We start from the raw sequence: 56,619 nt of genomic DNA on the forward strand, positions 1-56,619 counted from the left end.
CGTGCAACCAGTGGGTGCGGGTGGTGGATGGGGCGGTCGGCGGCGAGCAGGTGCTGCTGCATGTCGAGGCGGCGTCGAATCCGCTCATCCCGTTCTCCGGGCCGACCATGCTGGGGGACAAGCTCACCGCCGGTGACGAGCCGCAATATCGGCTGGGGCGAATGGATCTCGCGATATTCGACGACGAGGTGTGGCACCTGGTCCAGGATCTCGAGGTGCTCGGTGAGCTGATGCACGAGCTGCCGCAGGATTCCGCGCGCCGCTACGACATCGTGCGGGCGCTCGAGCGCGCACTGGACGCGATCGATCTGCAAGATGTGAATTCCACCGCCTCTGCGGCCCGGGAGTTGCTGGTGGATGTGCTCGCTGCCCCGGCTGTCGCGTCCGCGCATACGATCTACGCGACCGGGCACGCGCATATCGACTCGGCATGGCTGTGGCCGCTGCGCGAGACGGTACGCAAGGTCGCGCGCACCACCGCGAACATGACCGCGCTGCTGGCCGCCGAACCGGAATTCGTCTACACGATGTCCCAAGCGGCGCAATACGATTTCATCAAGCGGCACCGGCCCGAGGTCTACGAGAAGGTGAAGAAGGCGGTCTCGGAGGGGCGGTTCGTGCCGGCCGGGGGCATGTGGGTGGAGTCGGACACGAATATGCCGGGCTCCGAGGCGATGGCACGGCAGTTCGTGCACGGCAAGCGCTTCTTCCTGGAGGAGTTCGGCGTCGAGAACCAGGAGGTGTGGCTGCCGGACACCTTCGGCTTCGCCGCCGGGCTGCCGCAGATCATCCGGGCCGCCGGATCACGATGGCTGCTGACGCAGAAGATCTCGTGGAGCCAGACCAACTCGTTCCCGCACCACACCTTCCTGTGGGAGGGTGTGGACGGTACCCGGATCTTCACCCATTTCCCGCCGATCGACACCTACAACTGTTCGATGCAGGGTAGCGAGATCGCCCATGCCGCAAGGAACTTCAAGGACAAGGGCCGGGCGTCGGTCTCGCTGGCCCCGACCGGTTACGGCGACGGCGGTGGGGGGACCACCCGGGAGATGATCGCCAAGGCGGCCCGGATGCGGGACCTCGAGGGTTCGCCGAAGGTGGTGTGGGACAACCCCACCGGGTTCTTCTCCCGAGCCGAGGCCGACTACGAGAACCCGCCGGTATGGGTGGGCGAGCTGTATCTCGAACTGCATCGTGCGACGCTGACCAGCCAGGCGAAGACCAAACAGGGCAATCGGCGCAGTGAGAATCTGCTGCGTGAGGCCGAGCTGTGGGCCGCGACGGCTGCGGTGCGGGTGAAGGCCGACTACCCCTTCGAAGCGCTGGATCGGATCTGGAAAACCGTGCTGTTGCACCAGTTCCACGACATCCTGCCCGGCTCATCGATCGCTTGGGTGCACCGTGAGGCGGAACAGACGTACGCCGAGGTGGCCCTGGAGCTGGCGGAGATCATTGACACCGCTCAGTGGGCACTGGGTGGCAAACGGGTAGGCCCCAATGTCTTCAATGCGACCCCGCACGCCTGGTACTCGATTCCAGCCGGCGCTGCGGGGCCGAAATCGGCCGGTGCTCCCTGCTCGGTAGCCGAACGTGCCGACGGCGGATACGTTCTGGACAACGGCCTGCTGCGGGCGGTGGTGGACGCGCGCGGCCTGGTCGTATCGGTGTATGACCATGATCACGAGCGGGAAACGCTGCCGCCCGGAGCGGTCGCGAATCTGCCACAGCTACACCAGGATTACCCGAACGCCTGGGACGCCTGGGATGTCGATTCGTTCTACCGGAATCGAGTCGTCGACCTAACCGACACGGATTTCCTCGAGGGGGAGGTGGATTCGGACGGTTCGGGCGTCGTCCGGGTGGGCCGTGAGTTCGGGTCCTCCAAGCTCGAGCAGACCCTGACCCTCCGCGCCGACGCGCGGACCCTGGACATCGATACCGCCGTCGACTGGTACGAGACCGAGAAATTCCTGAAACTCGCCTTCCCCCTGGATATCCACGCCGACCGCTACGCCTCGGAGACCCAGTTCGGTCACCTGTTCCGCCCCACCCACGCCAACACCAGCTGGGAGTACGCGAAGTTCGAGGCGTGCAATCACCGCTTCGTCCACTTCGCCGAGCCGGACTGGGGTGTGGCCCTGACCACCGCCTCCACCTACGGCCACGATGTCACCCGCACGGTCCGCCCCGACGGCGGAACCACGACCACCCTGCGCTTTTCGCTGGTGCGCGCCCCCCGCTTCCCCGATCCGCAGACCGATCAGGGCGCACACCGCTTCCACCACACCCTGATTCCCGGAGCCTCGATCGGTGACGCCGTGCGCGAGGGATACCGTGCCAACCTCCCGCTGTCTGCTCGCGGTGTCGCCGAACCCGTGGCGCCGCTGTTCACCGTCGACGACGACGCCGTGGTGACCAGCGCCGTCAAACTGGCCGACGACGGCAGCGGCGATGTCGTCCTGCGGGTGTACGAAGCCCGGGGCGGGCGCGCCTCCGCCTTGGTGACCCCGGGCTTCGGCGTCGCCGGATTCCAGACCTGCGATCTGCTGGAACGGCCTGTGTCGGAAGGGACCACCGCGACCCGGGAGGGAATGGGAGTACGCCTGCGGCTGCGCCCGTTCCAACTCGTCACGCTGCGGTTCGAACGGTCCCCGGAAACTGCTGCCGAGTAGCCGCCGGCATGACGATTCGATAGGCTCACCGGACTGTGTGCTCAGGCCGGGCGGCCGCGGCGCGACTGTGCGAGACCGATCATGATATCGATGGCCAGGAAGCACACTAGAGTGACTCCGAGAAGCGGTGCGAACCAGCCGATCAGAGCGGCGGCGGCGATCGACGGGACCAGCACCACCGGCGGCAGTCGGCGCAGCATGCCTCGGAGTGGGGGAGTGCCGAACGCGAATCGGCTCGCACGGACAGGTCCGCGTTTCCACCACATCAGATAGCCGCGCACGATCACGGTGATCAACGCGATCATCGTTACCAGCAGCAGCAACTGGTTGGGCAGGCCGAACAGCATGCCCATATGCAGGGCAATACCCCAGTTGGCAAGCTTGGCCATGAACGGCCACGAGGAGTAGCGCAGCACATCGGTGACATTGCCGGTGCGGCCATCGATCGCGATCGAGTCCTGGGTGGGCGACCCCGGAATTCGTCGTTCCTTGACCACGAACGCGGTGTCATCGGTCGCGGGGACGGTGATCTCGACAGGGCCGTCGACTCCGTGGCCGCGTGCGGCGGCGAAGACCTTGTCCACCTGCGTCACTCGGTCGGCGGGCATCCGATACTGCCGCATGCTGTCCGATCCCGGCATCGGCATGTCCATACCCGGCATCATCTGTGAGTCGCCGTGGGGCGCACGGGATCCGGGGAGGGTTGTGCCGACCGCCGGTGCCTGCCAGTCGAGCTGCCGGCGCAGCGTGTCCACATGTGCGCCCGCATAGGTCGACCAGGTCATGCCCGTCGCGGACAGGAACAGCAGCGGAAGCAGAATCCACATGCCAACGGCCGCATGCCAGCTCAGCGTTCGGCCACGTCCGGTGCGCGAACGGTCGGGCCACAGCAGTCGTCGCGTCGCGACGCCGTCGCGGCGGTCGAGCACCCGCTTACCCCACACCGCGACCCCGGCCAGAGCGATGAGCCACAGCCAGGACGCGGCCAGTTCGCTGTACAGTCGCCCGGTCTGCCCCAGATGCAGATCCCGGTGCAGCTGATCGAGCCAGCTACGCAACGGCAGCGAATTGGTGCTGCCATAGACCACGCTTGCGCCGACCGGCCGCGCGGTCACCGGATTCACGAATACCGCGCGGTGCTCGGACTCTCCCAGGGACGAGTCCGCGAACAACACCTCGGTGGTATCGCCCGGCTTCGGTGCCGGATCGACCGCCGCCAGAACCAGATTCGGCTCGATTGCCGTCGCCGCCGCGACCTGGTCCGACAGCGGTCGCGCCGGTCCGGTCGAATCCACATGCAGCAGATTGCGATCCACGATCGACTCGACCGTCGGCGCGATGGAGTACAACGCGCCGGTGATCGCCGCGATCAGGATGAAGGGCGCGACGAACACACCCGCGTAGAAGTGCAGGCGCATCGCCAGGGCATAGAGCGTGCCGCGCGTTGGCGGCCGGGCAGGCGGTGGCGTGGAAGAGGATACGGGTAGTTCGGTGATGCTCATTGCGGTTCGACTCCTGTCGGGGCAGGCGCATGCTTCGGCCGCCCGGGTGAATCCCCGCCAGATGAACACGTCCGCCCCTCATTGCGGACGCCTTCGGTGCTGTCGCAGACGGCGATGTGCCGCATCCTGTCGTGCGCTGTTCCGGTGAGCTGCCCGTCATCCGGTGTGCGTGAGGCCGGGATCGGGCTGCACACCAGTGGGTTCCCGCCAGGAGTACACCGTGACAGCGGCCGGCTCCTGGATGCACGGTCGGTGACACAGCCGATCCTCGGCGGCTCAGTGGATTCCGGTGCGGGCGTCGACAGAATGTAAGGATTCACCCGGTGGCAGAGCGACCCGCCGATCGATGGCGACGGTCGCGCATACGCTCTTCACGCGCGAAAGATCCGCGCGCGCGGGGTGTACGAATGAATATCCGGCGCTCAGGCCGGAGTCAGGAGAGGCGGCCCGCGGGTTCGCAGCGAGTCCGTCGCGAGAATCCGCTGAACAATGTTGTCGCGGTGGGTAATCCGCAGTGATGATGCACTCTGAATCGCCGGGGGCCGCACCAGAATCGGCAGCATCCGCGACAGCACGGAACACAGTTCCCGGTACGCGGCCTCGGCGCCCTGGATGACGACCGCCGCGACGAGCGCCGCCGCGATATGCGCGCCCAGCATCTCGGAACTCCACATCGACCGCTCGTGCATCATCCCGACCATGTCGATCGCGAGTGCGCAGTGGCCGAGCACCTGGCCGCCGACCAGCGCAACGGCCAGCCCGAGCCGGGTGGTACGCAACGGCCGCAGACCCGTGACGAGCGCACCCACCACGGCGCAGACCCCCACCAGCAGGATCAGGGTGCTCGATCGCACCGGCATCCCCTGGGCGGTCCAGCCGTGCGCGGCGATCGCCAGCGCCCCGGAGACCGCACCGGCCGACCCGCCACGCACCCGCGCGGCGGCGTGACGTCGCCGCGCCGACACGAGGGCCGGGGTGCGGCCGGGGACGAGGATCACCGACTGATGATAACCGAGAGGTGGCGGCCGGATATCCGGCCACCTTCGGAATCAGCCGGCGTTCTCGGTGTTCACCAACTGCTTGCGAAGCAGCTTCCCGGTCGCGTTGCGTGGCAGCTCATCCAGGAAGATCACCTCGCGCGGCACCTTGTACCGGGCCAGGTTGGCCTTGACGAAGTCCTTGATCTCCTGCTCGTCGCGTGACGCGTCCGGCCCCGGAACGACGAAGGCGCGCAGGCGTTTTCCGAACTCTCGATCATCCACGCCGACGACGGCGGCCTCCAGCACGTCGGGGCGCCCGGCGAGCAGGTGCTCGACCTCCTGCGGGAAAACGTTCTCGCCGCCGGAGACGATCATGTCGTCGTCACGTCCGTCGATGAACAGCAGACCGTGCTCGTCGAAGTGACCGACATCGCCGCTGGACATCATTCCGTCGACGGTTTCCTTGGTGCGCCCGTCGGTGTACGCGGTGAACGAATGCGAGTTCTCGATGAAGATCGTGCCCGTCACGTGCGGGCGGGTGATGCGTGCGCGGTTCTCGTCGTACAGCGCCAGGCGGATGCCGACGGGCGGGCGGCCCGCGGTATCCGGGGCGATGCGCAGATCCTCCGGCGTGGCCACGGTGATCAGCGCGCATTCGGTGGAGCCGTACACGTTGTAGAGCGCGTCGCCGAAGTAGTCGAGGCTGCGGGTGACCACGTCCGGCGGGATTGCCGACCCGGCGGCGAAAATCATTCGCAGCGAGGACATGTCGTACTTGCGCAGGGTCTGTTCGGGCAGATCGAGTATGCGCTGCAACATCGTCGGCACCACGACCAGGGACTGCGCCCGGTACCGGGTGATATTGGCCAGCGTGCGCTCCGGATCGAAGCGACGCTGCTGGAAGATCATCCGATTGCCCAGCGCCAGACCGAGGGTGAACTGGGACAGGCCCGTGGCATGGAAGATGGGTGCGGCGATCACCATGGAACCGTTGCGCGGCAACGGAATACGATCCAGGAATTGCGCGGAGATGAAGGGGCTCACCTTTTCTCGTGGCGCGCCCTTGGGTGTCCCGGTGGTGCCACTGGTGAGAATGACCGTGCCGCCCGGCTTTTCGGGCGCCGGCACGGCATCGGTGGGGTGTCCCTGGATCAGCGAATCCAGCGTCGGGATCGAGGGGTCGACGCCGTCCTTCTCGTCCACCCAGGTCAGGATGCGGGGGATGTCGGCCGGGATCGCGCTCATCAGCTCGACGAATTCACTGTCGTGCAGTACGGCCTTCACGCCCTCGCGCGCGGCCACATCGGCCAGCTGCGGTTTGGCGAATCCGGTGTTCATCAGCACCGCCCGCACGCCCAGCTTGCCGGTGGCGGCCAGGCTCAGCACCATGCCACGATGGTCGCGCGCCAGCACCGCGATCACATCGCCCTGCCGCAGGCCCTGTTCGGCCAGGCCGCGGGCCAGCTGGTTGGCCTGGGCGTCGACCTCGCCGAAGGTCAGCTCGCCGCGCTCGTCCAAGAGGGCCGGGGAGTCGGTGTTGGTCTTGGCCGCGTGCATGATGACCCCGGCGAACGGCCCGTATCTGCCCACGTTCAGCGCCGAACTCACGGCCTGGTCCAGGCGCAGCGGATTGAACAGCCCGCGCTTGACCATGGCGTTGACGCTCAGCGCGAAATTCTGCGCCTTGCGGACCGCGGTGCTCGCCGACGGAGCGGACATGGTTCACCCTTCCGCGATTCGCCGGATCACGCCGGACGGACCGCAACATCGAGATCCAGTGCGAGTGCTAACTCTAGCAAGCGCGCCAGCTAGCAGCGTGCGCTTCTGTGTTACTGACAGTACCCTTAACGATCTCCGGGTAGCTACTCGTCGGTAGTTTTCATGTCGACCTCACAATATCCCTGCTCCGGGACCATGCTGAGGTCTACTCGATCCGGTATTCCACCAGCTCACGGCGCAGCAGTTTGCCGGTGGCGTTGCGGGGCAGTTCCTCGAGGAAGATCACCTCGCGTGGCACTTTGTACCGGGCCAGATTGGCTTTCACGTACGCCTTGATCTCCTCGGCGTCCCGCGCCGCGCCGGGTTCGGGCACGACGAAGGCGCGCAGCCGCTTGCCGAACTCCACATCGTCCACCCCGACCACCGCGGCATCGAAGACGTCCGGCCGCTCGAGCAGGAGATTTTCCACCTCCAGCGGGAAGACGTTCTCGCCGCCGGACACGATCATGTCGTCGTCGCGGCCGTCCACGAACAGCAGCCCGTGCTCGTCGAAATGCCCGACGTCGCCCGAGGACATATAGCCGTCGATGAACTGCTTGTTGCGCCCGTCGGTGTAGCCGTCGAAGGGCAATCCGTTGCGGACGAAGATGCGGCCGGTGACATGCCGCTCGCGGATGCGACGGCCCTGATCGTCGAACAGGACGACCTCGCAGGTGACCGGCGCGCGCCCCGCGGTGCCGGGCGCGAGCGCCAGATCCTGCGGCGTCGCGACGGTCGCGACGGCGCATTCGGTCGACCCGTAGAGGTTGTGCAGGACCGGGCCGAAGGCCTGGGCGGCGCGCACGGCCAGCTCGGGCGACAGCGCGGAACCCGCCACCAGGATCGTCCGCAGCGAGCTCAGGTCGTACCGTTGGCGGATCGCCGGATCCAGCTCCACCATGCGGTGCAGCATCGTCGGCACCGCCACCAGCATCTGCACCCCGTGCTCGGCGATCTTGCGCAGCGTGTCCTCGGCGTCGAACCGGCGCGTGGTGACGACCGTATTCCCCCCGCCGGCGCCGACCAGCCACATCGCCTGGCCGGTGCTGTGGAAGATCGGCGAGGTGATCATCATCGTGCCCTGCCGGGGGAACGGAATCCGGTCCACCACCTGCACCGTCGCCAGCGGAGATGTCTTGCCGCGCGCCGCACCCTTCGGCAGCCCGGTGGTGCCGCTGGTGAGGATGACCATGCCACCCGCGCTGTCCGGCAGCGGCAGTTCGGTGCTCGAATTCGCGGCGATCAGCTGCTCGATGGTGGTCGCGCCGGGCGGGAGTTCGGCGCCCTCGTCCACCCAGGTGAGCACCCGCGGCAGGTCAGGGGGCAGCGCGTCGAGCAGGCCGAGGAATTCGCTGTCGTGCAGCACCGCCTTGACGTTCTCCCGCTCGCAGACCTGTGCGAACTGGGGTTTCGCGAAACCGGTGTTCATCAGTGCGAGCCGGGCTCCGGCCTTGCCCGCCGCGGCCATGGCCAGCAGCAGTCCGTGGTGGTCGCGGGCCAGGATGGCGATCACCGTGCCCGGTGCGATACCCATACCCTTCAGGCCGCGGGCCAGCGCGGTGGACTGCTGGTCCAGCTCGCGATACGTCATCGAGCCGCGCTCGTCGATCACCGCGGGGCGATCCGGCCACATCCGCGTCGCGTGCCGCACCGCCATGGCCTGTGAGCCCAGCGCCGCGCCCTCCTTGGCGCTGCGCAGCAGCTCCTGGAGATTGCGCGGATCGATGAACCCACGCTCCCGCAGGACGTTGAGGCCCCGAATCGTCTCGACTGCCTGAATTGCGGTGCGTTGCACCTGTTCCAGCACCGACGCCATTTACGACCACCTTTGCGCCCAACCCGACCGGTGTTTGGACCGTAGCAGGGGAAACGGAGGCGGGATATGGAAATTCGGCCACATCGGGCGCGATGGTTCGTGCTAGGTGTCGCTGTGCGCGGCGGACACGTCGTCCCGCGGGTGCTGATGCTTGTGCCGGGATTTGGCGGCGACGGCGTGTGGGATCGTGCCGAGGCCCGCACCGAGCAGTGCGCAGGAGATGATTCCGACACAGAAGATGAGCACACCCGTGGACATGGCCGCGTGCGTGGTGAAACCCATGCCGAACGCGAAGATCAGCACGGCTGACGCCGCGATCGCCAGCGCTATGAGTCTTTTCCGCATACGCATCCCCCTGTAGGAACACAGTGGTCGGCACGACCCGATGGTGGCCCGAGTGAGCGCCTCCCCCGAGTGGAGACCGTCGCGCAAGATCATGGTGACGGTAGGGGGAACGTGCCGCCAGTGGCCAGTGTCAGATTACGTCGGATAGGGGACCAAAGTCCCTAATTCGATGGACCGATATCCCGTCGATGTATGACAGCTGGAAATTGTGACGTTCCGACATACCGACCTGTCGGCACGCTATTCGCGACCATTGCCGATCCCGGCGAACGCGACACTCGCCCCGGTGTCCGGTGCGAAAGTTGCGGGATGTGGTGGATTGCCGGGGCGTTCGCGGTGGTGTTGGGAGCGTCGGCGGATCGGTACGGATATCACCGGGACGAGATGTATTTCCTGGCGGCCGGACGGCATCCGAGCTGGGGGTATCCGGATCAGCCGCCGCTGACGCCGATGCTGGCGCGGGGGATGGCGGCGATCGACCCGCATTCTCTTGTGCTGCTGCGGGTTCCGGCGATCGTCGCGGCGACGGTGGTGGTCGTGTGCGCGGGGCTGATGGTGCGGGAGATGGGCGGCGGGCGCGGGGCTCGGGCACTGGCGTCGGGAGCGGTGGGTTCGGCCGCGCTGTTGATGGGGGCCGGGCATACGCTCAACACGGAGGTGTTCGATCTCGCGTGCTGGTCGCTCGTCACGCTCGTGATGCTGCGAATCGTGCGGGAGACGGCCGACTTACGGTGGTGGCTCGTGGTCGGGGTGCTGGTGGGCATCGGGCTGCAGAACAAGGCGCTGCTGATCTTTCCGGTGCTCACGCTGGTCGTGGGGCTGCTGTTGGCCGGGCCGCGAAAAGTGTTTGCCACCTGGTATTTTGCCGCGGCGATCGGGATAGCCGTGGTGATCTGGTTGCCGAATCTGTGGTGGCAGGCGCAGAACGGATGGCCGCAGGTGCAGATGGGGCGGGCCATCGCGGGCGGCTCCTCGGGCACCTCGAACACCACTCCACAGTTCATCGTGTTGCAGCTGGGGCTGATGGGACCGTTGTCGGCGCCGCTGTGGGGGTTCGGGGTGTGGCGGCTGTGGCGCGAACCTCGCTACCGCGGGTTCGCGGTGAGCTATGTCCTGTTGTTCGTGGTGTATCTGGTGACCGTCGCGAAGGCGTATTACCTCGGTAGCATGTATCCGATCCTGGTGGCCGCCGGTGCGATTCCGGTCGCCCGCTGGCTGAGCGAGCATCGGCGCTGGTGGGCGGCGGTGGGCTCGGCGCTGGTGGTGAACGCCGTCATCTCGGCGCTGTTGTTCCTGCCCGTTCTGCCTGTCGCCGCGCAGCGAGGCAGGGTCCTGCGGGCGATCAATCCCGACGCGGTCGAGACCATCGCCTGGCCCACCTATATTCGTCAAATAGCCGACGCCCGTGCGCGATTCGCGCCGCGGGCCCAGCTGTTCACCGACAACTACGGCGAGGCCGCCGCCATCGAACGCTTCGGCGGCCCCTACCGCCTGCCTACCCCGTACAGCGGCCACAATTCGTATTGGTGGTGGGGGCAGCCCCCGGGCTCCGTGCCGGTGCTCACCGTGGGGGTCCAAACCTCGCAACTGCGCAGGATGTGCACCACCGTCACACCGGCGGGACGGCTGGACAACGGCTCGGGCCTGCGCAACGGTGAACAACACGCGCCCTTGTTCGTCTGCGTGCCGCGCTACTCGTGGTCGACCCTGTGGCCGCACCTCGAACATCTGGCGTAACAGCGGTCCGGATGCGGTGGCGGCTGCGAATCACAGGTGTGCGCGCCCCGACGCAGATCACAGTCTTGCACCTGCGGTCGACGCAGTTCTTACTCCGAAGTAAGATAGGCTTACTCGAAAGTAAGAAAGCTGGGGACGACCCGATCGCCCACACCCACCGAAAAGACTGGTGATTATGAGCACTCGAGACACCGCAACGACGCGACGTCCGGATTCCGCCGTCGGCCTGAACCCGGTCAAGCGCGACTGGATGGGCGCGGCCATGCGGGTCATGTCGACCATCACCGGCTCGGAACTGGCCGAGAAGTATAATCTGCGCAAGCCCATCGATCGCATCACGTACGAGGGCACCAAGACCGGTTTCCGCACCCTGGGCGCCGCGACTCGCGCGTTCGCCAAGGTGTCCGGCGGTGGCAAGCCCAAGCGGCTGCCCGCCAACGAGTCACGCACCAAGGATTACTTCGATCTGACGCCGTCGGACGAGCAGCGGATGATCGTGGAGACCGTGCGCGATTTCGCCGCGGAGATCCTGCGTCCGGCCGCGTACGAGGCCGACAGCGCCGCGAAGGCGCCGCGCGATCTGCTCGAGCGGGCCGCCGAGCTGGGCATCACCCTGATCAATGTGCCCGAGGAGCTCGAGGGCGCGGCCACCGAGCGCGGCGCGGTCACCAACTCCCTCGTCGCCGAGGCGCTCGCGCACGGTGATATGGGGCTGGCGCTGCCGATCCTGGCGCCCTCGGGTGTGGCGGTCGCGCTGTCGCAGTGGGGTACCGACGCGCAGCAGAAGACCTATCTGGGCGCGTTCACCGGCGAGAACGTACCGCAGGCCTCGGTGGTCATCAGCGAGCCGCGCGCCCTGTTCGACCCGTTCGCGTTGCGGACCAAGGCGACTCGCTCGCCCAGCGGCTACCGCCTCGACGGCGTCAAGAGCCTCGTCCCGGCCGCCGGTGACGCCGAGCTGTTCGTGGTCGGCGCCGAACTCGACGGCCGCCCGGCGCTTTTCATCGTCGAATCCGATACTCCCGGTCTGGCGGTCGAGGCGGATCCGAGCATGGGCCTGCGCGCCGCGGGCCTGGGCAGGCTGATTCTGGACAACGTCGCGGTGACAACCGAGGCCCTTCTGGGAGAGGGTGATTCGGCGCAGCACGCGCAGGACTACGCCGACGCGGTGCGCCTGGCCCGCCTGGGCTGGGCCTCGCTCGCGGTCGGCACCGGGCAGGCCGTGCTGGACTACGTGATCCCGTACGTGAACGAGCGTGAGGCATTCGGTGAGCCGATCTCGCATCGTCAGGCGGTCGCGTTCATGGTCGCCAATATCGCGATCGAGCTGGACGGCATGCGCCTGGTGACGCTGCGCGGCGCCGCCCGCGCCGAGCAGGGCCTGTCGTTCGCCCGGGAGGCGGCGCTGGCCAGGAAGCTGGCCACCGACAAGGGCATGCAGATCGGCCTGGACGGGGTGCAGCTGCTGGGCGGGCACGGATTCACCAAGGAACACCCGGTCGAGCGCTGGTACCGCGACCTGCGGGCCATCGGAATCGCCGAGGGCGTGGTGCTGGTGTAGGGCGCTCGCCCACTCCGGAACCCAACGCCCCCAAGACCTTCGACGGAGCCAATCCCATGATCAATCTCGAACTCCCCAAGAAGCTGCGGTTCAGCGCCAATCAGGCCCATCAGGTCGCCGCGCAGATCTTCCGCCCGATCTCCCGTAAATACGATCTGGCCGAACACGATTACCCGGTCGAGCTGGACACCATGTCCGCCATGGTGGAGGGCCTGGCCGATTCGGGCACCCAGGACATCTCCGGCGCCACGGGCGGGCGCAAGGCCGAGGGCGAGGGTGACGCGGATCCCCACGCCACCGAACTGCTCGGAAACTCCAACGGCGGCAATATGTCCGCGTTGCTCAACGCCCTCGAGACCTCCTGGGGCGATGTCGGCCTGATGCTCTCGATCCCCTACCAGGGCTTGGGCAACGCCGCCATCGCCGCGGTGGCCACCGACGAGCAGCTCGACCGGTTCGGCAAGGTGTGGGCCGCGATGGCCATCACCGAACCCTCCTTCGGCTCCGATTCCGCGGCGGTCAGCACCACCGCGGTGCTCGACGGCGACGAGTGGGTGCTCAACGGCACCAAGATCTTCGTCACCGCGGGCTCTCGCGCCACCCATATCGTGGTGTGGGCCTCGGTCGACCGATCCAAGGGCCGCGCCGCCATCAAGTCGTTCGTGGTGCCGCGAGATGCCAAGGGTCTCAGCGTCGCCCGGCTCGAGCACAAGCTCGGCATCAAGGCCTCCGATACCGCCGAGCTGCGGCTCGAGGACTGCCGGATTCCGAAGGACAACATCCTGGGCAGCCCGGAAGTCAACGTGGAGAAGGGTTTCGCGGGGGTCATGCAGACCTTCGACAACACCCGTCCGCTGGTAGCCGCGATGGCCATCGGCGTCGGCCGCGCCGCGCTCGAGGAACTGCGGGCCGTACTCACCGACGCCGGCGTGGAGATCTCCTACGACATCCCCGCGATGAACCAGCCCGCCGCGGCCGCGGAATTCCTTCGGATGGAGGCGGATTGGGAGGCCGCCTACCTGCTCGCGCTGCGGGCCGGATGGATGGCCGACAACAAGAAGCCGAACAGCCTCGAAGCGTCCATGTCCAAGGCCAAGGCGGGCCGCATGGGTACCGACGTCACCCTCAAGGCTGTCGAATTGGCCGGGGCCCTGGGCTATTCGCAGCGCACCCTGCTGGAGAAGTGGGGCCGCGACAGCAAGATCCTGGACATCTTCGAAGGCACCCAGCAGATCCAGCAGCTCATCGTCGCACGCCGGGTGCTGAACCTGACCAGCGACAAGTTGAAATAGGAAGGGGGAGACCGGTGCGAGTCGCGCGCCGGTCTCCTCGTTCCGGGGGCGCGGCTAAGGCCGGTGCTCCGATGATGCGCTCATTGGCACACCGCCTCGATCTCCACCAGCTGCTCCGCGCGGCATACGCCGACATTGAAGTAGGCGATCTCGGAATAGGCCGGGAGTATCCGCGAGCAGATGTCGCGGACGACGGGCACGTTCTCGCGGTCGCGCACATAGACCTTGACCTGGTCGAGATTCCGTACGACGAACCCGTCGCAGCCCAGCCCGTACCGGCTCAGGTTGTAGCCTCCGATGAGCGCGGCGATATTGTCCAGGGCCTCGACGGTCTGCCGTTCGACGTCGTCCAGGTCCGGAGTGTCACCGCCCAGGGAGCTCGCCGCCCCCGAAATGAACAGACTTCCGGTCCCGTGCTGCTTGAGATATGTCGCCCGGGTGCAGCTCGGGGGCGGCCCGTATCCGGCCCGGCCCTCGCACCCCGGGATCTGCGGTGGATTCTCCAGATGGACGGTCCGGCCCGGTTTCGTGGCGATGAAACAGAGGTCGACGCCGGGGCTGAGCGTGCCGATCACGGTCGCGGCCGGCATCGGCTGGAACTGCTGCTCCCAGGCCGCGAACGCATCGGCCCGACCGGCGCGGAAGTCCCGGTAGGTCTGCGCCCGCTTGGCGTCGTGGACGGTGGTGCCGCCGATGAGGTTCCACATCCGGACCAGATCGGTATATCCGTGTACCCAGGCGAATCGCATGGCGGTCTCGTACAGCTCGCGCACCCCCTCCCGGGACACGCTTCGCGGCCGGAGGCGCACGGCGTAGAACAGATACTCGCCGTCCTCGGCGAAGACGGCGTCCCCGGCCATCCCGCTGCGCACCGGCAGGGTGGTCCGCCAAATCTCTTCGGCGACAAGGTCTATCCCGCTCGCCATATGGGTGGTCAGATGCGGCGCGCCGTCGACGAGATCGGGCGGCGCCGGTGCGATGGCAAAGCTGATGCGCCCCAGGATATTCCCGTGCGCCCCACTGGCCGACTCCGAATGTACGACGCCAGGAACCAATTCGGACCACAGGCCTCGTACGCAGCCCCCGAGCTGCTGGTTGTTCATGACTTCCTGTCCCGGATAGCTCCTCGGGAATATGACGCCGGGAAGCGTAACATGACGCCATTTGGTGTGACGTTAATCCAGTGTTAATTACCCCGGGGTAACAATTTATGGCCGCAGGTGTGACAGGACCGGCTCATGCAGCAGGGCGTTGGTTGCCACGGCGCTGCCGGAATGGGGGCCGGGGGCGCCGTCCAGGGCGGTGAAGGCGCCGCCTGCCTCGCGGACCAGGATGTCCAGGGGGGCGAGATCCCAGAGGGAGACCTCGGGTTCGGTGGCGATGTCGACCGCGCCCTCGGCGACGAGGCAGTAACTGTAGAAGTCGCCGTAACCCCTGGTGCGCCAGACGGTGTCGGTGAGGGCGACGAGTTGGTCGCGCAGGCCGCGGTCGCGCCAGCCGGACAGGCTGGAGATGGACAGGCTGGCGGAGTCCAGTTCGGAGACCGCGGATACCGAGATCTGCTGGGGTTCAGCGTATTCCGCGCGCATCCAGGCGCCCGAGCCGGACGCGGCCCACCAGCGGCGGGACAGCGCGGGTGCGCTGACCACGCCGACCACCGGCACGCCGTCCTCGAGCAGGGCGATCAGCGTCGCCCAGATCGGCACGCCGCGCACGAAGTTCTTGGTGCCGTCGATCGGGTCGATCACCCACTGGCGGCCGGTGAGTTCGACGCTCCCGCCGAACTCCTCACCCAGCACCGCATCCGACGGATGATGGCGCCCGAGCGTTGCCCGGAGCGCCTTCTCCACCGCCAGATCGGCATCGGACACCGGCGTCAGATCGGGCTTGCTGTCCACCCTGAGATCCAGCGCGCCGAACCGGGCGCGGGTGATGCCGTCGGCCTCGTCGGCCAGGCGCAGAGCGAGATCCAGATCGGCGGTGTAGTCGGTCACTGGTCCGAGAATACCGTCGGCGGCCACGGCCCGGATTCGCAGCCGGGTGCGGTTGCGTGATATTCGCCGTGGTAGGCGGTCAGCTCTGCGGGAAGCTCCAGACCGCGGGCCAGTCCTTCCCACGGAAGGCCGCATCGATGCCGCCGTCGCAGAAGATCACCGAACCGACGAAGAACGACGCGGACTCCGACAGCAGGAACGACACCAACTCGGCGATCTCCTCCGGCCGGCCGGGACGGCCGATCGGGGTCGCGGCGAGAAATCCCTTCATTCCCTCGCCGGTCAGCGCGTCCGTGGTGCCCGCCTGTGTCATCGGGGTGTCGATGAGTCCGGGTGCGATGGCGTTGAGACGCACTCCCTCGGCGATGAACTCCGCGGATTTGGTCCGTGCGTACCAGGCCAGTGCGGCCTTGGTGGCCGGGTACGCCTGGATCGCGCCCCACTCGGCGAAGGAGTCGGCGATCTCGCGGGCGCGCGACTCCTCGCCGGCCAGGCATGCCTCGGCCAGCTCGACCGGCCAATTCGGTTGCGTCGTCGTGGAATTGGAGGACACCAGGACGACCGAGGCGGATGCGGAATTGCGCAGCAGCGGCCGCACGCCCTCCAGGACGGTGATGGCGCCGAAGTAGTTGACCGACACCAGCAGCGCACCGGGCCGTCCGGCGGCCGCCGCCAACCCGGCGAAGGGCAGGAATCCATCGAGCGTGCCCTCGCACAGGCGGCCGATCTCGTCGATCGCGTGGGTACGTCCCTCGGCGGTGCTCAGATCGGCGGTGACCTCGGCCCCGCGCAGATCCACGCCGATCACCGTGTGCCCGGCCTTGCGCAGCTGTTCGGTCACGGCCGCGCCGATCCCCGACGCGCTCCCGGTCACTGCGATGGTTCCCATACATGCCTCCTCGTTGACGACAAACCCTCCCTACCACCCAACCGAGCCCGGGAGCCCCGATTGCCGCACAGTCCCACTGACTGAAACCACACCTCGACGCGGAACCGGGCGCCCGCCGCGATTCGTTCCCGCCCCGGTCGAGGGTCTTCGGTTCGGGCTACGGGCCTGGTGTTTCATGGCGCAGCTCCGGCCCGGTAGATTGGGACATCGTGCATCCTGACGTCACCGCCGACCTCGCCGAACTCGACACGACCCTGAAGACCGTCGAGTCGGTGCTGGACATAGAGGAGTTGCGCCGCCGTATCGATGAGCTGGAGCACCAGGCGGCCGATCCGGACCTGTGGAACGACCAGGAGCATGCGCAGCAGGTCACCAGCGAGCTTTCGCACGCTCAGGGTGAGTTGCGCCGCGTCAGCGACCTGCGTCAGCGCCTGGACGATCTACCGGTGCTGTACGAGCTGGCCGAGGGCGAGGAGGGCGAGGCCGCCAAGTCCGCCTTGGCCGACGCCGACTCCGAGCGCGCCGCCCTGCACGCCGACGTCGAGGCGATGGAGGTGCGCACGCTGCTGTCGGGTGAGTACGACAAGCGCGAGGCGCTGGTCAACATCCGTTCCGGCGCAGGCGGTGTGGACGCGGCGGACTGGGCGCAGATGCTCATGCGCATGTATGTGCGCTGGGCCGAGCGGCACAAGTACCCGGTGGAGATCTACGACACCTCCTACGCCGAGGAGGCGGGCATCAAGAGCGCCACCTTCGCGGTCAAGGCGCCCTACGCCTACGGCACGCTGTCGGTGGAGATGGGCACGCATCGGCTGGTGCGGATCAGCCCGTTCGACAACCAGGGCCGCCGCCAGACCTCCTTCGCCGAGGTCGAGGTGCTGCCCGTGGTGGAAACCACGGACCACATCGAAATCCCTGAGGGCGATATCCGCGTCGACGTGTACCGCTCCTCGGGCCCCGGTGGCCAGAGCGTCAACACCACCGACTCCGCCGTGCGCATCACCCACATCCCCACCAATATCGTGGTGACCTGTCAGAACGAGAAATCGCAGCTGCAGAACAAGATCTCGGCGATGCGCGTGCTGCAGGCCAAGCTGCTCGAGCGCAAGCGGCAGGAGGAGCGCGCGCAGATGGACGCGCTCAAGACCACCGAGGGCGCGTCCTGGGGCAACCAGATGCGCTCGTACGTGTTGCACCCGTATCAGATGGTGAAGGATCTGCGCACCAACTACGAGGTGAACAATCCGACGTCCGTGCTGGACGGTGATATCGACGGATTCATCGAAGAGGGAATCCGCTGGCGCATGCGCCAGGACGCCGAGTAATCAGCAGGATGCGCTGAACGCCAATCACGACGCAATCACGACGTTTCGGTCGACGCGGGCTCCGTAGTAGCCTGGTGGCCGTGTGCGCGGGTGGAAGCAAGGTAGGCCGAATCGGTGTCCGCTCCCTGTCCAGGGAGATCCAGGCATGACGACGAATCTCGCTGACGGGTCGACGTTTGCCGAGGCGGAGCTCTGGGTGCGCTCGGGCGGGCTGGAAATCGTGCTGTACGTCATCGGCGCGATGCTGTTCACGCGGCTCGCGCAGTTCGTCCGGGATCGGGTCACCCGCCGGATCGACGCCGGATTCCAGAGCAGCGATTCGCTGGTGCGCTCGGAGGCGGCCAAGCATCGGCACGCCTTGGCGCAGGTGCTCACCTGGGTGTTGCTGACTGTCGTCTACTTCCTGGTGACGCTGCAGGTCCTGCGGCGCTTGGGCTTCGAACTCGGCGGCCTGGTCGCCCCGGCCGCGGTGCTCGGCGCCGCACTGGGTTTCGGCGCGCAGCGCATCGTGCAGGATCTGCTGGCGGGATTCTTCCTGATCACCGAGCGGCAGTACGGTTTCGGCGATGTGGTGAGCATCGCGGTCACCGGGCAGGCGGTGCCCGCCGACGGGACAGTGGAGGACGTCACATTGCGCATCACCACGTTGCGCAATGTGGACGGTGAGGTGATCCACGTGCCCAACGGCCAGATCGTGAAGGTCACCAACCTGTCCAAGGATTGGGCGCGCGCGGCCATCGACGTGCCCGTGCCCGCCACATCCGATATCAACAAGGTCAACGAGATCCTGCGCGACGTGGGCACCAAGGCCTATGCCGATCGCAAACTCAAAGCGCTGCTGTTGGACGAGCCCACAGTGATGGGGCTCGAGGATCTGACGGTGGACCAGATGAACATCCGGATGGTGGCCCGCACACTGCCGGGCAAACAGTTCGAAGTCGGCCGTGAGCTGCGGGTGCGGGTTGCCGCGGCGCTACGCCGGGAGGGTATGAGTGAAACTGCGTAAATCCACGACGATCCTGGTCTCGGTATGGATCGCCACGTTCGTTTTGTACTTATTCGTCAGGCCCACTACACCGGAGAGCACGTTCTCTCCGATTGCCAATAGTATTCAGAAATCGATGATTTCGTCCTCGCACTCCAAGTGACGCGAATGTGACACCCTCGAATTCACAGGAGTACCCCAGGCAGTACCGCAGGAGTGCTGGTTACACTGGCTCCCCGTGATCACCCTGCGGAACGTCACCAAGTCCTACAAGGCCTCGACTCGACCCGCGCTGGACGACGTTTCGGTCGATGTGGAAAAGGGCGAGTTCCTGTTCATCATCGGGCCGTCGGGCTCGGGCAAGTCGACGTTCATGCGGCTGCTGCTCAAGGAGGAGCGGCCGACCACCGGCGAGATCCACGTCGCGGACTTCCGGGTGGACCGTCTGTCCGGGCGCAGGGTGCCCAAGCTTCGCCAGCGAATCGGCTGTGTGTTCCAGGACTTCCGGCTGCTCCAGCAGAAGACGGTCGAACAGAACGTGGCGTTCGCGCTCGAGGTGATCGGCAAGAACCGCAAGTTCATCAGTCGCGCGGTGCCCGAGGCGCTCGACCTGGTCGGCCTGTCCGGTAAGGCGGACCGGCTGCCCAGCGAGCTGTCCGGCGGTGAGCAGCAGCGCGTGGCCATCGCGCGGGCGTTCGTGAACCGGCCGCTGGTGCTGCTGGCCGACGAGCCCACCGGAAACCTGGACCCCGACACCAGTCAGGACATCATGACCCTGCTCGAACGGATCAACCGCGTCGGCACCACGGTGTTGATGGCGACCCACGACAACCACATCGTCGACTCGATGCGCCGGCGCGTGGTGGAGCTGGACCGCGGCCGCCTGATTCGCGACGAGGCCACCGGCGTGTACGGGGTGGGCCGCTAATGCGCATCAGCTTTCTGTTGGGCGAGGTCCTCAACGGCCTGCGCCGCAACATCACGATGACCATCGCGATGATCCTGACCACCGCGGTGTCGCTGACCATGCTCGGCGGCGGTCTGCTCGCGGTGCGGATGGCGGACAAGACCGAGCAGTACTTCCTGGACCGGCTCGAGGTGCGGCTCTACCTCAACGACAATGTGTCCGCGACCGACGTGGACTGCTCGAAGGATCCGTGCCGGTCGCTGATGGCGGATCTGAAGCAGACCTCCGGTGTGGTGTCGGTGCAGTACATGAACCGCGCGGACGCGGTCCGTGAGGCCAAGGAGAAGACGTTCAAGGATCAGCCGGAGCTGGCCGCGTACGTCGCGTCGTCGCCGCTGCCCGCCTCGCTGCGGGTGAAGATGACCGACGCGGATCAGTATCCGCATATCTTGCAGGCTTTCCAGGGGCGTCCGGGCGTCGGCTTCGTCCGCAATGACAAGGACATCGTCGATCGGCTGGTCAGCCTGTTCGACGGTTTGCGCAACGCCGCGTTCGGGCTGGCGGTGTTGCAGGCGTTCGCGGCGATATTGCTGATCGCGAACATGGTGCAGATCGCGGCCTTCACCCGGCGCGAAGAGGTCGGCATCATGCGACTGGTCGGCGCGAGCCGCTGGTATACGCAGCTGCCGTTCCTGTTGGAGGCCGTGGCCGCGGCGATCGTCGGTTCGGCGCTGGCGGTGGTCGGCCTGATCGCCGCACGGCCGCTGGTGATCGACCGGGCGCTGGGGTCGCTGTTCCAGTCCAAGGTGTTCCCGGGCATCACCAGCGACGACATCACGCTCGTATCGATGACGCTGGTTCCGGTGGCCATCGCGTTCGCGGCCGTCACCGCTTACGGCACGTTGCGGTACTACGTGCGCGAGCAGTGATGAATGCGCCGGCCGCCGATGTCACCGGTGGCGCACATGAGTCCGGCATGAGGCGTGGGGAGGCGGAAAGGGTGCGACCCGCCGAGGGGTCTGGCGTGATTGTCGTTGATCCGTAGGATGGCTGGGGTGAGTTTCCCGGAGACGCTCGAGACATCAACCAGCCCTGCCGAATCTGATGCGGCGCAAGAGGTTTTGCGCCGCGTGTTCGGGTACGACAGTTTCCGGGGGCAGCAGCACGAGATCGTGACGCGGGTCATCGACGGCGGTGACGCGCTGGTGCTCATGCCTACCGGTGGCGGTAAATCGCTGTGTTACCAGATTCCGGCGCTGGTGCGGCCGGGCGTCGGTGTGGTCATCTCTCCGCTGATCGCGCTCATGCAGGATCAGGTGGACGCGCTCAACGCCGTCGGGGTGCGGGCGGGTTTCCTCAACTCCACCCAGTTCCCGGATGAGCGCCGGGCCATGGAGCAGGCATTCGTCTCCGGCGAGCTCGATGTGCTGTATCTCGCGCCGGAGCGGCTGCGGCTCGAGTCGACGCTGAACCTGTTGAACCGGGCCAAGGTATCGGTCTTCGCGATCGACGAGGCGCACTGCGTATCGCAGTGGGGCCATGATTTCCGGCCCGACTATCTGGCGCTGTCGGTGCTGCACGAGCGCTGGCCCGAGGTGCCGCGCATCGCGCTGACGGCCACGGCCACCGCCACCACCCGCAAGGAAATCGCCGAGCGCCTGGACCTCCCGGAGGCATCGGCGGGCGATGCGCGGGGCGCACGGCATTTCGTGTCGAGCTTCGATCGTCCCAACATCCAGTACCGCATCGAGCCGAAGAACCGGGCCGAGCAGCAGTTGCTGAGTTTCATCACCACCGAGCACGCGGGCGACGCCGGGATCGTCTACTGCCTCTCGCGCAATTCGGTGGAGAAGACCGCCGAATTCCTCACCCGCAACGGCGTGGAGGCGGTGCCGTATCACGCCGGACTCGACGCGCGCACCAGGGCGACCAATCAGTCGCGGTTCCTGCGTGAGGACGGGCTGGTCGTCGTCGCCACGATCGCGTTCGGGATGGGCATCGACAAGCCCGATGTGCGGTTCGTCGCCCACCTGGATCTGCCGAAGTCGGTGGAGGGGTACTACCAGGAGACCGGCCGTGCGGGCCGCGACGGTCTGCCGTCCACCGCGTGGATGGTCTACGGCCTGAGTGACGTTGTGCAGCAACGCAAACTGATCGACCTGTCCGACGGTGACGCCGCGCATCGTCGCCAGCTGCAACTGCACCTGGACGCGATGCTCGCGCTGTGCGAGACGGTGCAGTGCCGTCGTTCCCAGCTGCTGGCCTATTTCGGCCAGCAGGGCGAGCGGTGCGGGAACTGCGATACCTGTATCAACCCGCCCGAGACCTGGGACGGTACGGTCGCCGCGCAGAAGGTGCTCTCGACGGTGTTGCGCCTGAAGAAGGAGCGTGGGCAGAGCTTCGGCGCCGGGCATATCGTCGACATCCTGCTCGGCAAGTCCAATCCGAAGGTGGTGCAGCACAAGCACGCCGAGCTCAAGGTCTTCGGAATCGGCACCGAACTGCGCGATATCGAGTGGCGGGGCGTGGTCCGCCAGCTGCTGGCCCAGGGCCTGCTGACAGTACACGGCGACTACGGCGTGCTCACCCTCACCGCAGCCAGCGAGGAGGTGCTGTTCAAGAGCCGCACGGTCGACATGCGCCGCGAGCCCGAACGCGTCAAGGCGGCAAAGGCCCCGCGCGCCAAGACCTCTCGCCTCGCCGCCGACCTCCCCCCGGCCGACGCGGGCCTGTTCGAGCGCCTGCGTGCCTGGCGCGCGGCGACCGCGAAGGAACAGGGCGTTCCCGCTTACGTCGTCTTCCACGATGCCACCCTTCGCGAGATTGCCGCACGGAAGCCCGGAAGTCTGGCCGAGCTGGGCGGCATCAGCGGGATCGGTGAGAGCAAACTCGCCAAATACGGTGAGGGAGTGCTGGATACGCTCGCGGAGCAGGCCGGGAACGGGGCTGCGGAACAGTCGTCCGCCGGCAGTGCCGCGCCGGCTCGAAGCCAGCCCCCTGCTGAGTCGGCATCCACCGGCGGCAAGGCGGCACGCACCCGCTCGACGGGTGGATCCCGCTCGGCCGTCCAAGCCGAGACGGGCGCTGCGGCACAGTCGAATCCGGCTGTCTCGCCCGCACCCCGGTCCGCCTGGAATGACGAACCTCCCCCGGAGTGGGATTTCGAACCGCCGCCGGACGAGCGGTATTAGTCGTGCGAGTTAGCGAGGGCCTTGCTCGCTCGCTTCGGCTTTTTGGCTATTCGGGGCAGCTACCGAGTACAGTGGAGGCGTCACGAGAGTGATGCTGGAGTGAAGCGCCGGCGCCTACCGACGCTTCACCCATCTGGTGGGTACTACCTGACCTGCTGGATGAACCAGCGGACCAGCAAGAGCGCCCCGGCGATCACGACAGCTCCCGTAAAGCAGATGCCGTAATCGACCGGGGCATTGCTCTTGTCCCGGCGATGTTTCGCCATCCCACCACCTCCTTTCTCGGCGCGATGCGGCCTGGACCATCTGCCACACCGCCCCTTGAAGTGAGGTGTCATCACCCTACGCGAATCCTGAGCCCGAATCGATTCGGAGTTGTTGGTACACAACGACTTTGGAATGTTCCATGCTGATTGTCGCGCGCAGAGGGTCTCCGGCGAGTACGAGAAGCCGAACCGGGGGTGCTGCCGGACGGGCGTGCAGATTCGGAATTCGTGTCTCTCATCCCGAATCCGTTTATTCCGAGCCGATCCATGGGTACGGTTCTGACATGATGTTCGGTAACGACGATGTGATCGGCGGGGACGAAGGTTCCTCCGAGGTGACGGCCCTTTCGGGGGAGGCCGCTGGTGTTCGGGCAGCCGTCGATACGCAACCGAATGTCGATACGCAATCTGTGGCGGACTCGCAGTTCGACACGGAAGAGCTACCGATTGTCACTGCGCAGTCGAATGGCTATGCGCAGCCCAGTGCAGGTGAGCGGCAGGTCACTGCTGTTTCGCCGAGTTTCGATTCGCAGCCGAGTGTTGTCGCGCAGTCGAATGGCTACGTACAACCTGGTACCGGTGAGCAGCAGGGTATTGCCGCTGAGACGAGCGCCGAAGCGCAGCCGAATACCGATTCGCGGGCGAGCGACGACGAACAGCCGAACGCGCAGTCCAGTGGCGCGGCGTATGCGGGCGTCGTGCGACACGGTTGGGGGACCGGGTTGTGGAAACGGCGCAAACCGCTGGGACGGCCCCGGGTATCGACGCTGGTGCTGATGTCGGTGTGGGTCGCGGTGTTCGCGGTATATCTCGTAGTGCGGCCGGCCTAGCCATCGCCTGTCAGGTGTCCCAACCGATGACAACCCGTGATGCTCCAGATGCGGAAAAAGTCCACGGATGCGGGCCGGGGCGGATAGCGTTCCGCCATGGTGCATCACAGCCATAACCAGGACTCCGGCGATGCGGGGTCATCGAGCACGCCCGACAGCCCCGACGCCGATGCGCCGGAGCGGGACGAGTCCGCTCGCGGTCGCGGCACCGCGGGCATGGTCGAGGCCGGGTGGTTGCGCCCGCACGCCTACCGCGCCCTCGGTCATCCCCGGGTATCGACGATCATCCTGCTGATCGTGTGGATCGCGCTTCTCGTGCTCTACCTCGAAGTGTCTCCGCATTGAGTCGTCCGGCTGCTCGCTGCCACTGCCTCGCGCACGAGCCGGGTGAATTCGTCCGGACGCTGTTCGGGCAGCGAGACACCGGCATCCGGCACGAAGTGAGTCCTGCAGTGCAGGGCGGCGGACAGTGGTTCCATGCTGGGCTTGGACGGCTCGTCGTCCTGGCCGCAGATCATCGTCACCGGGGCCGTGATCAGCGGCAGCCGCTCCTGCATGTGGTACAGGTGTAGCGCGATGTGGCCGTCCTCCGCGCGGTCCAGCACACGTAGCGCGTCGACCATGAAACGGTTCAGCGAGGCCTCCTGACCCGGCCGGTAGTATTCCCGCCGCCGGTTCCACAGCTCCACCAGGTGCGAACCGTCCGGCATCGGTTTGACCCAGTCGATCGGTCGTCTCCAGACCGCCCGGGCGCGTTTTTCCGCGGTGATGAACGGGGTCGCGGACAGCACCAGCCCGCGTACCCGCGCGCCCAGCCGTGCGGCCACCTCGACCGCGATCACTCCGCCGGTGTGGTGACCGACGAGGTGGAACGAGTCCAGGCCCAGGCCGTTCACCAGGTCCTCCACGCCGTCGGCGAACTGTTCGATGCTCTGGTCGTCGTCCGGTTTGGCCGAGCCGCCGTAGCCGACGGTATCCATCGCGATCACCCGATGCGTGGCCCCGAGCAGCGGCAGCACATCGATGAACTCCGTCCAGGAGCGCGGGGTCTGATGCAGGAGCAGAACCGGGTCTCCGGCACCCTGCTCGACATAGTGCAGCCGGCCGAACCGGCTGTCCACGTAGTTGGCGGCCAGCATGTGAGTTCTCCTGTCAGCAATGGTCGACGTCGGCGTTCGTACTATGTACCGTTCGATGCACGGAGTCAAGGCCGAGCGCTTCCGGTACGGTTACCGGCGCAGGCGACGATCACGATGAGAAGGCAGGGGGCGCAATGGCTCAGCAGCGGAAACGAACGAACGGCCGGACGGTCGCGCTGACGTCGGATCGCATCATCGAGGCCGCCCTCCGGATCGCCGACGCGGAGGCCGATCTGGATCGGCTGACCGTGCGCAGGCTCGCCGCCGAATTGGAGGTGGGCACGATGACGTTGTACGGCTACTTTCGCAGCCGTGACGAGATCCTGGACGGCATGGCCGACCGCGCGATGGGCCGGATGCGGCTGCCCGCCGAGCCCGACGCCGGCCCGGCCGAGGCGTTGCGCACCGTGGCCTACGCATTTCTGGCGATGATGCGCGAACACCCCTCGGCCGCCTGGCTTCTGGCCTCCAGGGTCACTGGCAGCCCGACCGCCCTGCGCGGTGCGATGGAAGCTGTCCTGCAGCGCCTGGTGGACGCCGGGATACCGGGCCGGATCGCCGTGCGCTGCTACGGATTCCTGATTACCTACACGATCGGCTTCGTCGGCTACCAGACGCCGCGCCCGTGGGGGCGGCTGGCCGACCCGGAGTCGATCGAGCAGCGCCGGAGGCGGGTGCACCACTACGCCGGGTTGCCCGCCGACGAGTTCCCGCAGGTCGTCAAGTACGCGGACGCGATCGCCGACCTGCCCTCGGACGGGCAGTTCATTTCCGGGGTCGAGGCGTACATCGTCGGTATGTTGCGCGAAATCGACCGGAAGGATTGAGCCGCATCGGTATTCAGTCTGCCTGTCTTCGCCGTCCCGGAGCGGGATAGGGGCCGCCGGCGGCGAAAAGGCGGGTTGCCGCTGCCGTGAAACGCAAAACCTTTCCGAAGTGCGTCCAGCGCGGTACCGTACTTTGTACGGAACTGAGGAGGTTCACTCATGCGAATAGGCATCCGGATACCGCCCTGCGCCCCGGCGAACGAGATCGCGCAGTTCGCTCTCGAGGTCGAACGCGCCGGTCTCGACGAAGTGTGGTTGCCGGACTCCCAGCTGCTGTGGCGGGATGTTTTCGCCGTGGCGGCGGCGGTCGCGGGCGTGACTTCGCGGATCAGGCTGGGCACCGCGGTGACCAATCTGGTCACGCGGCACCCGGCGGTGGTCGCCTCGGCCGCGCGGACCGTAGCGGAACTCGCGCCGGGACGATTCGTGCTCGGCGTCGGGGTCGGCAACAGCTCGGTCGGGCCGGTGGGGCTGCGTCCGTCGACCGGGGCCGAACTGCGCTCCCGGCTGGGTGTGGTGCGGGAACTGCTGTCCGGCCGGCGGGTCGACTTCGGCGGGGTACGTACCGGCCTGTGCGATCCGGTGCCGGTGCCGATCCATATGGCCGCGAGTGGGCCGCGTAATCTGCGGCTCGCCGGTGAGATCGCCGACGGCGCGATCCTGCTGTCGGGGGTGGCCCCCGAGCCCTTGGCCGCGGCCATCGCCGAGGTGCGGGCGGGCGCGGCCGGTCGTACGCCCGGTCCGATCACCGTGTCCGCGTTCTGCCGGATCACCGGCGATGTCGCCCGGGACGCGCGGGAGCTGAAGCCGGTCTGCCTCGGCATCGCACATAACGGCGGCGCGTCCTTTCTGGCCAAGGCGGGTGTGCGCGTCGCCGTGCCCGACCGGTTGCCCGCGAGCTATCCGGATCTGCTGCACGCGCAGGACTGGGACGCCGCCGTGCGCGCCTGTGACCCTTACGTCGACGACGATGCGGTCGCCGTGTTCGCCCGGGAGTTCTGCCTGTACGGCACCGCCGAGGAGATCCACACCCGGCTGCACGCGATCGAGAACGCGGGCGCCGAAGCCGTTTTCCTGCAACACGTCGGCTCCTACGACCTGCCGCGGCGCCTGCTGGCCGACGTCGCCGGCCATCTGACGCCGCGGCTGCGCGCACCTGTATCGGGCTGAATGTCATTGCGGCATAAAATAGTTCGTCTGGTTGAGAAGGTAACATCATGACAGCAGCGATGACGGCCCCGCAGGGCAGTGCGCAGGATCCGATGAACTCGGTGCTGGGCAAGGCCCGTCTGATTCTGGAGGCGTTCGGGCCCTTGGACATCGAGCTCTCGTTGACCGACCTCGCTCGGCGCAGCGGGGTGCCCAAGGCCAGCGTGCACCGGCTGGCCCAGGAGTTGCTGGCGTGGGGAATGCTCGAACGCAGCGGCACCAACTATCGGCTGGGCCTGCGGTTGTTCGAGCTCGGCCAGCGCGTGCCCCGTAACCGCATCCTGCGCGAGGCGGCGCTGCCGTACATGGAAGACCTGCTGATGGCTACCGGGGAGACCGTGCACCTGGCCGTGCACGATGGGCTCGACGTGCTGTACATCGAGAAGATCATCGGGCATCGCGGGCTGAACAAGAAGTCCCGGGTGGCCGGGCGGCTGCCGTTGTACTGCACCGCGACAGGCAAAGTCCTGCTGGCGTATTCGCCGGACGGCCTGTTTCAGGAGGTGGCCCGGCAGGGCTTCACCGCGATGACAGCCAGGACCACGATGTCCGCCGGTCGGCTTCGCGGGCAGCTGGACAAGATCCGCCAGGACGGGATGGCCTTGGAAACCGAGGAGGTCAAGCTCGGCTACCTCAGCCTGGCCGTGCCGGTGTTCAGCAGTCACGGCGCCTTGGCGGCATCGCTGTCGCTGACCGGACCGACCACGCGGCTGGATGTGCGGCGCTGCGTCGGCCCGTTGCGCTCCGCGGCCGCCGGGATCACTCGGGCGCTACAGCAGCTGACCTGCCTGGGGCCGGATACCGGCTGCCCGCCGGGTGTGTGCGCGGCGGCCTCATGTCCACGGCGGATTCGGTGACGCCGCGTCGGCGCAGTTCCGCCTTGGCGATCTTGCCGGTCTCGGTGAGCGGCAGCGCGGCCACCACGTCCACGTAACGCGGCACCGCGAAATACGGCAGATCCCGGGCACAGTGCGCGAGCAACTCGGCCAGGTCGAGGTCGTGCCCGGCGCGCGGCGTCACGGCGATCATCACCTCGTCCTCGGCGAGTTCGGACGCGACCGCGAAGGCCGCGACCGCGGCCACCGCGGGATGCGTGGCCACGGCGTGCTCCACCTCGAACGAGGAGATGTTCTCCCCGCGCCGCCGGATGACGTCCTTGATCCGGTCGACGAAGCGATACCAGCCGTCCGGCTCGCGGACCACCCGGTCTCCGGTGTGCAGCCACAGGTTTCGCCAGGATCGCGCGGTGGCCTCCGGCTGATCCCAGTAGCCGGTGGCGAACGCGTACGGATTGTCATGGCGGAGAACAAGTTCGCCAGGTACACCGTCCGGGACCGGGTGGTCGTCGTCCACTACCCGCGCGGTGAAGCCGTTCAGCACACGCCCGAGATATCCGGGCCGGGTGTGTGCGGTGTCGGTGCCGATCACGAGATTGGTTTCGGTGCTGCCGAATCCGTCCACCAGCCGCACTCCGAACCGCTCCCGGAACGGCTCGCACAGCGCGGCCGGGGAGGCCGGGGCCAGCGCGCGCCAGGCCCGGTGGGCGCGGTCGTGTTCACCCGGCGGCTGGGCCAGCAGCATCGGGACCATGGCGCCCAGTAGGTAGGTCACGGTGGCGCCGGAAGCGGTCACCTCGTGCCAGAACCGGGACGCGGAGAACCGCTGGCCCAGAACGAATTCCGCGCCCGCGACGAGCGCCTGAACGAAGGCGCTGAGCGCGTTGGTGTGGAACAGCGGCAGGCAGGTGTACAGCACGTCGTCCGCGGTGATCTCGAGTGCTGAGCCGACACTGCGGCCCCACCAATAGAACTGGGCGTGCGGACAGCAGACGCCCTTCGGGCCGCCCGTGGTGCCCGAGGTGAACAGGATCGCCGCCGAATCACCCGGCCGCACATCGGCCGGCGGCAGGGGATCGGCATCGGCGAGGTGGCGCATCGGCTCGTCGTCCAGCACCCAGGGTGTGCCGGGCCAGTCATCCGGAAGGACAGTCACCAGCTCGGCCTCGACCATCAGGTGGCCGGTCCGCACCCGCTCGAGCACGGCCCGCAGGCTCGCGCCGCGCAATGCGGTGTTGAGCGGCGCCACGGTCGCGCCCAGCCACGCGCAGCCCAGCATCAGATCCAGCAACTCCACCCGGTTGGACACCAGCGCTGCCACCCGGTCGCCCGGCGCCACCCCGGCGGCGCGCAGCGCCCCGGCCGTGCGGGCGGCCATATCCCGCGTCTCGCGATAGGTGCGGGCGACGGTGGCGGTGCGCAGCAGCGGCTTGTCGCCGAACTGTGCGGCCCGCGTCTCGAGCAGCGTCGGCAGGGTCAGCGGCGGAGTCATCGGCCGATGCTAAGAGCTGATCGGGCGGGCCGTCGGCGTGGCCGGTCCGGTGAGCGGACTGGGGGCGTTGCCGGTCGGAATTCCCGGTCGAATAATCGGCCGATCTTTACTACTGCAAAGGCGCTTTCGTCATGAACCACACCCATAGGACGAGTGCGGTTGCGGCACAATCGGTTCCGGCCGCATGGCCGAGCCAGGAGGCAAGATCGTGCTCGAAGTATCCACCAGCGGCGATTCGCTCGCTGCGGCAATCGACGACAATTCACTGAATCCCGTTCCGCAGGAACAGCGGAAGTCCGGATGGTATCTCTCGTGGCTTCCTGCCGGGGTCGCCACCTCACTGCTCCAGCTGACGATCGCGGGCAGTATCACCGCGTTGGTCGGTTCGGTCCTGGGGCTGGTGACCGGGGCGCTGGTCGGCACGTTCATCCTGGTGCTGGGCTGGCTGTTCGGCAACATCGCCAAGACCGAGGGGTTGTCCAGCACGGTGCTGCCCCGGCTCTACGGTCTCGGGCTGCGCGGCTCGGCGATTTCGTCGCTGGCCTTCGCCATCATGATCATCGGGCTGCTGGCGAGCGAGAATGTGCTGCTCTACAACGGAACCCTGTTCGCACTGGGCTGGCACGACTCGATCGGCGTGCGTGTGCTGATCTACGGGGTCCTCACCGTGCTGTGGGTGGTGCTGAGCATGTTCGGCATCCGGGTGGTGGCCCGGACCTCCACGGTGCTGGTGATCCTGTTCTTCGGGCTGCTCGCCTTCATGATGGTGAAGATCTACAGCGAGTCCGGAGCGAGTCTCGCGTCGGCGTTCACCCAGGCCAGCACCATGGCGACGGGCACCCGGTCGGACCATCTGATCACCGTGATCGGGATGCTGGGCGGGCAGGGCGGTGCGCTGATCCTGGTCAACGGCGACTACTGCCGGTACGCGCGCGGTACGCGGGCGGTGGGCGCGGTCAGCCTGGCCGGGGTGATCATGCTGGACATCGTCGGGATCGCGCTGGGCGTCGTCGTACTGACCGGCGGCAACAAACTCGTCGGCCAGTATCTGGTGGCGCACGGCAGGGCCACCGGATCGACGGCGTTCGCCGCGGCCAACGATGTCGCCGCGCACAATACCGGCGCGTACTTCATCATCCTGTCCACCGGCGTCGGCTACGCGCTGATGTGCGTGGCCCAGGCGAAAGTTCAGGTGCTGAACACCTATTCGGCCTCGCTCGCGCTGTCCAACCTCTACCACGTGCTGACCGGTCGGCACCCGAACCGGCTGGTGATGATCCTGTTGGCCAACGTGATCTGTCTGCTGATGATCGCGGCCGGTGTATTCGACAAGCTGTCCGGATTCCTCAGCGTGCTCGGCATCGTGGTGATCGGTTTCATCTCGCTCGCGGTGGCCGACTTCTACATCGTCGGCAGAGGCAAGCGTCGCGAGCTCGGAGAGGTGGAGACGGTCAACTGGGCCGGGGTGCTCGCCTTGGTATTCGCCTCGGTCGTGGCGTATGCGCTGGTGCGCGGCGGGGTCTTCCCGTTCGGGTTCATCACCTCGACAGTCCTTGTGCTGGTGGTATATCCGGTGCTGCGCTCCACGGTGCTCAAACCACGTGTGGCGCAGCCCGTGGCAGTCGCGTCGTGACGCTGCGGGTACTGGATCTCGGCGACGAGCTGGCGTATCAGGGCGCGCGACTGCTGGTCGGACTGGGCGCCGAGGTGGTCCGGGTCGATTCCGATGAGGGGATCGACCCGGCCGCGCGAGCACACTGGCACGCCGGAAAGCGCTGGGTCCGTGGCGATCTGGACGATCTGGCCGGCCGTGCGGATGTGGTGCTGGAGAGCGGCCCGGTCGTCTCGCTACGCGGTGTGCTGCCGGACGGGACCTCCCGCTGGCCGCATGCGGTGCACGTGGTACTCACCCCGTTCGGGCTGACCGGTCCTCGTCGCGACTGGCAGGCCGATGATCTGGTCCTGGCCTCGGCGGGCGGTATGACCTGGCTGGGCGGGCACGCCGACCGCCAGCCCAAGGCGCCGCCTCGGGAACAGGCCATGCAGGTGGCCGGGGTGCACGCCGCCATCGCCGCGTTGCTGGGCGTGCTGGCCGGTGGCGGGCAGCTGATCGATGTGTCCGCGCAGGAGGCGGTGGCAGCGACACTGGAGACCGCGGCGATCTCCTGGATTCATGCCGGACGGTACCCCGTGCGCAACGGCGGTGTGTACGACCATGTCGCGCACCGGATCTTCGAGGCGGCGGACGGCTATGTGGCCGGGGGATATTCGGGCAGCGAGCGCATGTGGACGGATCTGCTCGCCTGGCTGGCCGAATCCGGCGAGGCGGCGGACCTGCTCGGCGAGCGGTGGCGCGATCCGGTCGTGCGCTGGCAAGGCCGCCCGCACGTGGACGACGTGGTCGCACGGTTCGTCGCCGAGCGCAAGGCGGGTGAGATCGCCGAGCAGGGCCGGGCACGGTCGCTGCCCTGGGCGGAGGTGATGCCACCCTCGCGCCTGCTCGACAATCCGCAACTGCGGTCACGGAATTTCTTCATCACGATACCCGGGGTGGGGCAGGACGCCGGATTTCCTTGGGACGCACCGGGTTTGCCCCGGCCGGTCGTGCTGGCCCCGCTGCTGGAAGCCGCCGACGTGTGGGCCACCCCGACCAGCCCCCGTCCGTCTCGCGGGGGCGCGCGGGCGCTGGACGGAGTCCGGGTGCTCGATCTGACCTGGGTGCTGGCCGGGCCGTACGCGACCAAGCAGCTGGCCGAGCACGGTGCGGAGGTGATCAAGATCGAGTCGAAACATCGGCACGATCCGACCCGATTCGCGCCCTCGATGCGGCTGCGGCCCGGAGCCGGCCCGGACGACAGCGGCTACTTTCTCAATTTCAACCGGAACAAACGCAGCGTCGCGCTGAATCTACGCACCGAAGAAGGACAGCGGCTGCTACGCGAATTGTCCGCGCACTGCGATGTGGTGGTCGAGAACTTCAGTCCGGGCGTCCTTTCGAAATGGGGTATGGACTACGCCTCGCTGCGGGAACGCAATCCCGGGGTGATCCTGGTATCCATGTCGGGCGTCGGGCAGAGCGGGCCGTGGCGGACCGCGGTGACTTTCGCGGACACCCTCGCGGCCATGTCCGGTCTGTCCAGCGAGACAGCCGATCCGGGTGAACCCCCGCAGGGGCTGACCTTCGGCCTGGGTGACATGGTGGCCGCCAACGCGGCCGTGCTGGCCACACTGGACCTGCTGATCCGGGGCCACGGCGGGCACGTCGACCTGTCCCAGCTCGAGGCGATGGCCGCGACCATGGGCCCAGCGGTACTCGATCGGCGCCGGTCCGATTACCGCACGGCCGAACGCCCGAATCGCTCGGATTCGGGCGTGCCGCGTGGTGTCTATCCCTGTGCGGGGCAAGATCGTTGGATCGCGATCTCGGTGCGCACCGAGGCGCAGTGGCAGGTGCTGCGCGGCCTGGCCGGGCTGCCCTCGCCGCCGGATCGCAGGGCGGCCGAGGACGCGATCGATGCCGCGCTCGCGGCGTGGACGTGCGGTCAGGACGCGCACGAGTTGGCTACCCGGTTACAGGCAGTGGGTGTTCCCGCGGCCTCGGTTGCCACCGGCCGGGACCTGGTCGAGGCCGACGAGCACTTGGCCGCCCGGGGTTTCTATCCGGTACTCGACCATCCGATCGCGGGCCCGGTCAGGCACGAGGGCATCGTGCCGCGCCTGTCGGCGACCCCGGGTGCGCTGACCGCCCCGGCTCCGCTGCTGGGCCAGGATACCGCCGCGGTGCTGCGCGAACTGCTCGGCCTGGATGAAAAGCATGTGGCCGCATTGGAAGCCGATGGGGTAACGGAGTGATCGGCCTCCGGCCGCTTCGGTGCGGCAGGACGATGCCGCAGTCGAAGGCGAGGCATGGAACGAAGGGAGTATCGGATGAGTGTGTTGCGAATGAGCCGAGAGGACGGGGTGGCGACGATTCGGATCGACCGTCCGCCGGCGAACGCGGTCGATCCGGCGATGATCGGGGAGTTCCTGGCCACCCTGCCGCCACTGGTGAACGATCCCGCGGTGCGGTGCATCGTGATCACCGGGACCGGGCGGTTCTTCGTCGCAGGTGCGGATATCGCGGTGATGCGGGATCTGTCGGCGGGCAACCAGGCGCAGATGCGGCGCTGGATCGAGGTGCAGCGGATGCTCGAGCTGGCGCCCAAGCCGGTCGTCGCGGCGCTGAACGGGCATGCGCTCGGGGGCGGCGCGGAGCTGTCGCTGGCCTGCGATCTGCGGATCATGTCGGAGGCGGCGACCTTCGGTTTCCCGGAGATCGCCCTCGGGCTGTTTCCGGGGGCGGGAGGAAGTCAGCGGTTGCCCCGGCTGCTCGGCCCGCACCTGGCCAAGCGGCTGATGATCGAGGGCGAGCGGCTGAGCCCGCGCCGGGCACTGGACATCGGCCTGGTCGACTTCGTCGTTGCCGCAGGTGAATTCGAGGAGGCCGTGGCCGAGCGGGCGCGGGAACTCGCGACCCGTCCGACCGCGGCGATCGGCCTGCTGAAGCAGGTGGTGGACGAGGGCTACGGCCTTCCGATCGAGCAGGCCCTCGCCCGCGAGGAGGCGGGCGTCCTCGAGCTGACGCACACCGCGGACGCGGCCGAGGGCCTGCAAGCCTTTCTGGACAAACGCGAACCGGTATTCACGGGCCGGTGAAACCGGCGACCAGGGGAGTGTCGACGCCCACCTCACCCACCGTCGCCGCGCCGCCGGGATCGCCGAGCGGCGCGGCGCGGCCGGGCAGGGTTTCGCTGAAGAAGGCGATCGAGTCGGCGACGAACGCGTCGTCGCGCGCCTTGCGGTCCACGAAGATCGCGTCTACCGGACATTCGGGTTCACACGCACCGCAGTCGATGCATTCGTTGACATTGATGTAGCTCTTGCGCTCGCCGACGTAGATGGCGTCCACCGGGCACACGTCCAAGCAGGCGCGGTCGGTCACGTCGATGCAGTTGGCGCCGATCACATAGGGCATGGTCTATTCCTTTTCCGTCGAATGGCCGGGAAACAAAGACAATTCGGGGTCGAGTTCGACCGCCGCGTTGTTGACCGCGGTGGCCGCCTCGCCGAAGCCGACGGACATCAACCGGACCTTCCCGGGATATTCGGTGACGTCCCCCGCGGCGTATATCCGCTCACGGTTCGTGCGCATCCGGCTGTCCACGACGATGGACCGCCGGATGAGGTCCAGGCCCCAGCGTGCCAACGGGCCCAGATTGCCGACGAACCCGAGCGCGGCGATCACACTGTCCACCTCGAGCACCTGCGGCGCGTCCTGTCCGCGCACCCGGATGTGCGCCTGCCGTACCGATTCCGTGCCGGTAAGGGCCTCTACCTCGGCATCGGTGATGACACGGCTACCGGATTCGGTCATCGCGGTCACACTGGCGGCGTGCGCGCGAAAGGCGCTGCGGCGGTGCACTACCGTCACCGACCGTGCCGTATCGCGAAGTGCCAGAGCCCAATCGACCGCACTGTCTCCGCCGCCGACGATCAGCACGTTCCGGTCCGCGTGCGCGGCCGGATCGGTGACGAAATAACTCAGTCCGCGGCCCAGGAACTGCTCTCCGGCCGGTAGCGGACGCGGTGTGAAGGTGCCGATACCGGCGGTGATGATCACCGCTCCCGCGTCGACCACCCGCCCGTCCGAGAGAGTCACCTGCGGGCGTCCCGCCTCGTATCTCAGTGAAATCGCCTGTGTGTCAAGCAGAATGCTCGGCTCGTAGGCCCGGGCCTGGCTCAGCAGCGAGGCGACGAAATCACGACCCCGGGCAACCGGTACGCCCGCGACGTCCCGGATCTCCTTCTCCGGATACAGCGCGGCGATCTGTCCGCCGGGTTGTGGCAGTCCGTCGACCAGGACCGTGCGAAGCCCGCGGAATCCGGCGCAGTAGGCGCCGTACAGGCCTGTCGGGCCCGCGCCGATCAACAGGATGTCGGTGACGATCGGTTCGGGGACGGACTCGGTGGCACTGGACTCAGGGGCGAGCGGCTCGGCCACAGTGGGTTCGGGAACAGTGGACATGGCATGGGACCGTAAAGGCGATTCGGATCGGTGCCGATGAGATCCGGACCGCTGAGTGGAATGCGCCAGGTCAGATGATCGGGCACTGGTTGGTCCGCTCAGTGGAATACGGTGTGGTGTCAGCGGATCCGAGTTCGGTGAGCGGACCGGGTTCCTTGGGGCCGAGCGTTCGCGGTGATGGACTGCGGTTCATGAACAACCCGGTGAGCAACACAGCCCAGCGCCGTCGCCCGGCCCGGGGCGGGAAATTGCCCGGCCGCCAGGACTGGTCGAGCTGGCCGCACTACGCCGCGGCGGCGGCCGGATTCCGCGGTTACTGGTACCCGATCGGCTACTCGTCCCGGTTCGGCGGAAAGCCTGCGCAGATCACCCTGTTGGGCGAGAAGATCGTGGTGATCCGGGACCGGGGCCGGGTTTACGCGCTCGCGGACCGTTGCCCGCACCGCGGCGTCCCGCTGAGCCAGGGTAACCAGCAGTTCCCGGGCACGATTTCCTGCCCCTATCACGGCTGGACCTTCGATCTGGCCAGCGGTGATCTCGCCGCGGTCATCACCGACGGCCCGTCCTCGCCGATCTGCGGCAAGCTCAGCCAGCCGACCTACCCGGTGCAGGAGCGTCTCGGCATGGTGTGGGTGTTCATGGGAGACGGAGCAGACGGCGAGGACGCGCCGCCGATCGACGAGCAGTTGCCCGAGGAACTGGTCGCCAACCCGGCGGCGCTCGGGTCCCGCATTCAGCCTCGGGTGGGCAACTGGCGCTTCGCCTGCGAAAACGGCTACGACGAGGGCCACGCCAAATACCTGCACCGCACCGCGCTGTGGCGGATGTTCAAGCCGATGCCGGTCTGGAATCGGACCCATATCGTCCAGCGCGGGCGGTGGATATATCGGGTACAGGACGAGCAGCATTGGGACGCCGACTTTCCGGGCCTGGGCCGGTGGTCCAATCAGGCCTGGTACAAGCTGAAGCCGCCGACCGCGGTGCAGAACATCGGCAACACCGGCGGTCACCGTCCGGTGAACCCGGTGATCGCCGCGCAGCAGTTCCCCGGCTTCGCCTCGGTGAGCATGCCCGGCGTGCTGCGCATCGTGTACCCGACGTTCATCCACTACGAGTTCTATGTTCCGGTCGACGCGGACAACCACCTCTACGTGGGCGTGATGGCCAATTTCGAGCGCGGCCCGCGCAGGCTGGCCTTCTACGCCAAATACCTCGGCTTCATCCGCTGGCTGTTCCACGGCCAGTTCTCCGCGCAGGACAAGTGGATGGTGGAGGTCACCGACGCGCCGCCGGAGCGGCTGTATCGCCCGGACGACTCGCTGCTGAAGTGGCGCAAGCTCGCCGAGGACACCTGCGAGGAACGTCGCGCCCGGCTGGGCGAGGTCACCGAACCGGGGGAGAACTGAGATGGCTCGAATCGTGCTCGGGGTCGGCGCATCGCACTCCACGCTGATGAACACCCACTGGGACCAACTCGTGCATACCGACGACGCCGAGCGGTTCCGCGACGGGTTGCGCGAGGCCCGCGATGCCATCGCCGCGGCCCGGCCGGATATCGCGATCATTGTGGGGTCCAACCATTTTCGTGGCTTCTGGCTGGATCTGATTCCCGCGTTCACCCTCGGCGTCGGCGAGGTCATCGGCTCCGGTGAGGCCCGCACGCCGAGCGGCCCGCAGCGCACGGACCCGGAATTCGCCCAGCGCCTGGCACAGGATCTGGTGCAACGCGGTACCGAGGTGGCGATCTCCGCGCGCCTGCAGATCGACCACGGCCAGACGCACGCCATTCAGTATCTGCTCGAAGGTCTGGACATCCCCGTGGCGCCGCTGGTGGTGAACGTGTTCGCCGCACCACTGCCGCGCCCGGACCGTTGCGCCGAACTGGGCAGAAACCTCGCCGCCGCGATCGCGGCGTTGCCGACGGAACGGCGTGTCGTGGTGATCGCCTCCGGCGGGCTGTCCCATCAGCTGCCCTGGCCCGCGGACTGGCGCTCGCCCGACGGCGCGGACGAGGAGTTCCTGGTCGAGGCGTGGCTGAACGGCCGCGGCGACTGGGAACGGTACGACAGCCGTCGCCGGCAGATCATCACCGCCGCCCGGCCGGTGATCTTCAGCGACTTCGACGAGAAGTTCCTCGCCGATCTGGAACGGGGCCACCTCGCGCCGTACGCCGAAATGACCGGCGAACAGATCGAATTGGTCGCGGGCAACGGCGGGCAGGAACTGCGCACCTGGCTGACCATGGCGGCCGCACTCGGGTTCGCGCCGGGCCGGGCGCTGGCGTATTCGGCGATGCCGGAATGGCTCACCGGAATGGGGGTGGCGGTGATCGAACCATGAGCCTCGAGCGGATTCTCGACTACATCACCGAGGATCGGCTCCGCGCGGCGGTCCACGCGGTGACCGATATCCCCAGCCCGACCGGCCGGGAGGCGCCGCTGGCGAGGATGCTCGCCGGACGGCTGGCGCAGGCCGGATTTGCCGCCGCGCCACAGTATCTCGACGATTTCCAGGCCAACGCGGCCGGTCGGCTGCGCGGTCGCGGCGACGGCCCGGATCTGCTGCTGTACGCGCCGATCGACACGCTGACCACCGGTGAGCCGGAGATCGACCTGCCGTGGATCGGCCCGGAGTTGCGGGACGACATGCGGGCCTCCGCCCGCGACGACGGCCCGTTCGTATCGGGGCTCGGCGCAAGCAATCCCAAGGGGCACGCGGCGTGCATCCTGGTGCTGGCCCAGGCGCTGGGTGCGGTCCGCCCGGAATTGGCCGGTGACGTGGTGGTGGCGTTCGGGGCGGGCGGCATGCCGACCAACGCGATCGAGGCGCCCGATTATCCGGCGCGCGCGAATACCGGTCAGGGCGTGGGGTGTTCGTTCCTGCTCGAGCGCGGCTGGCACACCGATTACGCGGTGATCGCCAAGCCCGGCGACTTCGTGGCGCACGAGGAGGTCGGGCTCTGCTGGTTCGAGATCACCGTGCCGGGCATCCACACCTACTCCGGAAGCAGACACCGGCTGCCCTATCGCAATCCGATCGTCACCGCCGCCGAGGTGGTGACCCGGCTGGAGAACTGGCTGGCGGACTATCCGGCCCGGCATCGGACCGAAACCGCCGCGCCGCAAGGGATCATCGGATCGATCGCGGGCGGCTGGGAGCGCATGCTCGCGGTCACCCCGGCGGCCTGCCGCATCCGCATGGACGTTCGTATCGCCCCGCAGACCATGCCGCTGGCGATCAAACGGGAACTCGGCGAGTTCGTCGCGCAGGTCGGCACGGAACTGGGCGTGTCGCTCGGATTCGAGATGGTGCTTGCCATTCCGGGCACCCACACCCCGCCTGATGCGCCCATCGTGCGGACCGCGGTGGCCGCCTGGGAACAGACCGCGGGCCGCGCGCACGAGCCGGTGCCCGACAACAGCGGCGCGACCGACGCGAACATCCTTCGGGCGCGCGGCATCCCGACCGTCCGGATCGGTATGCCGAAGGTCGCCGGCGAGGATATCGACTTCAGCGCGGGCATGAACACGGTGGACGTGCGCGCGATGCGCCGGTTGTGCGAGGTATTGGCTCGAATCACCCTGTCCACCACCGGAAAAGGAGTATGACCGTTGACACGACCACCTGAGAGCCGGTTCGCCGACGGCGGCGGGATCCGTTACCACTACCACGATCTCGGTTCCGGCCGGGACACCGTATTCCTGCACGGCGGCGGCCCCGGCTGCACCGCGTGGAGCGATTTCGGCCCGGTCGCACCGCTTTTCGCGGCGGACAGGCGCTGCCTGCTGGTCGACATCCAGCAGTACGGCACATCCGAGAAGTCCCGGATCTCCGGGCCGATGTGGGACCATCACGCGGCCAAGACCGTCGCGTTGCTGGACACGCTGGGTGTCGAGCGCGCGGATTTCGTCTGCAATTCCTGGGGCGGCACTATCGCCCTCAACCTGGCCGCGAAATATCCCGATCGGGCGGGCGCGTTGGTGGTGACCGGTAGCATGCCGGTCTTCTACGGCCCGCTCGCGCCGCTGCCGGAGGGCGGCCGCCGCGGACGCAACGCCCGTGACGTGTACTACGGCGGTGAGGGCCCGACCAGGGAGAAGATGCGTCGGCTGATCACCGGCCTGGAATGGTACGACCCCGAGGCGCTGCCCGAGGAGACCCTGGACATGCGGTATCAGCAGAGCCTGGACCCGGGTGAGCGGGAGCTGGCAGCGATGTCCGATTCGCCACGCGGCGAGTGGCAGGATCTGACCGCGGAACTGGGGCAGATACAGTCGCCGGTGCTGTTCGCCTGGGGTATGCAGGACGCGTTCCTCACCCCGGACTATCCGCTGATGCTGGCGCGAATGGTGCCGAACGGCAACCTGCACGTGATGGACCACGCCTCGCACCACCTGCAGGAGGAGCGCCCGCACGAATTCTATTCGGTGGTCACGGGATTCCTGAATTCTGTGCGGGACAAAGTGGTCGCCGCATGATGAAAGCACTGGTGGCCCTGCCCGTCATTGCCGCGCTGATCGTCGCGGTGCGGAAGCTTGCCCCGCGAAGCAATACGCAAATACATCGAATCAATCGGTAGCCGCCTTCCGGAGAAAGCAGAGCAACACAATGAGTATCTGGACCGAACTCGGCCCCGCACCGTTCCGCGTCGAATACATCGATGCCGCCGGGGTCCGGACCCGGACCCTGCGTGCGGGCGCCCCGAATGCCGAGGCCGTGGTCTTCCTGCACGGCACCAGCGGGCACCTGGAGGCATTCGCCCGCAACATCGTCGCGCATTCCGCCTACGACCTGCACGCCATCGATATGCTCGGCCACGGTTACACCGGAAAGCCCGCCCATCCCTACGAGATCGCCGACTATGTCGAGCACCTGCTGGCCTACTTCGACGCGGCCGGGATTCAGTCGGCGCACATCGTGGGAGAGTCGCTGGGTGGCTGGGTCGGCGCGCGGGCCGCGATCGAGCATCCGGCCCGGGTGCGCAGCCTGCAGCTGCTGTGCGCTGGTGGGACGGTGGCCAACCCGGCGGTGATGGACCGCATCCGCACCAGCACCAAGCAGGCCGTGGCCAGCGACGACATCGAGCTGACTCGTCAGCGGCTGCGGCTGCTGATGGCCGACGACGCCGATGCCACCGAGGAGTTGGTCGAGGTCAGGCACGCTATCTATCATCAGCCCGAGTTCGTGGCCAACGTGGACAACCTGCTGTCGTTGCAGGATATGGAGCGGCGTCGGCGCAACCTGCTGAAGCCGGAAGACCTGGCCCGGATCGCCCAGCCCACGCTGATTGTCTGGGGCCGCAAGAACCCGTTCGGCGAGGTGCCCGAGGCCACGGCCATGCACGAGGCCATCGCGGGTTCGCGGCTCGAGCTGTTCGAAGACTGCGGGCACTGGCCGCAGCACGAGCAGGCCGCCGAGTACAACCCGATCAGCCTGGAATTCCTGAGCAAGGTCGCGGCCTGATGCGAGCGGCCAGGTTCCACGCGTGGGGGGCGCCGCCGGTGCTCGACGATGTTCCCGAGCCGGTCCGGGCCGAGGGCCAGGTGCTCGTGCGGGTGCAGGCCGGGGCGGTCGCGCACCTGGATGCCACGGTCGCGGGCGGCGAATTCGGCATGCGGCCGGAGCTGCCCTATATCGGCGGGGTCGAGGGTGCGGGCGTGGTGCTGGCCGCCGATCCCGGGTCGGGGCTCGAGCCGGGACGCCAGGTGGTGCTGCGCGGCGGGGGCCTGGGTGTGCTGCGGGACGGTACGTGGACCGAACGAGTCAGCGTGCCGGTCAAGGCGGTGACGTCGCTGGACCACCCGTTGGCGCCCGAGGTCGCCGCGAGTTTCTTCGTCCCGGCCACCACGGCGTATGTCGCGCTGCACGATGTCGCGAGACTGGCGCGGGACGAGTTGGTCGTCGTGACCGGCGCGGCCGGTGCGGTGGGCTCGATGGTCGCCCAGCAGGCCCTGGTCGCCGGCGCGCGAGTGATCGGAGTGGTCGGCCACGAGGAGAGGTTGGCCCAGGTACCGCCGGGTGTCGAGCCGTTATCCCGCACGGCGGCCGAGGAACTCGCGAGACAGCGGCCCGCAACACTACTGGTGGACACGCTCGGTGGATCGGGCCTGATCGAGCGGACCCGATGGGTGCGGCCCGGCGGGCGCGCGGTGGCGATCGGCTATGTGACCGGGGCCGAGGCGCGCATCGACCTGCCGTCGTGGCTGCTGGACGACGTAGCGCTGCTGCCGGTGAACATGATTCGGCGCGAGCGCCGGGCGCGGGAGGTGGCCGGCCCGCTGATCGAGCGCCTCGCGGCAGGCGAACTGAGCGTACCGGTACAGAGATTCGACCTGGCCGATGCGGCGACGGCCCTGGACCTGCTGCGGGCGGGCCGGATCCGCGGCCGTGCGGTGGTCGTTCCCGATGACCACGGTTAGCGAGCGCCAGGGCGCGAACAGCGTGCTCGGCAAGATACAGCTCATCCTGGACGCGTTCGAGCCCGGGGACGAACCCCTGAGCCTGACCGAGCTGTCCCACCGGACCGGCGTGGCCAAATCGACCATGCACCGGCTGACGCGGGATCTGGTGCGCTGGAGCGTGCTGGAACGCCGAGGCGCCCACTACAGGCTGGGTATCCGCCTGTTCGAATTGGGACAGCGGGTGTCCAGCCGGAGCATCCTGCGCGATGCGGCACGGCCGCACCTGCGGGATCTGCACAGGATCACCGGCGAGACCGTCCAGCTCGCGGTGCTGGACGGTCTCGCGGTGCTGTGCCTGGATACCGCGTCCGGCCAGGTCCCCGCACGCGCCGGGGTGGCCGCGCGGATGCCGGTGCACTGCACCGCCTCCGGCAGGACGCTGCTCGCCTTCGGCTCACCGTGGCTGCTGGACGAGGTACTGACTCTGCCGATGACGCGATGCACGCCGCGCACCGTCACCGCGGCGGGAGCGTTGACCCGCGAACTGACCCGGGTCAGGAAGTCCGGCTATGCGGTGGAGTACGAGCAGACCCGCCTGGGGTATCTCAGTGTCGCGATCCCGTTGCGCGGGGTAACCGGCGCGACGGTCGGCGCCCTATCCGTCACCGCCCCGGTCCATCGCGCGGATGTGCCGGAGTACGTGCGGCTGCTGAATGGGTCCGGCCGCCGGATCACCAGGGAAATCGTGGCCATCGGGCACGGTGGCCGCGTGGGCGCGGGTCGCTGACAGTTGCCGCCGGGCTCACTTCGGCCAGAGCGTGCGGACGGCCTCGGGGAATCCGGCTGCCGCTCGCGGGTCGAGCACGGCCAGGTTGAGCAGATAACCCGGGAGGACGGACAGGATCACCCGGGCCAGTTCGTCCGCGGGAATTTCGGTCCAGGCTCCCGCGGCTTGGCGCCGGTGGACCAGGGCGGCCACATCCTGGCCCATGATCGTCTCGGCCGCCTGAAGTTGCTGGGCCAATTCGGGATTGCGCAGGGCTTCGGACCAGACCATGAGGGCCATGGTGGCCAGGCTTGTGTCCCGGTGGCGTTCGGTGACGGTCTCTAGCAGCTTCGCCATCACCTCGCCGATCCCGCGTTCGCCGTCGCCGTCGGTCAGCGCGTCGTGCAGTATCGCGGTGACGTCCGCGAGGTTCTCCGCGGCGACGCCGACGATGAGGTCTTCCTTCTTCGGGAAGTACCGGTAGACCGCGCCCGCGGACTTGTCGGCCTCGGCGAATACGTCCTGCATGGTCGTGTGGTGAAAGCCGTTGCGCACGAAGCATCGTCGCGCCGCGGCCAAGATCTCGGCGCGCTGATCGTCCTTGTACTGCTGGCTCACCCGTGGCATGGGGTTGTTCTCCTCGGCTGTTGACACTCCGGTTCGGGCGAGCCTACGCTAAACGAAAGCGGATGTCCGTCCTCTTTTAAGGCAGGGAGAAGATCGATGCGATTACCTCTGGTCCAACCGGCGGAGCTGACCGCCCGCCAGCGCCCGCTCTACGACGCCTTCGAGACGATGACTCGGGCGCGGGAGTACGAGGGTTTCGAGGTAAGGAATGCCGAGGGCGCGTTCGTCGGACCGTGGGGTGTGCTGCTGCACTTCCCGGAACTGGCGGCGCCGCTGGGGCAGTTCGTCACCCTGGCCCAGCAGTTGCCGGGTCTGAGCGAGCGGGCGCGTCAGGTCGTCATTCTGACGATCGGCGGCCGGTTCAACGTCGCCTACGAGCTGTACGCGCACACCTCGCTGGCCGCCCGCGCCGGTCTGCGCCCGGATCAGGTCGCGGCCCTGAGCGCGGGTGCGCGCCCGGCCGATCTGAGCCGCGAGGAACTGATGGCCGCGGATGTCGCCGCCGCGCTCACGCAAGCCGGTCCGGTGCCCGCGCCGCTCTACGACGCCGCGGTCGCCACGCTCGGCCGGGCGGGCTACGACGCCGTGGTGTTCATCGTCATCCACTATCTGGCGCTGGGCGCGCTGCTCAACGCCTACGACGTTCCCGGAGGAGAGAACCATGCCTGATGTCGACGAGGTGAAGGCGTTGATCGAAGATCCGGACGCCTTCGGCACATTCGGTCGTTTCGTGGAGACGCCGGTCGAGCGGATGCCCGCGGCGATGCGCGAAGTGTACGACTTCGTGATGCGATTGCGCGGGGGAGTGCCTGGGCCGCACAAGATCTGGGCGTCGAATCCGGCGTTGCTGCGGACGATCGCGCCGACCGGCGCCTACTACCAGACGGATTCGACGCTGACGAAGGCCGAGATCGAGATCGCGACCTGCGTGACCTGCGGGCGCTGGGCCGCGGCCTACAGCAGTTTCGAGCACGAGAAGATCGCCGAGGCGCTCGGCGGGCTCGACCCGGACAAGGTGCAGGCGCTGATCGCGGGCCTGCCCACCGGCTTCGAGGATCCCCGTCAGCAGGTTGTGTACGAGCTGGCCACGACCTTGGCCGCGGCGCGGGTGGTACCGCTGGGGCTGTTCCGTCGTTCCCGGGATCTGCTCGGCGACAACGGTATTGCCGACGTGACGGTGCTGATGGGCTGGTTCACCGCGGTCTCGCTCACCCTCATGGCCTACGACGTTCCCTCGAACGCCACCGGGCTCGATCAGTAAAGGAGAATCGTCATGGTTCTGGCGCCCATTCCGGAAGTCGCCGTCACCCCGGTCGCGCACTTCCCGGAGAAGTATTTCCTGGAAAACCTGGTGGTGCGCGCCGACGGCTCGGTGCTGATCACCGCCGTGCTGCAGAAGCAGCTGTGGTGCGTACCCGCGCCGGCCCGCACCTTCACCGATCCGGTGCTGGTATACGAATTCGACCACCCGGTCACCGGCATCGTCGAGGTCGAGCCCGACGTGTTCGTGGTGAGTCTCACCGAGGCATACACCACATACGAGGCACACCTGGTCCGGCTCGACCTGAACGGCTGGACACCGGGCGCCCCGGTGACCCCGGAGGTGATCTTCACCTTCGACGACCGGGCGCGCGGCCTGAACGGCAGCTGCCTGCTCGGTCCGGGCGTGATGGCCGTCGCGGACTGCTTCGCCGGCCTGATCTGGCGCATCGACCTGCTCGACGCGGCGCGCTCGGCGACCGCGCGGGTCTGGCTCGAACACGACACCATGGCCGACGACCCCGACAGCGGTGTGCCCTGGCCGCCACAGCCCGGCATCAACGGCGTGCGCTACGGCGCGCGGACCGGCTACCTCTACTACACCTCGACCGCGCAGAAGGTGTTCATGCGCGTCCCGGTCGATCCGGCCACGCTCGGCCCCGCCGGCCCCGCCGAGTTCGTCGCTGCCATCGACAACGCCGATGACTTCTGCCTCGACGAGAACGCGGGCTTCGCCTACGTCACCCGCCACCGCGCCAGCACCCTCGACCGCGTCCCGCTCGCGCCGCGCCACGGCAGCGAGGTGCGCCACCTGCTCGGCGACCCGTTCGACCCGGTGATCGTCGGACCATCCAGCGCCTATTGGGGCCGCGAACCGGGTGACGAGGGCACGATCATGTATGTGACCACCGACGGCGGCACCACCCACACGCCGGACGGTGTTCTGCGCAACGCCGCACTCCTACGTATCGAACTCACCACCCGCACCGATACTTGATCGGCATCGCTGGATCGAGAAACGGATCGTCGCCACGAACGCTGCGAGAGAGGTGATTTCGGCATGAGCGAGGTGATCGTCGTGGACGCCGCCAATGTCGTCGGTTCACGGCCCGACGGCTGGTGGCGGGACCGTGCCGGTGCCGCACAGCGCTTGCTGGCGGATCTGGTTGCCCTGCAAGAACATTCGTCATGGACCGGCCGCATGGTGGTCGTGCTGGAGGGAGCGGCCAAGGGCGCCGTCCCGGACCGGATGGTTCCCGGCCTCGAGGTGGTGCGCGCGGAGGGGTCGGGGGACGACGCGATCGTGGCTGTGGTGGCGGCATCGGTCGAATCCGATGCGATTACGGTCGTCACGGCCGATCGTGGACTTCGTGCCCGAGTCGAGGAACTCGGTGCGAGCGTGGTCGGCCCGCGCTGGCTCCTGGACCGCATGGCTTCGGCGCGGAATTCGTAGCCTGCGCTGCCGAGTCCGTGCGACCGGCGACAGGTTCGGCCCGGCAATCCCTTGCCTGGAGTGCGCTCCAGGTTCCTAGTGTCGTAGGGGTGCGGTGATGGATATCGACTTCATGCGCCCCGACGGGCGCTGGAAAGGGGCGAAGCCTTATGAGTTCGGAACGGATCGCGACGGTACAGCTGGGGACCGGCGGCCCGGAGGTGGGCGTGCAGGGTTTGGGTTGTATGGGAATGAGTTTCGCGTACGGGCCCACCGACGGAGACGAGGCCCGGGCCACCCTGGAGCGGGCGCTCGAACTCGGCGTCACGCTGTACGACACCGCGGATGTGTACGGCGCGGGGGAGAACGAGAAGTTCATCGCGCCGTTCGTCGCCAAGCATCGCGACGAACTGGTGCTCGCCACGAAATTCTCGCTGACCGTCGACCCGGCCGATCCCACGAAGCGGATCATCCGCAACGACCGCGCGTACCTGCGCCAGTGCATCGAGGACAGCTTGCGGCGGCTCGAGGTCGATGTGATCGATCTGTACTACATGCATCGGCGCGATGTGAACGTCCCGATCGAGGAGACCGTCGGGGCGATGGCCGAACTGGTGGCCGAGGGCAAGGTCAAGCATCTGGGCCTGAGCGAGGTCACCGCGAGCGAACTGCGTGCGGCGCACACGGTGCATCCCATCGCGGCGGTGCAGTCGGAGTGGTCGCTGTTCAGCCGTGACATCGAGCAGAGCGTGATCCCGGCGGCCGTCGAGCTGGGTGTGGGGCTGGTGCCCTACTCGCCGCTCGGTCGCGGATTCCTCACCGGATCGTTCGTAGACGCACGGAAGGAGTTGGGCGACAATGATTTCCGCCGTCAACAGCCCCGCTTCACCGGCGACAACGCCGCGGCGAACGCCGCCCTGCTCGACCCGGTGCGCGAGCTGGCACAGGCGCGTGGCGCGACCCTCGGCCAGATCGCTCTGGCCTGGGTGCAGCAGCGGGCGCAGGTGCACGGCATCGCCGGAGTGGTCCCGATCCCCGGAACCCGCAAGCGCGTTCGCGTCGAGGAAAACGCCGCGGCCACCCACCTGGTGCTGACCGACAGCGAATTGGCGCTGCTCGAGCCGATCGCGGCGCGGGTCGCGGGTGATCGCTACGCGGACATGAGTTTCACGTCGGCGGGCCGCGCCTGACCGCAAAGCGGCCGGACGCCGATAGCGCGTCCGGCCGCCGGTGCGTGGCTGTGCCAGGAAATCCGGTCGCGATCTATCGGAAAGGCGTGATTTCCGACAGCTGTCCGGCGCGCATCTTGTTCACCCATTCCGGGTCGGCCAGCAAGGCCCGGCCGAGCGCGACGACGTCGAACTCGCCGCGTTCGAATTGCTGTTGCAGCAGGCCGAAACGCTGGGCCTGAGTCTCATCGATTCGATCGCCACGAAAAACGCTGTCCACCCCGACGGAACCTACGGTGATCACCGGCAGCCCGGTGATCTTCTTGGTCCAGCCGGCCAGGCTCAGATCGTCGGCGTGATCGGTGAATTCGGTCTGCCAATGCCGACGCAGCGAGGTATGGAAGACGTCGACACCGGCCTCGACGAGCGGCGCCAGCAACGCCTCGAGATCACCGGGAGTGTCGGCGATCCTGGCGGTGTAATCGGCGCCCTTCCACTGCGAATAGCGGAAGATGATCGTGAAATCGGGACCGACGGCCTCCCGGATGGCGGCTACCACGCGTGCCGGAAAGGCGGCGCGCTGGGCCGATGTCCCACCGTATTCATCGGTGCGATGATTGGTTGCGGTCCAGAAGAATTGGTCGAGCAGGTACCCGTGCGCACCGTGCAGTTCGGCGCCGTCGAAACCCAGCTGCTTGGCCAGGAGCGCCGATTCCACATATGAGCCGATCAGCGTGTCCAGATCACCGGATGTCAGCGCCCGCCCCACCCGGCTCCCGGTGTGGTCCACACCCGACGGGCTGACCGACGGGGTATCCGTCTCGAAGTCGGGCTTGTCTCCCCGCGACACACCCGTATGCCACAGCTGCGGAACGATGGCGGCGCCTTCGGCATGAACCGCCTCGACCACCGCCCGCCACCCGGCGGCGCTGTCCTCGCCGTAGAACCGGGGCACCTCCGAAGTCGGACCCGCGGCCGGGCCCCGGACGTACGTGCCCTCGGTGACGATCAGGCCCACGCCACCGGCGGCATGGGCGCGGTAATACTCGATATTCTCCGTATTCGGGATGCCGCCGGGCGATTTCGCCCTCGTCATCGGAGCCATCGCGAACCTGTTCCGCAGCCGCAATGATCCCGCGTGAAATTCGCTGAAGAATTCGTCGAGGTGGATCGAGGGGCCGCTAACCGATTCTTGTGACATGAAGCACATTTCCTTCCGGACCGACGACGTCGAATTTCCTGGGCAACAACGGAAAGGTCGCCGTCATTCCTGATGGCTCTCGTGGCCGAATCCGTTCCGTGGTGTGCGCAGGCCGTCGAGTAGTACGCGGGTCAAATGGTCGTCGGCGCGGGCGCCGCAGCGGCACACAGCCACGTTGAGCAGGCCCACCACCTCCGCCGGCGGGATGTCGCGGCGTAGGTCGCCCTCGCGTTGCGCGGCCGCGGCGATCTCGACGATCAGGGCGTTGACCTCGGCCTCCAGTTCGGGTAGTTCGGGGCGTTGCGGTTCGCCGGTGATCAGGGACTTGGTGAGGGACAGCGGCAACGCTACGCAGTGGTCGACGATTCGCAGTAGCGCCTCCCATGCCGGAGCCCGGCCGACCTCCGCGCGGATGGCGTCGAGCAGTTCCTGCAGCGTGTCGACCGCGATGTCCTCCAGGAGGGCGCGCCGATCCGGGAAATGGCGGTACAGCGTGCCGACGCCGACCCCCGCCTCGCGCGCGATGTCCTCCATCGACACGTCGTCGCCGCGCTCGCCGGCCAGCCGGAGCGCGGCGCTCGTGATCGCCGATCGGTTGCGGCGTGCATCCGCCCGCACTCGGACCTCCCATCAACCGGAACTTCGGGTTCACCTTATGCTACCGTCGGATAAGCGGAATCTTGAATTCACCTTTGGAGGAATGATGCGAATCGGCCTGTACGTGGGGGAACAGAGCGATGTTCGGTCCTATATCCGGCAGGTGCGTGCGGCGGCCGAGCACGGGCTGGCGAGCGCGTACTTCAACCAGATCCTGTCGTGGGATCCGCTCACCGTCGCGGCGCTGGTCGGGGCGGCGGTGCCGGACATCGAACTGGGCACCGCGATCGTGCAGACCTATCCGCGCCACCCGATCTCACTGGCCGGGCAGGCCCTCACGGTGGTGGCGGCCATCGGCAACCGGTTCACTCTCGGCGTCGGGCCGAGCCACAGGCCGTTCATCGAGGACGTGTACGGCCTGTCCTACGACCGGCCCGCGCAGCACACACGCGAGTACTTGACCGCGTTGCGTACCGAACTCTCTGGCACCGGCCATGTACAGGTGCCCGGCACGCAGCCGCCGCCGGTGCTGCTGTCCGCGCTCGGTCCCGTAATGCTGCGCATCGCAGGCGAATTGGCCGATGGAACGGTCACGGTGTGGGCGACACCGGCGACGATCGCCGACCACATCCGGCCCAGGATCGACGCCGTGGCCAAGAATCCGAGGGTTGTCGCGTCGGTGATGCTGAGCGTGACCACCAGGCCGGACGCCGTGCGTGACGAGGTCGCCGGCGTGCTCGGCTTCGCGTCCGACTTCGCCACCTACCGCAAGCTGCTGGACCGTCAGGGGCAGAGCAGCGTCGCGGAGACGGTCGTGGCGGGGGATGAGGAGACCGTGGCCGCCGCGGTCCGCGCGTACGCGGATGCGGGCGCGACCGAGGTATTGGTCAGCCTCGTCGGTGACGATGCCGAGAAGGCCCGGACGCTGAAACTGGCAGGGGAACTGGTCGGCTCCTTCTGAGGACTTGATGTACGACGGAGCGGTCAGTGTCGGCCCGCCTGTCCTCGGCCGTGAGGTACGGCCTCCGGATCACTGCCGCAGGCTCGTGGCGGTAGCACGATGCCACCGGGACTGGTTGTGGCAGTGATTATTTCGGTCAGTGCCGGAACCAGTGCTGCGGCCTAGGATCTATGTTGTGCCAGATGTGCTTGATCTCGCGGTATTCGTCGAGGCCGGCGCGGCCGAGTTCGCGGCCGTTGCCCGAACGCTTCATTCCGCCCCATTCGGCTTGCGGCACATACGGGTGGTAGTCGTTGATCCAGATGGTTCCGTGCCGCAGTCGCGTGGCCACGCGCTGTGCTCGGCCCGCGTCCGTTGTCCAGACCGCGCCCGCGAGTCCGTAGACGGTGTCGTTGGCGATGTGCACCGCGTCGTCCTCATCGGTGAATGTCTCCACGGTCAGCACCGGACCGAACGATTCCCGTTGTGTAACAGACATTTCCGAGTGGCACCGGTCGAGAACGGTTGGTGGGTAGAAATATCCGTTCCGCAGATGCGGCTGCCGCGGACGCTCGCCGCCGCAGCGGAGCACCGCGCCCTCGGCCAGGCCCGCGGCCACGTACGCCTCGACCCGGTCCCGGTGCGCGGCCGAGATCAGCGGGCCGGCCTCCGCGTCCGGATCGAAGGGGCCGCCGAGCGTGATTCGCTCTGCGCGCCGGACGATTTCGTCGACGAAGCGGTCGTGCAGGGATTCCTCGACGATCAGCCGCGCACCGGCCGAGCACACCTGCCCCGAATGCAGGAAGACCGCGGTGAGCGCGAAGTCGACCGCGGTGTCGAAGTCCGCGTCGGCGAAGACCACATTGGGGTTCTTCCCGCCGAGTTCGAGCGCGACCCGTTTGACCGTCGCCGCGGCGGCCGCCATGACGCGGGTACCGGATTCGACTCCGCCGGTGAAGGACACCATGTCAACATCGGGATGCTTGGCCAGTGGCGCACCGGCGACCGGGCCCGCGCCCAGCACCAGATTGGCCACGCCGGGCGGCAGTCCCGCCTCCTCGAGCGACCGCATCAGCAGCACGGCGGTGGACGGGGTGAGCTCGCTGGGCTTGAGGATCACCGTGTTGCCGGCGAGCAGGGCCGGTGCGATCTTCCAGATCGCTTGCAGCAGCGGATAGTTCCACGGCGTGATCAGCCCGCACACGCCGACCGGCTCGTACACCAGGCGGCTGATCGCGTCGGTCCGCCCGGTGTCGACGACGCGCCCGCTGTCGGTGCCGCCGACCCCGGCGTAGTAGCGCAGGCAGGCGACCACGTCGTCCATATCGTATTCGGCCTCGACCAGACGCTTTCCGGTGTCCAGCGCCTCGGCCCGGGCGAAATCCTTCCGGTCGCGTTCGATCAGCTCTGCCACGCGCCAGAGCACCTGTGCGCGTTGCGGTTCTGGGGTGTGCGGCCACGGGCCGTCGTCGAAGGCGTGGCGGGCGGCCGCGATCGCCGCGTGCGTGTCCTGTGCGGTGGCCTCGGCCGCGGCGGTAACCAGCTGTCCATTTGCCGGACAACGGATTTCACGTCGGGCGCCGTCCTGCGCCGGGCGCCAGAGACCCGCGATGTAGAGATTCGAGTGTTCCGGCATCTATGAGGCCTCCGCTCTCTGGTCTGCCCGGCTGCCGTGACCACCTCGGGCACGGCAGCCGGCTCCTGATTTCAGCTTTCGCGTTTGATCCATTCGGCCAGGTGCGGCGCTTCGGCGCCGATCGTCGTGCCGTCGCCGTGTCCGGTGTGCACCTGGGTCTGCTCGGGCAGCGCGAACAGCCTGTCCCGGATGGAGCCGATGATCGTCGGAAAGCTGGAGTACGAACGCCCGGTCGCGCCCGGACCGCCCGAGAACAGTGTGTCGCCGGAGAAGAGCGCCTCGGCCTCGGGCAGGTGCAGGCAGATCGACCCGGGGGAGTGCCCGGGCGTGTGGATCACTCGAATCTCGGTGCCGGATATGGGGATTCGCTCGCCGTGGGCCAGGTCCCGGTATGCCTGGTCCGGGTGGGTCATTTTCCACAGCACGTCTTCACCGGGATGCAGCAGGATGGGAGCGTCCAACTGCTCGGCGAGTTGCGGCGCCACGGTGATGTGGTCGTTGTGTGCGTGGGTGCAGACGATCGCGGTGACGTTCCGGTCGCCGACCGCGTCGATGATCGGCTGCGCCCGATGTGCGGCGTCGACGATCACGACATCGGTGTCGTCACCGATCAGCCAGATGTTGTTGTCGACCTCCCAGGAACCGCCGTCGAGCTCGAATGTGCCCGAGGTGACGACGCGGTCGATCCGCAGCGCGCTCGTCACAACACCACCACCGAGCGCAGCACCTCACCGGCGTGCATCGTGTGGAAGGCGTGTTCCACCTGGTCGAGCTCGAGCCGCTCGCTGACGAACCGGTCCAGCGGCAGGCGCCCCTGCTGGTAGAGGTCGATGAGCATCGGGAAGTCCCGCTCGGGCAGGCAGTCCCCGTACCAGGAGGATTTCAGTGATCCGCCGTGCGAGAACACGTCGATCAGCGGCAGCTCGAGCACCATGTCCGGCGTCGGCACGCCCACCAGGACCACGGTGCCGGCCAGGTCACGGGCGTAGAAGGCCTGCTTCCAGGTCTCCGGCCGCCCGACCGCGTCGATCACCACGTCCGCGCCGAAGCCTCCGGTCAGCTCCTGCACCGCCTTGACCACGTCCGTCTCGGTGGCGTTGACACTGTGTGTGGCGCCCAGTTCCCGGGCCCACTGAAGTTTGGTCTCGTCCCGGTCGATCGCGATGATCGTGCCCGCCCCCGCGAGCCGAGCGCCCACGATGGCCGCGTCGCCGACGCCGCCACAGCCGATCACGGCGACCGAATCACCGCGCCCGACAGCGCCGGTGTTGACCGCCGCGCCCAGCCCGGCCATCACGCCACAGCCGAGCAGCCCGGCCACCGCCGGGTCGGCCGAGGGATCCACCTTGGTGCACTGACCGGCGTGTACCAGCGTCTTGTCGGCCAGCGCGCCGATGCCCAGCGCGGGGGTGAGTTCGGTGCCGTCCAGCAGGGTCATCTTCTGCGTGGCGTTGAAGGTGTCGAAGCAGTACTGCGGCCGGCCACGCTTACAGGCACGGCACTGACCGCACACCGCGCGCCAGTTCAGGATCACGAAATCGCCGACCGCGACCGAATCAACCCCCTCGCCCACCGACTCGACCGTACCGGCCGCCTCATGTCCGAGCAGGAACGGGAACTCGTCGTTGATCCCGCCCTCGCGGTAGGTCAGGTCGGTGTGGCAGATCCCGCACGTGGCGACCGCGACGACGACCTCGCCGGGACCGGGGTCCGGGACGACGACCGTGGTGAGTTCGACCGGGGCGCCTTTGGTCCGTGCGATGACGCCTCGTACCTGCTGGGGCATGCTGTTTTCCTTTCCGAAGAGCCGAATCCTGCACCACGTCGACTACCTAGACGATAGTGCAGACAGGTGTCCGATCGCAGCCCGGTGACGGCGGGATCGGTATATGCGGCTGATTCGTCGAGCGCCGGGATGTACGTGACCGAGCCTACGGATTTGTCTATCGTCCCGGTGCGAGACGGCCCAGGAGAGCCTGCCGGTCCAGAGGTCGTACTCCGCGACGACGGTGTTCGGCCGAAGCCACCTGGGGCAACTGGTCGAGCAGGAGCGTCCGGAAGATTTCGTGGGGCCATGTTGTTGATCTGCCGGATGGCCTGGTCCGGGCGGGTCCGTAAGCTGGTCAGGTTGCGTAATTTCCTGGCGCGACGTGACCGCCTGGTACAGAGTGGTCACGCGACGCGGGTGCGGGCGGCAGGTTGGGCGTACAGCGGGTAATCGGCCGTGCATCAGGGCAGATGAGTGGGAAGGTGGATATGAAGGAGAAGGGGCGCAAGGTCATCGCGACCAACCGGCGGGCGCGGCACAACTACGCGATCCTGGAAACCTATGAGGCCGGGGTCGCGCTGGTCGGTACCGAGGTGAAGAGCCTGCGCGAGGGCAAGGCGTCCCTGGTCGACGCCTACGCCACCGTCGACGACGGTGAGGTCTGGCTGCGGGGGCTGCACATCCCCGAGTACGGGCACGGCACCTGGACCAATCATTCGCCGCGTCGCACCCGCAAACTCCTGCTGCACCGCCGCGAGATCGACAAGCTCACCGGCAAGATCAAGGAGAGCAGTCAGACGTTGGTGCCGCTGTCGATGTATTTCGCCGACGGCAAGGTCAAGGTCGAACTCGCCTTGGCGAAGGGTAAGCAGGACTACGACAAGCGCCAGGATCTCGCCCGGCGCACCGCCGAGCGTGAGGTCACCCGCGAGCTGGGGCGGCGGGTGAAAGGCATGCGTTGACGGCGGTCCTCCTGGCGCTGCTCGCGGCCCTCGGATATGGGGTGAGCGACTTCGTCGGCGGTATCGCCTCGCGGCGGGTGGCGGCGCTGCGGGTTGTCATCGTGTCCTATCCGCTGTCCGTGGTGATTCTGCTGGTCGTGGCGCCGGTGGTCGGCGGGCATGTCGACACCGCATCGATGCTGTGGGGCGTGGTCTCGGGTGTGGCCAGTGGCCTGGCGGTGTGGTGGTTCTACGCGGCGCTGGCCTCGGGGCCGATGGCGGTGGTGTCGCCGCTGACCGCGGTGCTGGTGGCCGGGGTTCCAGTGCTGGTCGGGTTGGTGACGGGGGAGCGGACGAGTCCGCCGGCCTATGTCGGCATGGTGTGTGCGCTGGTCGCGGTGGTGTTGGTGAGCAAGGAGTCGCCGGACGAAGTGACCGAGGAGATCACCGGTGGCCGGGAGTTGCGGTTCGACCGTCGTGTCGCGCTGCTGACGGTTGGTTCGGGTGTCGCGTTCGCGGTCACGTTCATCGCCATGCACGAGACTCACCCTGCCGCGGGGTTGTGGCCGCTGTTGGTGTCGCGGGTGGGGGCCACGGCGGTGGTGTGGGTGGCGGCGCTGGTCACGGGGAATTTCCGTGCGCCGCACGGTGAGCCGCTGCGGTTGGCGTGTTATGTCAGCGTGCTGGATGTGATCGCGAACGTCTCGCTGCTCTATGCCTTCCACGGTGCGTTGTTGTCGCTGATCAGTGTGATTGGATCGCTGTATCCGGCTGCGACGGTGCTGTTGGCGATGGTGTTGCTCGGTGAGCGGGTGGGGCCGTTGCAGAAGATCGGTATGGCGTTGGCGTTGGGGTCGGTGGCGTTGATCGCCACGGCGTGAGCGAGTCCGCCTCTCCGCGCACCCCGCCTCTCCGCACTTCAGGCCAGACTCGTGTTGCGCCAGTGTGGATCAGCTACCTACGAGATCTGTTGTCGCATCAGTATGGGTGGGCTCCGCGAGGTGGGCGTCGGGTCAGTCGCCGGTCAGCTCTTCCGCCGATTCCTGGCCCGCGGTAGTCGTGCGACGCAGGAAGTCGGCGATGACCTCGAGTTCGGACTCCGAGTATTCGGCGCACAGTACGTCCATGCGGCGGTTCATGCCGGAGAACAGTTCGAACAGGGCTGCGTTGCGCTCGCGGACCGGGCGCAGGGTGACCGCGCGGCGGTCGGGCGAGTCGGGGTCGCGGTCGCGCACGACCCAGCCGCTCTTCTGCAGGCGATCCAGGATTCCGGTCAGCGTCGCCGGATGGATCCCGGCGCGTCGGGCGAGCGCGGTGGGTGAGATGGGGCCGTACCGGTTGATCAGGTGCAGGCAGGTCCAGTCGACATCGCGCAGCTCGATCCGGCCGCCGAAGCGACGGTTGAGCACGGACATTTGAATGTTGAGCTCGCCCAGCGCATCCCGGATCGCGACGGTCAGCTGGCGGCGATGGCGCGCGATGGATTTGTCGGTGTCCGCCGGTGCCTGCTGATCGGGCACGAGTGGGTGTTGCTGACGCGCCGCCTCCTGCTCTGACCCACTCATATCGTGGCCTCTCGGATCGTATGGATTTCATACGGTATCGCGAGGTGGTTCGGGGCAGGGCAGGCTGGGCGGCGATGGCTCAGGCCGGCTCGACCCGGAACACGGCGATCCGATCGGCCGAGGCGGACACCGCGTCCGGGGTCGGCGCAGGGGCCAGTCCGGTGGTGACGAAGCGATTTCCGACGCTCGACGGGCTCGTGGACACCAGCGAACGCAGCACCGGCCCGCGCTGGTCCACCGGCAATTCGACCAGGCGGGCGGTCGAGGATTTGCGCCCGCGAGTCAGAGTGACCGTATCGGCCGCGCGGACGTTGCTCACCCACGCGGCCTTCGGAAACGCCTGGAATATGTATCGCCCGCTGTCGAGCTCGATCACCGCGATCGGGAACGTCAGCAGCCGTCCGGTGCGCCTGCCCCGGACGGTCAGCAGCTGCATCGGCCCGAAGGCGATGCCCAGGCGCTGGAGCCCGGCGACGAACTTGTTGGCGGTGTTGGTCATGCGGCGGTATCTGTTCGCGTCCATGCTGTCGATCGTACTTCATAAGATATGGTTTCCATATAGTACTGACTACGTATTTTATCGACTCGGCGGTCTCGGAGGCCCCTATCGAGCGATGGCTCGCGGGGTGCGGCGAGCCCTGAGCTGGGCGGAATCATGATCGTCTGTGAGGTGTTACTATGAACAGCCCGGTCACC

At 67.6% G+C, this 56,619-nt stretch carries 54 protein-coding genes; 33 read left to right on the forward strand and 21 right to left on the reverse strand.

What is annotated here, in order from left to right; genetic code table 11:
* Positions 1-2,675: alpha-mannosidase (locus JZ791_RS20845; protein ID WP_216896847.1), on the forward strand; the 2,675-nt coding region annotated here is incomplete at its 5' end.
* Positions 2,676-2,716: 41 nt separating this feature from the next.
* Here JZ791_RS20845 and JZ791_RS20850 read toward each other — a convergent pair.
* The 5 genes from JZ791_RS20850 to JZ791_RS20870 form a co-directional block, all read right to left on the reverse strand.
* Entirely contained in the window at positions 2,717-4,177 is a 1,461-nt protein-coding gene (locus tag JZ791_RS20850; RefSeq protein ID WP_216896848.1) for a PepSY-associated TM helix domain-containing protein, read from the reverse strand.
* Between the two features lie 422 nt (positions 4,178-4,599).
* The gene (locus tag JZ791_RS20855; protein WP_254206038.1) at positions 4,600-5,175 is read right to left on the reverse strand and encodes a hypothetical protein; all 576 of its coding nucleotides are present in this window, start codon (positions 5,173-5,175) and stop codon (positions 4,600-4,602) included.
* Between the two features lie 51 nt (positions 5,176-5,226).
* Positions 5,227-6,876, reverse strand: a complete 1,650-nt coding sequence (locus tag JZ791_RS20860) for an acyl-CoA synthetase (RefSeq protein ID WP_216896849.1) — start codon at positions 6,874-6,876, stop codon at positions 5,227-5,229.
* Positions 6,877-7,081: 205 nt separating this feature from the next.
* Positions 7,082-8,731 (reverse strand): acyl-CoA synthetase, encoded by a 1,650-nt coding sequence (locus JZ791_RS20865; RefSeq protein ID WP_216896850.1) that lies wholly within the window; start codon positions 8,729-8,731, stop codon positions 7,082-7,084.
* A gap of 102 nt (positions 8,732-8,833) precedes the next feature.
* Positions 8,834-9,076, reverse strand: coding sequence for a hypothetical protein (locus tag JZ791_RS20870; protein WP_216896851.1), 243 nt, complete (start codon positions 9,074-9,076; stop codon positions 8,834-8,836).
* A gap of 309 nt (positions 9,077-9,385) precedes the next feature.
* On the opposite strand from JZ791_RS20870, the gene JZ791_RS20875 reads away from it, so the two are divergent.
* From JZ791_RS20875 to JZ791_RS20885, 3 genes are all read left to right on the forward strand, one after another.
* On the forward strand, positions 9,386-10,813 hold the full coding sequence (locus JZ791_RS20875) for an ArnT family glycosyltransferase (protein ID WP_216896852.1): 1,428 nt from the start codon (positions 9,386-9,388) through the stop codon (positions 10,811-10,813).
* Between the two features lie 169 nt (positions 10,814-10,982).
* Positions 10,983-12,374, forward strand: coding sequence for an acyl-CoA dehydrogenase family protein (locus JZ791_RS20880; protein WP_438804548.1), 1,392 nt, complete (start codon positions 10,983-10,985; stop codon positions 12,372-12,374).
* Between the two features lie 56 nt (positions 12,375-12,430).
* Entirely contained in the window at positions 12,431-13,666 is a 1,236-nt protein-coding gene (locus tag JZ791_RS20885; protein WP_216896854.1) for an acyl-CoA dehydrogenase family protein, read from the forward strand.
* Between the two features lie 80 nt (positions 13,667-13,746).
* On the opposite strand, the gene JZ791_RS20890 is transcribed toward JZ791_RS20885, so the two are convergent.
* From JZ791_RS20890 to JZ791_RS20900, 3 genes are all read right to left on the reverse strand, one after another.
* A complete protein-coding gene (locus JZ791_RS20890) occupies positions 13,747-14,769 on the reverse strand; it encodes a chorismate transformation FkbO/Hyg5 family protein (protein WP_216896855.1) in 1,023 nt (340 codons plus the stop codon).
* A gap of 105 nt (positions 14,770-14,874) precedes the next feature.
* Positions 14,875-15,660 (reverse strand): histidinol-phosphatase, encoded by a 786-nt coding sequence (gene hisN / locus JZ791_RS20895; RefSeq protein WP_216896856.1) that lies wholly within the window; start codon positions 15,658-15,660, stop codon positions 14,875-14,877.
* A gap of 79 nt (positions 15,661-15,739) precedes the next feature.
* Positions 15,740-16,549 (reverse strand): SDR family oxidoreductase, encoded by an 810-nt coding sequence (locus tag JZ791_RS20900; protein WP_216896857.1) that lies wholly within the window; start codon positions 16,547-16,549, stop codon positions 15,740-15,742.
* Between the two features lie 209 nt (positions 16,550-16,758).
* Between JZ791_RS20900 and prfB the strand changes: the two genes are divergently transcribed.
* The 6 genes from prfB to recQ all read left to right on the forward strand — a co-directional run bounded on the left by prfB (position 16,759) and on the right by recQ (position 22,957).
* On the forward strand, positions 16,759-17,874 hold the full coding sequence (gene prfB / locus JZ791_RS20905; protein WP_216896858.1) for a peptide chain release factor 2: 1,116 nt from the start codon (positions 16,759-16,761) through the stop codon (positions 17,872-17,874).
* A 145-nt stretch (positions 17,875-18,019) separates the two neighbouring features.
* Positions 18,020-18,880: a mechanosensitive ion channel family protein gene (locus JZ791_RS20910; protein ID WP_216896859.1), complete on the forward strand. Its 861-nt coding sequence runs from the start codon at positions 18,020-18,022 to the stop codon at positions 18,878-18,880.
* Positions 18,867-19,022 carry an Rv3103c transmembrane domain-containing protein gene (locus JZ791_RS47335; RefSeq protein ID WP_498049403.1) on the forward strand — a complete coding sequence of 52 codons (156 nt, stop codon included), beginning with the start codon at positions 18,867-18,869 and terminating at the stop codon, positions 19,020-19,022. The genes JZ791_RS20910 and JZ791_RS47335 overlap by 14 nt, the downstream gene beginning before the upstream one ends.
* A 75-nt stretch (positions 19,023-19,097) precedes the next feature.
* Positions 19,098-19,787 carry a cell division ATP-binding protein FtsE gene (gene ftsE / locus JZ791_RS20915; RefSeq protein WP_216896860.1) on the forward strand — a complete coding sequence of 230 codons (690 nt, stop codon included), beginning with the start codon at positions 19,098-19,100 and terminating at the stop codon, positions 19,785-19,787.
* Positions 19,787-20,695, forward strand: coding sequence for a permease-like cell division protein FtsX (gene ftsX, locus JZ791_RS20920; RefSeq protein ID WP_216896861.1), 909 nt, complete (start codon positions 19,787-19,789; stop codon positions 20,693-20,695). Before ftsE ends, ftsX begins: the two co-directional genes overlap by 1 nt.
* A gap of 117 nt (positions 20,696-20,812) precedes the next feature.
* On the forward strand, positions 20,813-22,957 hold the full coding sequence (recQ, locus tag JZ791_RS20925; RefSeq protein ID WP_216896862.1) for a DNA helicase RecQ: 2,145 nt from the start codon (positions 20,813-20,815) through the stop codon (positions 22,955-22,957).
* A gap of 143 nt (positions 22,958-23,100) precedes the next feature.
* Here recQ and JZ791_RS46080 read toward each other — a convergent pair whose 3' ends face one another.
* Positions 23,101-23,223, reverse strand: a complete 123-nt coding sequence (locus JZ791_RS46080) for a hypothetical protein (RefSeq protein ID WP_256461927.1) — start codon at positions 23,221-23,223, stop codon at positions 23,101-23,103.
* A gap of 284 nt (positions 23,224-23,507) precedes the next feature.
* Between JZ791_RS46080 and JZ791_RS20930 the strand changes: the two genes are divergently transcribed.
* On the forward strand, positions 23,508-24,053 hold the full coding sequence (locus tag JZ791_RS20930) for a WLR motif membrane protein (RefSeq protein WP_216896863.1): 546 nt from the start codon (positions 23,508-23,510) through the stop codon (positions 24,051-24,053).
* Positions 24,054-24,149: 96 nt separating this feature from the next.
* Entirely contained in the window at positions 24,150-24,398 is a 249-nt protein-coding gene (locus tag JZ791_RS20935; protein WP_216896864.1) for a WLR motif membrane protein, read from the forward strand.
* Here JZ791_RS20935 and JZ791_RS20940 read toward each other — a convergent pair.
* Positions 24,374-25,192 (reverse strand): alpha/beta fold hydrolase, encoded by an 819-nt coding sequence (locus JZ791_RS20940; protein ID WP_216896865.1) that lies wholly within the window; start codon positions 25,190-25,192, stop codon positions 24,374-24,376. The two genes, JZ791_RS20935 and JZ791_RS20940, sit on opposite strands and share 25 nt — an antisense overlap.
* A gap of 134 nt (positions 25,193-25,326) precedes the next feature.
* Here JZ791_RS20940 and JZ791_RS20945 point away from each other — a divergent pair, with 134 nt between their 5' ends.
* From JZ791_RS20945 to JZ791_RS20955, 3 genes are all read left to right on the forward strand, one after another.
* On the forward strand, positions 25,327-26,019 hold the full coding sequence (locus JZ791_RS20945; RefSeq protein WP_216896866.1) for a TetR/AcrR family transcriptional regulator: 693 nt from the start codon (positions 25,327-25,329) through the stop codon (positions 26,017-26,019).
* Between the two features lie 159 nt (positions 26,020-26,178).
* Positions 26,179-27,189: an LLM class flavin-dependent oxidoreductase gene (locus JZ791_RS20950; RefSeq protein WP_216896867.1), complete on the forward strand. Its 1,011-nt coding sequence runs from the start codon at positions 26,179-26,181 to the stop codon at positions 27,187-27,189.
* Positions 27,190-27,236: 47 nt separating this feature from the next.
* On the forward strand, positions 27,237-28,085 hold the full coding sequence (locus JZ791_RS20955; RefSeq protein ID WP_254206039.1) for an IclR family transcriptional regulator: 849 nt from the start codon (positions 27,237-27,239) through the stop codon (positions 28,083-28,085).
* On the opposite strand, the gene JZ791_RS20960 is transcribed toward JZ791_RS20955, so the two are convergent.
* On the reverse strand, positions 27,988-29,556 hold the full coding sequence (locus JZ791_RS20960) for an AMP-binding protein (RefSeq protein WP_216896868.1): 1,569 nt from the start codon (positions 29,554-29,556) through the stop codon (positions 27,988-27,990). The two genes, JZ791_RS20955 and JZ791_RS20960, sit on opposite strands and share 98 nt — an antisense overlap.
* A 184-nt stretch (positions 29,557-29,740) precedes the next feature.
* Between JZ791_RS20960 and JZ791_RS20965 the strand changes: the two genes are divergently transcribed.
* The 3 genes from JZ791_RS20965 (at position 29,741) to JZ791_RS20975 (ending at position 34,251) form a co-directional block, all read left to right on the forward strand.
* Positions 29,741-31,189, forward strand: coding sequence for a purine-cytosine permease family protein (locus JZ791_RS20965; RefSeq protein WP_216896869.1), 1,449 nt, complete (start codon positions 29,741-29,743; stop codon positions 31,187-31,189).
* Complete coding sequence (locus JZ791_RS20970; RefSeq protein WP_216896870.1) at positions 31,186-33,408, forward strand: CaiB/BaiF CoA-transferase family protein; 2,223 nt, start codon at positions 31,186-31,188, stop codon at positions 33,406-33,408. Before JZ791_RS20965 ends, JZ791_RS20970 begins: the two co-directional genes overlap by 4 nt.
* Before the next feature lie 75 nt (positions 33,409-33,483).
* Positions 33,484-34,251 carry an enoyl-CoA hydratase/isomerase family protein gene (locus JZ791_RS20975; protein WP_254206040.1) on the forward strand — a complete coding sequence of 256 codons (768 nt, stop codon included), beginning with the start codon at positions 33,484-33,486 and terminating at the stop codon, positions 34,249-34,251.
* On the opposite strand, the gene JZ791_RS20980 is transcribed toward JZ791_RS20975, so the two are convergent.
* Together JZ791_RS20980 and JZ791_RS20985 are read right to left on the reverse strand one after the other, a co-directional pair.
* Complete coding sequence (locus tag JZ791_RS20980; RefSeq protein ID WP_216896871.1) at positions 34,238-34,570, reverse strand: ferredoxin family protein; 333 nt, start codon at positions 34,568-34,570, stop codon at positions 34,238-34,240. The genes JZ791_RS20975 and JZ791_RS20980 overlap by 14 nt on opposite strands.
* Before the next feature lie 3 nt (positions 34,571-34,573).
* Positions 34,574-35,620: an NAD(P)/FAD-dependent oxidoreductase gene (locus JZ791_RS20985; protein WP_216896872.1), complete on the reverse strand. Its 1,047-nt coding sequence runs from the start codon at positions 35,618-35,620 to the stop codon at positions 34,574-34,576.
* A 191-nt stretch (positions 35,621-35,811) separates the two neighbouring features.
* Between JZ791_RS20985 and JZ791_RS20990 the strand changes: the two genes are divergently transcribed.
* The 7 genes from JZ791_RS20990 to JZ791_RS21020 all read left to right on the forward strand — a co-directional run bounded on the left by JZ791_RS20990 (position 35,812) and on the right by JZ791_RS21020 (position 42,808).
* A complete protein-coding gene (locus tag JZ791_RS20990; protein ID WP_216896873.1) occupies positions 35,812-37,026 on the forward strand; it encodes a Rieske 2Fe-2S domain-containing protein in 1,215 nt (404 codons plus the stop codon).
* Between the two features lies 1 nt (position 37,027).
* Entirely contained in the window at positions 37,028-37,960 is a 933-nt protein-coding gene (locus tag JZ791_RS20995; protein WP_216896874.1) for a DODA-type extradiol aromatic ring-opening family dioxygenase, read from the forward strand.
* Positions 37,957-39,228, forward strand: coding sequence for a M20 family metallopeptidase (locus JZ791_RS21000; protein WP_216896875.1), 1,272 nt, complete (start codon positions 37,957-37,959; stop codon positions 39,226-39,228). Before JZ791_RS20995 ends, JZ791_RS21000 begins: the two co-directional genes overlap by 4 nt.
* 3 nt (positions 39,229-39,231) lie before the next feature.
* Positions 39,232-40,098: an alpha/beta fold hydrolase gene (locus tag JZ791_RS21005; RefSeq protein WP_216896876.1), complete on the forward strand. Its 867-nt coding sequence runs from the start codon at positions 39,232-39,234 to the stop codon at positions 40,096-40,098.
* Between the two features lie 130 nt (positions 40,099-40,228).
* On the forward strand, positions 40,229-41,083 hold the full coding sequence (locus JZ791_RS21010; RefSeq protein ID WP_216896877.1) for an alpha/beta fold hydrolase: 855 nt from the start codon (positions 40,229-40,231) through the stop codon (positions 41,081-41,083).
* Positions 41,083-42,039 (forward strand): quinone oxidoreductase family protein, encoded by a 957-nt coding sequence (locus JZ791_RS21015; protein ID WP_216896878.1) that lies wholly within the window; start codon positions 41,083-41,085, stop codon positions 42,037-42,039. Before JZ791_RS21010 ends, JZ791_RS21015 begins: the two co-directional genes overlap by 1 nt.
* Entirely contained in the window at positions 42,026-42,808 is a 783-nt protein-coding gene (locus JZ791_RS21020) for an IclR family transcriptional regulator (RefSeq protein ID WP_216896879.1), read from the forward strand. The genes JZ791_RS21015 and JZ791_RS21020 overlap by 14 nt, the downstream gene beginning before the upstream one ends.
* A 15-nt stretch (positions 42,809-42,823) precedes the next feature.
* On the opposite strand, the gene JZ791_RS21025 is transcribed toward JZ791_RS21020, so the two are convergent.
* Complete coding sequence (locus JZ791_RS21025) at positions 42,824-43,414, reverse strand: TetR/AcrR family transcriptional regulator (RefSeq protein WP_216896880.1); 591 nt, start codon at positions 43,412-43,414, stop codon at positions 42,824-42,826.
* A gap of 96 nt (positions 43,415-43,510) precedes the next feature.
* On the opposite strand from JZ791_RS21025, the gene JZ791_RS21030 reads away from it, so the two are divergent.
* The 5 genes from JZ791_RS21030 to JZ791_RS21050 all read left to right on the forward strand — a co-directional run bounded on the left by JZ791_RS21030 (position 43,511) and on the right by JZ791_RS21050 (position 47,296).
* A complete protein-coding gene (locus JZ791_RS21030; protein ID WP_216896881.1) occupies positions 43,511-44,083 on the forward strand; it encodes a carboxymuconolactone decarboxylase family protein in 573 nt (190 codons plus the stop codon).
* The gene (locus JZ791_RS21035) at positions 44,076-44,675 is read left to right on the forward strand and encodes a carboxymuconolactone decarboxylase family protein (RefSeq protein WP_216896882.1); all 600 of its coding nucleotides are present in this window, start codon (positions 44,076-44,078) and stop codon (positions 44,673-44,675) included. Before JZ791_RS21030 ends, JZ791_RS21035 begins: the two co-directional genes overlap by 8 nt.
* A 12-nt stretch (positions 44,676-44,687) precedes the next feature.
* The gene (locus tag JZ791_RS21040; RefSeq protein ID WP_216896883.1) at positions 44,688-45,671 is read left to right on the forward strand and encodes a hypothetical protein; all 984 of its coding nucleotides are present in this window, start codon (positions 44,688-44,690) and stop codon (positions 45,669-45,671) included.
* Positions 45,672-45,734: 63 nt separating this feature from the next.
* Positions 45,735-46,127: an NYN domain-containing protein gene (locus tag JZ791_RS21045; RefSeq protein ID WP_216896884.1), complete on the forward strand. Its 393-nt coding sequence runs from the start codon at positions 45,735-45,737 to the stop codon at positions 46,125-46,127.
* A 149-nt stretch (positions 46,128-46,276) separates the two neighbouring features.
* Positions 46,277-47,296 (forward strand): aldo/keto reductase, encoded by a 1,020-nt coding sequence (locus tag JZ791_RS21050; RefSeq protein WP_216896885.1) that lies wholly within the window; start codon positions 46,277-46,279, stop codon positions 47,294-47,296.
* A gap of 73 nt (positions 47,297-47,369) precedes the next feature.
* Here the strand turns inward: JZ791_RS21050 and JZ791_RS21055 are convergent, their stop codons facing one another.
* Entirely contained in the window at positions 47,370-48,476 is a 1,107-nt protein-coding gene (locus JZ791_RS21055; RefSeq protein WP_216896886.1) for an NADH:flavin oxidoreductase, read from the reverse strand.
* Positions 48,477-48,539: 63 nt separating this feature from the next.
* Complete coding sequence (locus JZ791_RS21060; protein ID WP_216896887.1) at positions 48,540-49,094, reverse strand: TetR/AcrR family transcriptional regulator; 555 nt, start codon at positions 49,092-49,094, stop codon at positions 48,540-48,542.
* Positions 49,095-49,179: 85 nt separating this feature from the next.
* On the opposite strand from JZ791_RS21060, the gene JZ791_RS21065 reads away from it, so the two are divergent.
* Complete coding sequence (locus tag JZ791_RS21065; protein WP_216896888.1) at positions 49,180-50,034, forward strand: TIGR03564 family F420-dependent LLM class oxidoreductase; 855 nt, start codon at positions 49,180-49,182, stop codon at positions 50,032-50,034.
* 136 nt (positions 50,035-50,170) lie between these two features.
* On the opposite strand, the gene JZ791_RS21070 is transcribed toward JZ791_RS21065, so the two are convergent.
* From JZ791_RS21070 to JZ791_RS21080, 3 genes are all read right to left on the reverse strand, one after another.
* Positions 50,171-51,649, reverse strand: coding sequence for an aldehyde dehydrogenase family protein (locus tag JZ791_RS21070; RefSeq protein WP_216896889.1), 1,479 nt, complete (start codon positions 51,647-51,649; stop codon positions 50,171-50,173).
* 71 nt (positions 51,650-51,720) lie between these two features.
* The gene (locus JZ791_RS21075) at positions 51,721-52,353 is read right to left on the reverse strand and encodes an MBL fold metallo-hydrolase (protein ID WP_216896890.1); all 633 of its coding nucleotides are present in this window, start codon (positions 52,351-52,353) and stop codon (positions 51,721-51,723) included.
* Entirely contained in the window at positions 52,350-53,435 is a 1,086-nt protein-coding gene (locus JZ791_RS21080; RefSeq protein ID WP_216896891.1) for an S-(hydroxymethyl)mycothiol dehydrogenase, read from the reverse strand. The genes JZ791_RS21075 and JZ791_RS21080 overlap by 4 nt, the downstream gene beginning before the upstream one ends.
* 470 nt (positions 53,436-53,905) lie before the next feature.
* On the opposite strand from JZ791_RS21080, the gene smpB reads away from it, so the two are divergent.
* A complete protein-coding gene (gene smpB / locus JZ791_RS21085) occupies positions 53,906-54,379 on the forward strand; it encodes an SsrA-binding protein SmpB (RefSeq protein ID WP_216896892.1) in 474 nt (157 codons plus the stop codon).
* The gene (locus JZ791_RS21090) at positions 54,376-55,239 is read left to right on the forward strand and encodes an EamA family transporter (RefSeq protein WP_216896893.1); all 864 of its coding nucleotides are present in this window, start codon (positions 54,376-54,378) and stop codon (positions 55,237-55,239) included. Before smpB ends, JZ791_RS21090 begins: the two co-directional genes overlap by 4 nt.
* Before the next feature lie 132 nt (positions 55,240-55,371).
* On the opposite strand, the gene JZ791_RS21095 is transcribed toward JZ791_RS21090, so the two are convergent.
* Both JZ791_RS21095 and JZ791_RS21100 read right to left on the reverse strand, forming a co-directional pair.
* Positions 55,372-55,923, reverse strand: coding sequence for a MarR family transcriptional regulator (locus JZ791_RS21095; RefSeq protein ID WP_216896894.1), 552 nt, complete (start codon positions 55,921-55,923; stop codon positions 55,372-55,374).
* A gap of 79 nt (positions 55,924-56,002) precedes the next feature.
* Entirely contained in the window at positions 56,003-56,446 is a 444-nt protein-coding gene (locus JZ791_RS21100) for a nitroreductase/quinone reductase family protein (RefSeq protein ID WP_216896895.1), read from the reverse strand.
* Between the last annotated feature and the right edge of the window lie 173 nt (positions 56,447-56,619).

This window comes from Nocardia alni (genome assembly GCF_019038435.1).
Taxonomy (GTDB): Bacteria; Actinomycetota; Actinomycetes; order Mycobacteriales; family Mycobacteriaceae; genus Nocardia; species Nocardia alni.

Bases quoted from the DNA above. Each gene is read 5' to 3' on its own strand.
- JZ791_RS21045 (WP_216896884.1), top strand. From the start codon at position 45,735: ATGAGCGAGGTGATCGTCGTGGACGCCGCCAATGTCGTCGGTTCACGG.
- smpB (WP_216896892.1), top strand. From the start codon at position 53,906: ATGAAGGAGAAGGGGCGCAAGGTCATCGCGACCAACCGGCGGGCGCGG.
- JZ791_RS20985 (WP_216896872.1), bottom strand. From the start codon at position 35,620: ATGTCCACTGTTCCCGAACCCACTGTGGCCGAGCCGCTCGCCCCTGAG.
- JZ791_RS21015 (WP_216896878.1), top strand. From the start codon at position 41,083: ATGCGAGCGGCCAGGTTCCACGCGTGGGGGGCGCCGCCGGTGCTCGAC.
- ftsX (WP_216896861.1), top strand. From the start codon at position 19,787: ATGCGCATCAGCTTTCTGTTGGGCGAGGTCCTCAACGGCCTGCGCCGC.
- JZ791_RS20975 (WP_254206040.1), top strand. From the start codon at position 33,484: ATGAGTGTGTTGCGAATGAGCCGAGAGGACGGGGTGGCGACGATTCGG.
- JZ791_RS20870 (WP_216896851.1), bottom strand. From the start codon at position 9,076: ATGCGGAAAAGACTCATAGCGCTGGCGATCGCGGCGTCAGCCGTGCTG.
- JZ791_RS20865 (WP_216896850.1), bottom strand. From the start codon at position 8,731: ATGGCGTCGGTGCTGGAACAGGTGCAACGCACCGCAATTCAGGCAGTC.
- JZ791_RS20995 (WP_216896874.1), top strand. From the start codon at position 37,028: ATGGCTCGAATCGTGCTCGGGGTCGGCGCATCGCACTCCACGCTGATG.
- JZ791_RS21030 (WP_216896881.1), top strand. From the start codon at position 43,511: ATGCGATTACCTCTGGTCCAACCGGCGGAGCTGACCGCCCGCCAGCGC.
- JZ791_RS20990 (WP_216896873.1), top strand. From the start codon at position 35,812: ATGAACAACCCGGTGAGCAACACAGCCCAGCGCCGTCGCCCGGCCCGG.
- JZ791_RS20980 (WP_216896871.1), bottom strand. From the start codon at position 34,570: ATGCCCTATGTGATCGGCGCCAACTGCATCGACGTGACCGACCGCGCC.
- JZ791_RS20955 (WP_254206039.1), top strand. From the start codon at position 27,237: ATGACAGCAGCGATGACGGCCCCGCAGGGCAGTGCGCAGGATCCGATG.
- JZ791_RS20935 (WP_216896864.1), top strand. From the start codon at position 24,150: ATGGTGCATCACAGCCATAACCAGGACTCCGGCGATGCGGGGTCATCG.
- JZ791_RS21095 (WP_216896894.1), bottom strand. From the start codon at position 55,923: ATGAGTGGGTCAGAGCAGGAGGCGGCGCGTCAGCAACACCCACTCGTG.
- JZ791_RS20945 (WP_216896866.1), top strand. From the start codon at position 25,327: ATGGCTCAGCAGCGGAAACGAACGAACGGCCGGACGGTCGCGCTGACG.
- JZ791_RS21035 (WP_216896882.1), top strand. From the start codon at position 44,076: ATGCCTGATGTCGACGAGGTGAAGGCGTTGATCGAAGATCCGGACGCC.
- JZ791_RS20885 (WP_216896854.1), top strand. From the start codon at position 12,431: ATGATCAATCTCGAACTCCCCAAGAAGCTGCGGTTCAGCGCCAATCAG.
- JZ791_RS21065 (WP_216896888.1), top strand. From the start codon at position 49,180: ATGCGAATCGGCCTGTACGTGGGGGAACAGAGCGATGTTCGGTCCTAT.
- JZ791_RS46080 (WP_256461927.1), bottom strand. From the start codon at position 23,223: ATGGCGAAACATCGCCGGGACAAGAGCAATGCCCCGGTCGATTACGGC.
- JZ791_RS20900 (WP_216896857.1), bottom strand. From the start codon at position 16,549: ATGGGAACCATCGCAGTGACCGGGAGCGCGTCGGGGATCGGCGCGGCC.
- JZ791_RS20965 (WP_216896869.1), top strand. From the start codon at position 29,741: ATGGCCGAGCCAGGAGGCAAGATCGTGCTCGAAGTATCCACCAGCGGC.
- JZ791_RS20940 (WP_216896865.1), bottom strand. From the start codon at position 25,192: ATGCTGGCCGCCAACTACGTGGACAGCCGGTTCGGCCGGCTGCACTAT.
- recQ (WP_216896862.1), top strand. From the start codon at position 20,813: ATGGCTGGGGTGAGTTTCCCGGAGACGCTCGAGACATCAACCAGCCCT.
- JZ791_RS21070 (WP_216896889.1), bottom strand. From the start codon at position 51,649: ATGCCGGAACACTCGAATCTCTACATCGCGGGTCTCTGGCGCCCGGCG.
- JZ791_RS20875 (WP_216896852.1), top strand. From the start codon at position 9,386: ATGTGGTGGATTGCCGGGGCGTTCGCGGTGGTGTTGGGAGCGTCGGCG.
- JZ791_RS20950 (WP_216896867.1), top strand. From the start codon at position 26,179: ATGCGAATAGGCATCCGGATACCGCCCTGCGCCCCGGCGAACGAGATC.
- JZ791_RS21000 (WP_216896875.1), top strand. From the start codon at position 37,957: ATGAGCCTCGAGCGGATTCTCGACTACATCACCGAGGATCGGCTCCGC.
- JZ791_RS21020 (WP_216896879.1), top strand. From the start codon at position 42,026: ATGACCACGGTTAGCGAGCGCCAGGGCGCGAACAGCGTGCTCGGCAAG.
- JZ791_RS20860 (WP_216896849.1), bottom strand. From the start codon at position 6,876: ATGTCCGCTCCGTCGGCGAGCACCGCGGTCCGCAAGGCGCAGAATTTC.
- JZ791_RS20930 (WP_216896863.1), top strand. From the start codon at position 23,508: ATGATGTTCGGTAACGACGATGTGATCGGCGGGGACGAAGGTTCCTCC.
- JZ791_RS21025 (WP_216896880.1), bottom strand. From the start codon at position 43,414: ATGCCACGGGTGAGCCAGCAGTACAAGGACGATCAGCGCGCCGAGATC.
- JZ791_RS20850 (WP_216896848.1), bottom strand. From the start codon at position 4,177: ATGAGCATCACCGAACTACCCGTATCCTCTTCCACGCCACCGCCTGCC.
- JZ791_RS21100 (WP_216896895.1), bottom strand. From the start codon at position 56,446: ATGGACGCGAACAGATACCGCCGCATGACCAACACCGCCAACAAGTTC.
- JZ791_RS21050 (WP_216896885.1), top strand. From the start codon at position 46,277: ATGAGTTCGGAACGGATCGCGACGGTACAGCTGGGGACCGGCGGCCCG.
- JZ791_RS20910 (WP_216896859.1), top strand. From the start codon at position 18,020: ATGACGACGAATCTCGCTGACGGGTCGACGTTTGCCGAGGCGGAGCTC.
- JZ791_RS20960 (WP_216896868.1), bottom strand. From the start codon at position 29,556: ATGACTCCGCCGCTGACCCTGCCGACGCTGCTCGAGACGCGGGCCGCA.
- JZ791_RS21040 (WP_216896883.1), top strand. From the start codon at position 44,688: ATGGTTCTGGCGCCCATTCCGGAAGTCGCCGTCACCCCGGTCGCGCAC.
- JZ791_RS21010 (WP_216896877.1), top strand. From the start codon at position 40,229: ATGAGTATCTGGACCGAACTCGGCCCCGCACCGTTCCGCGTCGAATAC.
- JZ791_RS21080 (WP_216896891.1), bottom strand. From the start codon at position 53,435: ATGCCCCAGCAGGTACGAGGCGTCATCGCACGGACCAAAGGCGCCCCG.
- JZ791_RS21055 (WP_216896886.1), bottom strand. From the start codon at position 48,476: ATGTCACAAGAATCGGTTAGCGGCCCCTCGATCCACCTCGACGAATTC.
- JZ791_RS20890 (WP_216896855.1), bottom strand. From the start codon at position 14,769: ATGAACAACCAGCAGCTCGGGGGCTGCGTACGAGGCCTGTGGTCCGAA.